The organism is Sphingobium lactosutens (assembly GCF_013393185.1).
Lineage (GTDB): Bacteria > Pseudomonadota > Alphaproteobacteria > Sphingomonadales > Sphingomonadaceae > Sphingobium > Sphingobium lactosutens_A.
In genome coordinates, this window is sequence record NZ_QJQX01000051.1 from 57672 (window position 1) to 115342 (window position 57671).

43 protein-coding genes (2 of these 43 cut by a window edge) are annotated in these 57671 nt (G+C 62.8%); 21 read left to right on the forward strand and 22 right to left on the reverse strand.

Annotation, left to right across the window (positions count from 1 at the left end; genetic code table 11):
* Both DM806_RS11545 and DM806_RS11550 read left to right on the forward strand, forming a co-directional pair.
* A protein-coding gene (locus DM806_RS11545) for a hypothetical protein (RefSeq protein ID WP_179043350.1) crosses the window boundary here: on the forward strand, positions 1 to 1032 show its 3' portion. Its footprint begins 87 nt before the window's first position; the window shows 1032 of its 1119 coding nt (coding positions 88-1119); the start codon falls outside the window, past its left edge; it ends in the stop codon at positions 1030 to 1032.
* 163 nt (positions 1033 to 1195) lie between these two features.
* The gene (locus DM806_RS11550) at positions 1196 to 2164 is read left to right on the forward strand and encodes a LysR family transcriptional regulator (RefSeq protein WP_179043351.1); all 969 of its coding nucleotides are present in this window, start codon (positions 1196 to 1198) and stop codon (positions 2162 to 2164) included.
* A 2-nt stretch (positions 2165 to 2166) separates the two neighbouring features.
* On the opposite strand, the gene DM806_RS11555 is transcribed toward DM806_RS11550, so the two are convergent.
* From DM806_RS11555 to DM806_RS11575, 5 genes are read right to left on the reverse strand one after another with little or no spacing between them, the layout of a single operon-like run.
* Positions 2167 to 2547 (reverse strand): nuclear transport factor 2 family protein, encoded by a 381-nt coding sequence (locus DM806_RS11555; RefSeq protein WP_218647463.1) that lies wholly within the window; start codon positions 2545 to 2547, stop codon positions 2167 to 2169.
* A 4-nt stretch (positions 2548 to 2551) separates the two neighbouring features.
* The gene (locus tag DM806_RS11560; RefSeq protein ID WP_179043353.1) at positions 2552 to 3784 is read right to left on the reverse strand and encodes an acyl-CoA dehydrogenase family protein; all 1233 of its coding nucleotides are present in this window, start codon (positions 3782 to 3784) and stop codon (positions 2552 to 2554) included.
* A 9-nt stretch (positions 3785 to 3793) separates the two neighbouring features.
* The gene (locus DM806_RS11565; RefSeq protein WP_372859510.1) at positions 3794 to 4843 is read right to left on the reverse strand and encodes a phosphotransferase family protein; all 1050 of its coding nucleotides are present in this window, start codon (positions 4841 to 4843) and stop codon (positions 3794 to 3796) included.
* A complete protein-coding gene (locus DM806_RS11570; protein ID WP_179043354.1) occupies positions 4840 to 5571 on the reverse strand; it encodes an SDR family NAD(P)-dependent oxidoreductase in 732 nt (243 codons plus the stop codon). The genes DM806_RS11565 and DM806_RS11570 overlap by 4 nt, the downstream gene beginning before the upstream one ends.
* A complete protein-coding gene (locus tag DM806_RS11575; RefSeq protein ID WP_306294758.1) occupies positions 5568 to 6986 on the reverse strand; it encodes an aldehyde dehydrogenase family protein in 1419 nt (472 codons plus the stop codon). The genes DM806_RS11570 and DM806_RS11575 overlap by 4 nt, the downstream gene beginning before the upstream one ends.
* A 459-nt stretch (positions 6987 to 7445) precedes the next feature.
* Here DM806_RS11575 and DM806_RS11580 point away from each other — a divergent pair, with 459 nt between their 5' ends.
* The 7 genes from DM806_RS11580 to DM806_RS11615 all read left to right on the forward strand — a co-directional run bounded on the left by DM806_RS11580 (position 7446) and on the right by DM806_RS11615 (position 14379).
* Positions 7446 to 8936, forward strand: coding sequence for an acyl-CoA synthetase (locus tag DM806_RS11580; protein ID WP_179043355.1), 1491 nt, complete (start codon positions 7446 to 7448; stop codon positions 8934 to 8936).
* Between the two features lie 99 nt (positions 8937 to 9035).
* Positions 9036 to 9797, forward strand: coding sequence for an SDR family NAD(P)-dependent oxidoreductase (locus DM806_RS11585; RefSeq protein ID WP_179043356.1), 762 nt, complete (start codon positions 9036 to 9038; stop codon positions 9795 to 9797).
* A complete protein-coding gene (locus tag DM806_RS27265) occupies positions 9794 to 11128 on the forward strand; it encodes a nitronate monooxygenase (RefSeq protein WP_256869256.1) in 1335 nt (444 codons plus the stop codon). The genes DM806_RS11585 and DM806_RS27265 overlap by 4 nt, the downstream gene beginning before the upstream one ends.
* On the forward strand, positions 11125 to 11901 hold the full coding sequence (locus tag DM806_RS11600) for an enoyl-CoA hydratase-related protein (protein ID WP_179043357.1): 777 nt from the start codon (positions 11125 to 11127) through the stop codon (positions 11899 to 11901). The genes DM806_RS27265 and DM806_RS11600 overlap by 4 nt, the downstream gene beginning before the upstream one ends.
* A complete protein-coding gene (locus DM806_RS11605) occupies positions 11901 to 12218 on the forward strand; it encodes a 2Fe-2S iron-sulfur cluster-binding protein (protein ID WP_179043358.1) in 318 nt (105 codons plus the stop codon). The genes DM806_RS11600 and DM806_RS11605 overlap by 1 nt, the downstream gene beginning before the upstream one ends.
* Complete coding sequence (locus DM806_RS11610) at positions 12218 to 13306, forward strand: CaiB/BaiF CoA transferase family protein (protein WP_179043359.1); 1089 nt, start codon at positions 12218 to 12220, stop codon at positions 13304 to 13306. The genes DM806_RS11605 and DM806_RS11610 overlap by 1 nt, the downstream gene beginning before the upstream one ends.
* Before the next feature lie 17 nt (positions 13307 to 13323).
* A complete protein-coding gene (locus DM806_RS11615; protein ID WP_179043360.1) occupies positions 13324 to 14379 on the forward strand; it encodes a phosphotransferase in 1056 nt (351 codons plus the stop codon).
* A 72-nt stretch (positions 14380 to 14451) separates the two neighbouring features.
* Here DM806_RS11615 and DM806_RS11620 read toward each other — a convergent pair whose 3' ends face one another.
* The 3 genes from DM806_RS11620 to DM806_RS11630 form a co-directional block, all read right to left on the reverse strand.
* Positions 14452 to 16677 (reverse strand): molybdopterin-dependent oxidoreductase, encoded by a 2226-nt coding sequence (locus DM806_RS11620; RefSeq protein WP_179043361.1) that lies wholly within the window; start codon positions 16675 to 16677, stop codon positions 14452 to 14454.
* A 102-nt stretch (positions 16678 to 16779) separates the two neighbouring features.
* The gene (locus DM806_RS11625; RefSeq protein WP_179043362.1) at positions 16780 to 19098 is read right to left on the reverse strand and encodes a TonB-dependent receptor; all 2319 of its coding nucleotides are present in this window, start codon (positions 19096 to 19098) and stop codon (positions 16780 to 16782) included.
* A gap of 223 nt (positions 19099 to 19321) precedes the next feature.
* Positions 19322 to 20410 carry a phosphotransferase family protein gene (locus tag DM806_RS11630; protein ID WP_179043363.1) on the reverse strand — a complete coding sequence of 363 codons (1089 nt, stop codon included), beginning with the start codon at positions 20408 to 20410 and terminating at the stop codon, positions 19322 to 19324.
* A gap of 209 nt (positions 20411 to 20619) precedes the next feature.
* Between DM806_RS11630 and DM806_RS11635 the strand changes: the two genes are divergently transcribed.
* Complete coding sequence (locus DM806_RS11635) at positions 20620 to 21699, forward strand: phage tail tube protein (RefSeq protein WP_179043364.1); 1080 nt, start codon at positions 20620 to 20622, stop codon at positions 21697 to 21699.
* Positions 21700 to 21997: 298 nt separating this feature from the next.
* Here the strand turns inward: DM806_RS11635 and DM806_RS11640 are convergent, their stop codons facing one another.
* Positions 21998 to 22873 carry a LysR family transcriptional regulator gene (locus tag DM806_RS11640; protein WP_179043365.1) on the reverse strand — a complete coding sequence of 292 codons (876 nt, stop codon included), beginning with the start codon at positions 22871 to 22873 and terminating at the stop codon, positions 21998 to 22000.
* Between the two features lie 85 nt (positions 22874 to 22958).
* Here DM806_RS11640 and DM806_RS11645 point away from each other — a divergent pair, with 85 nt between their 5' ends.
* The 6 genes from DM806_RS11645 to gloA2 all read left to right on the forward strand — a co-directional run bounded on the left by DM806_RS11645 (position 22959) and on the right by gloA2 (position 30840).
* Complete coding sequence (locus DM806_RS11645; RefSeq protein ID WP_179043366.1) at positions 22959 to 24104, forward strand: isovaleryl-CoA dehydrogenase; 1146 nt, start codon at positions 22959 to 22961, stop codon at positions 24102 to 24104.
* Positions 24101 to 25702: a carboxyl transferase domain-containing protein gene (locus DM806_RS11650; RefSeq protein ID WP_179043367.1), complete on the forward strand. Its 1602-nt coding sequence runs from the start codon at positions 24101 to 24103 to the stop codon at positions 25700 to 25702. The genes DM806_RS11645 and DM806_RS11650 overlap by 4 nt, the downstream gene beginning before the upstream one ends.
* 355 nt (positions 25703 to 26057) lie before the next feature.
* A complete protein-coding gene (locus DM806_RS11655; RefSeq protein WP_179043368.1) occupies positions 26058 to 27920 on the forward strand; it encodes an acetyl-CoA carboxylase biotin carboxylase subunit in 1863 nt (620 codons plus the stop codon).
* A gap of 125 nt (positions 27921 to 28045) precedes the next feature.
* Positions 28046 to 28498 (forward strand): MaoC family dehydratase, encoded by a 453-nt coding sequence (locus DM806_RS11660; RefSeq protein ID WP_179043369.1) that lies wholly within the window; start codon positions 28046 to 28048, stop codon positions 28496 to 28498.
* A gap of 101 nt (positions 28499 to 28599) precedes the next feature.
* Positions 28600 to 30450: a dihydroxy-acid dehydratase gene (gene ilvD / locus DM806_RS11665; RefSeq protein WP_179043370.1), complete on the forward strand. Its 1851-nt coding sequence runs from the start codon at positions 28600 to 28602 to the stop codon at positions 30448 to 30450.
* Between the two features lie 9 nt (positions 30451 to 30459).
* Positions 30460 to 30840, forward strand: coding sequence for an SMU1112c/YaeR family gloxylase I-like metalloprotein (gene gloA2, locus DM806_RS11670; protein WP_218647471.1), 381 nt, complete (start codon positions 30460 to 30462; stop codon positions 30838 to 30840).
* Positions 30841 to 31022: 182 nt separating this feature from the next.
* On the opposite strand, the gene DM806_RS11675 is transcribed toward gloA2, so the two are convergent.
* From DM806_RS11675 to DM806_RS11690, 4 genes are all read right to left on the reverse strand, one after another.
* Positions 31023 to 33554 carry a TonB-dependent receptor plug domain-containing protein gene (locus tag DM806_RS11675; RefSeq protein WP_256869259.1) on the reverse strand — a complete coding sequence of 844 codons (2532 nt, stop codon included), beginning with the start codon at positions 33552 to 33554 and terminating at the stop codon, positions 31023 to 31025.
* Positions 33555 to 33684: 130 nt separating this feature from the next.
* Complete coding sequence (locus tag DM806_RS11680) at positions 33685 to 34626, reverse strand: ABC transporter substrate-binding protein (protein WP_306294759.1); 942 nt, start codon at positions 34624 to 34626, stop codon at positions 33685 to 33687.
* Between the two features lie 9 nt (positions 34627 to 34635).
* Entirely contained in the window at positions 34636 to 35685 is a 1050-nt protein-coding gene (locus DM806_RS11685) for an ABC transporter substrate-binding protein (protein WP_179043373.1), read from the reverse strand.
* A gap of 15 nt (positions 35686 to 35700) precedes the next feature.
* A complete protein-coding gene (locus tag DM806_RS11690; protein WP_179043374.1) occupies positions 35701 to 36561 on the reverse strand; it encodes a TauD/TfdA dioxygenase family protein in 861 nt (286 codons plus the stop codon).
* 273 nt (positions 36562 to 36834) lie between these two features.
* Here DM806_RS11690 and DM806_RS11695 point away from each other — a divergent pair, with 273 nt between their 5' ends.
* Both DM806_RS11695 and DM806_RS11700 read left to right on the forward strand, forming a co-directional pair.
* A complete protein-coding gene (locus tag DM806_RS11695; protein WP_179043375.1) occupies positions 36835 to 38283 on the forward strand; it encodes an MFS transporter in 1449 nt (482 codons plus the stop codon).
* Positions 38284 to 38366: 83 nt separating this feature from the next.
* Positions 38367 to 40406, forward strand: a complete 2040-nt coding sequence (locus tag DM806_RS11700) for an amidohydrolase family protein (RefSeq protein WP_179043376.1) — start codon at positions 38367 to 38369, stop codon at positions 40404 to 40406.
* 180 nt (positions 40407 to 40586) lie between these two features.
* On the opposite strand, the gene DM806_RS11705 is transcribed toward DM806_RS11700, so the two are convergent.
* From DM806_RS11705 to DM806_RS11740, 8 genes are all read right to left on the reverse strand, one after another.
* The gene (locus DM806_RS11705; RefSeq protein ID WP_179043377.1) at positions 40587 to 41330 is read right to left on the reverse strand and encodes a FadR/GntR family transcriptional regulator; all 744 of its coding nucleotides are present in this window, start codon (positions 41328 to 41330) and stop codon (positions 40587 to 40589) included.
* Positions 41331 to 41415: 85 nt separating this feature from the next.
* A complete protein-coding gene (locus tag DM806_RS11710) occupies positions 41416 to 44274 on the reverse strand; it encodes a TonB-dependent receptor (protein WP_218647464.1) in 2859 nt (952 codons plus the stop codon).
* Positions 44275 to 44478: 204 nt separating this feature from the next.
* Positions 44479 to 45351 (reverse strand): rhamnogalacturonan acetylesterase, encoded by an 873-nt coding sequence (locus tag DM806_RS11715; RefSeq protein WP_179043378.1) that lies wholly within the window; start codon positions 45349 to 45351, stop codon positions 44479 to 44481.
* A gap of 13 nt (positions 45352 to 45364) precedes the next feature.
* The gene (locus tag DM806_RS11720) at positions 45365 to 46117 is read right to left on the reverse strand and encodes an SDR family NAD(P)-dependent oxidoreductase (RefSeq protein ID WP_179043379.1); all 753 of its coding nucleotides are present in this window, start codon (positions 46115 to 46117) and stop codon (positions 45365 to 45367) included.
* Between the two features lie 15 nt (positions 46118 to 46132).
* On the reverse strand, positions 46133 to 47401 hold the full coding sequence (locus DM806_RS11725) for an MFS transporter (protein WP_179043380.1): 1269 nt from the start codon (positions 47399 to 47401) through the stop codon (positions 46133 to 46135).
* Positions 47398 to 49599, reverse strand: coding sequence for an alginate lyase family protein (locus DM806_RS11730; protein ID WP_218647465.1), 2202 nt, complete (start codon positions 49597 to 49599; stop codon positions 47398 to 47400). Before DM806_RS11730 ends, DM806_RS11725 begins: the two co-directional genes overlap by 4 nt.
* The gene (locus tag DM806_RS11735; protein ID WP_256869262.1) at positions 49596 to 51815 is read right to left on the reverse strand and encodes a polysaccharide lyase 6 family protein; all 2220 of its coding nucleotides are present in this window, start codon (positions 51813 to 51815) and stop codon (positions 49596 to 49598) included. The genes DM806_RS11730 and DM806_RS11735 overlap by 4 nt, the downstream gene beginning before the upstream one ends.
* Before the next feature lie 205 nt (positions 51816 to 52020).
* Entirely contained in the window at positions 52021 to 52398 is a 378-nt protein-coding gene (locus DM806_RS11740) for a hypothetical protein (RefSeq protein WP_179043381.1), read from the reverse strand.
* A 530-nt stretch (positions 52399 to 52928) separates the two neighbouring features.
* On the opposite strand from DM806_RS11740, the gene DM806_RS11745 reads away from it, so the two are divergent.
* The 3 genes from DM806_RS11745 to DM806_RS11755 are packed head-to-tail and all read left to right on the forward strand — an operon-like array spanning position 52929 to position 56076.
* Positions 52929 to 55319, forward strand: a complete 2391-nt coding sequence (locus tag DM806_RS11745; RefSeq protein WP_179043382.1) for a glycosyltransferase — start codon at positions 52929 to 52931, stop codon at positions 55317 to 55319.
* Positions 55320 to 55323: 4 nt separating this feature from the next.
* Complete coding sequence (locus DM806_RS11750; protein WP_179043383.1) at positions 55324 to 55857, forward strand: hypothetical protein; 534 nt, start codon at positions 55324 to 55326, stop codon at positions 55855 to 55857.
* A gap of 48 nt (positions 55858 to 55905) precedes the next feature.
* Positions 55906 to 56076, forward strand: coding sequence for a DUF4214 domain-containing protein (locus DM806_RS11755; protein WP_179043384.1), 171 nt, complete (start codon positions 55906 to 55908; stop codon positions 56074 to 56076).
* 128 nt (positions 56077 to 56204) lie between these two features.
* Here the strand turns inward: DM806_RS11755 and ligD are convergent, their stop codons facing one another.
* Positions 56205 to 57671, reverse strand: partial view of a DNA ligase D gene (gene ligD, locus DM806_RS11760; protein WP_179043385.1) — the 3' portion only. The gene runs 1038 nt beyond the window's last position; the window shows 1467 of its 2505 coding nt (coding positions 1039-2505); its start codon lies off the right edge, out of view; it ends in the stop codon at positions 56205 to 56207.

Consider the following 57671-nt stretch of genomic DNA (forward strand, 5'->3'; position numbering starts at 1 on the left):
TATTTCTTCAACGGATTCGAACCCGACGGCTCTATCTTCTTCATGATCGCCCTGGGCCTTTACCCGCATCTCAACATCATCGACTGCAATTTCTCAATTCTGGTCGATGGCCGGCAACATTGCCTGCGCGGGTCGCGCATCCTCAATTCGGAACGGATGGATATATCGGTGGGGCCGATGCGGCTCGACATCGTGGAACCTCTCCGCGTGCTTCGCTTCACGGTTGCCGAGCAGAACGGGATCGCGGCGGACATCAGTTTCAAAGGCCGGTCTTTCCCGATTCAGGAGCCGCGGTTCACCCGGCGCATCGGCACGCGCGCCTTTCAGGATGTGACGCGCATGACGCAGAATGGCCGATGGTCAGGCTGGATCAGCATCGATGGACGCCGCATCGATCTTTCCGACCTAGCAATGGGCACGCGTGACCGCTCATGGGGTGTCCGGCCGATCGGCGATTCGGATACGCAGACAATCGTCCCCGCCGGGCCTCAGGGCTATTTCTGGCAATGGACCCCGGTCAGCTTCAGCGACTTCAGCCTTTTCTATCATATTTCGGCCGAGCCTGACGGGACGATCTGGAACAGGCGTTCGGCGCTGGCCTTCGACGACGCGGGCGCGGACCATCATAGAGAAACGCTCGACACGCATATGGAAACGACGCTGGAGGCCGGAACGGTCTGGCCGGAGCATGGCCTGCTGACCTCGCGGTTCGGCGCGGACATCTATCAGGTCGAATTCCGGCCGTTCCAGCGCTTTCAGATGAAGGGCGCGGGCTACTTCCATCCCGAATGGTATCATGGCCGCTACCATGGCGCGCTGCGTGTCGAGCGGGAGGACTTCGATGTCGATCCGATCGATCCGGCACCGATGCAGAACTGGCATGTTCAGCGACTGTCGCAACTGACGCTCACGCGTCCGGACGGCCGCACCGAACAATCCGTGGGCGTGTTCGAACAGGCGATCATCGGCGCCTACGAACCGCTTGGCGTCAAGAGCGACCGGGAAATCGCGCGCTGGGATCAGAAGGATTGACGCCAGTGCCGTCGCGTCCTGAAGGATGAAGCGAACGGCGCACATCTGCGCTTACCAGAACCCGACGGGATGAATTCCGGGTAAGCGGATCATCGTCAATCATAGACATGCCCGATGAATCTGCTACCCTTCCACGCTATAAAATAAAGTTAGGAGAGGTTTGATGTTCCATCCGGAACTGCGCCTTTTACGCAGCTTTGCGGCCATCGCTGCCGAAGGATCCGTCACCCGTGCAGCCGAACGCCTGAGTTTGACGCAACCGACCGTTTCCGGCCAGCTCAAGGAGCTTGAGCAGGATATCGGCTTTCCCCTGTTCCACCGCACGACGCGCAGTATCGAACTGTCCGCGCACGGCGCGCGGCTCCTGCCAGTGGTGGAAAAACTGCTCGCGCAAGCCGACCTTCTGCGCGATGAGGTAGGGGCGTTGCAGACCGAGGGACGCACCCACTTCCGGCTTGGCGCCGCGATGTACAGCATGGATATCGCCGATCGCGTCGATTTGCTGGACGCCTTCGCCACAGCCTATCCCAATATCGAATATTCGATCGACAACCGGCTCCAGAGCGCGCAGATTCCCGATCTCATGAACCAGCGGCTCGACGTATCGGTGCTGCTCGGCATTAATGCGCCGTGCCAGGGTCCGGGCGTCGATGCGACGACGATCCATAACGAAACGCAATATTCCAACTCGCTTCAGCGTGTCGTTCTGCGACGGCAGGCCATGAACCTGCTGGTGCCCGTCCAATCTCCGCTAGCAAACTATGCCCTGATCCCGCGGGAGGCGCTGCGCGGTGAACGGATCGCGATGCTCAATCATGAACATGGCAGCGCGCTGACGGACCCGATCGAGGCATTTTTCGAGGCCTGTGGAGCGGAACGCGTCATCCCGCGTGAAGGAAATGCCCTCGCCGTCGAACGCTATGCCGAAAGGAACGGCATATGCGCAGTGGGGATCGGCTGGTTTCCGGCGCCTACGGGCCTTGTCGCGCTGCCTGTCGAAGGCATGGATTTCCACCTCGATTTTGCGGTGGTTCTCGGCGTCGGCGCCAATCGCGCCGCTCGCCAGTTCTTCGCTTTCGCCGAAAAGTGGCAGGCGGCGCGGGAGGCCAGACTGACCGCCGTCGCGGCCTGACGCTAACTCCGCGCGTCGAGTTTGAAGGCCGCCATGAGGTGCGCGCTGTCATTATATTCGCGCACCTCACGGATCAGGCCGTCACGGAAGTGGATGAGGAAAAGATAGCGATTGGCATAGCGGCCGCCGTCGACCAGCGGAACGTCGGACGTTGCCTCGACAACCACCTGCTCGCCATTATCGATGACAAGCCCGGTATCGATCACGATCCCGCCGATCGTCCGCTCATGCAGCATCGCCAGAATGGCGAGAAATTGCTCCATCGGGAAATGCTGCCCCGTGACGGACCACCAAGTCGCGTCCGGGGTGAAGGACGACTTGTCTATCGCCCCGCTCGCAAGTTCCCGCAGCACCCCCAGGGCGCGTTCCACATTCCCGCTCATGGCGTTACGATCCCCCTTCTTTGACGGCTGCATATTCGGCGATCTTCTGCTTGCCGAGCTGGCTCATATGGACTTCATCCGGCCCATCGGCGATACGGACATAGCGATTGATCGACAGGAATTCAGCGAGCGGCGTGTCGTCGCTCAGTCCCATGGCGCCATGGCTCTGGATCGCGCGGTCGATGACACGATGCGCCATGGAGGGCGCCACCACCTTGATCGCCGCGATCAGATCCTTCGCAGCCTTGTTGCCGACCTTGTCCATGCGGTCGGCCGCCTTGAGCGTCAGCAGCCGGGCCATTTCCACTTCGCAGAAGCTTTTCGCGATGTCCTGCCGGATCGACGACTGATCCGCCAGCCTCTTGCCGAAGGCGATGCGGCTGTCGACGCGGCGCGCCATGATTTCGAGCGCGCGCTGCGCCTGCCCGATGGAGCGCATGCAATGATGGATTCGCCCCGGCCCCAGACGACCCTGCGCGATCTCGAACCCGCGCCCTTCCCCCAGGATCAGATTTTCCTTCGGCACGCGGACATTCTCGAACCGCATCTCAACCTCGCTGCCGGGCGCATTCAACCGGCCGAGCAGCTTCAGGTCGCGCACGATGGTGACGCCGGGCGTATCGCGCGGCACGATGATCGTCGAATGCTGCTGATGGCGGGGCGCGTTGGGGTCCGTCTTTCCCATGACGATCAACAGCTTGCACGCGGGATCGCGCACGCCCGATATCCACCATTTGCGCCCGTTGATGACATAGTCGTCGCCATCGGGCAGAATGCTGGTTTCGATATTGGTGGCGTCTGATGACGCGACCTGCGGCTCGGTCATCACATAAGCCGACCGGATTTCTCCCTCCAGCAACGGGTTGAGCCAGCGCTCCTGCTGCTCGGGCGACCCATATTTGGCGAGCACTTCCATATTGCCGGTGTCCGGCGCGGAGCAGTTAAAGATCTCGCTCGCCCATGGCACCCGGCCGAATATCTCCGCGATCGGCGCATATTCGAGATTGGTGAGGCCAGGCGAGAATTTGCCATATTCCCGCGGCAGGAAGAGGTTCCAAAGCCCCTGCGTGCGCGCCTTGGCTTTCAGCGCCTGCAACCCCGGCCATTGGCTCCAGAGCTTGGTCGGATCATCCATCCAGTCGGTGCAGGCGCGTTCGGCGGGATAGACATGAGCGTCCATGAACGCCTCAACCTTGGCGCACAGGGATTGCGTCGTTGAATTATAGTCGAAGTCCATTGTCGTTCCTCAGTGAATGCGGTGAAGCGCGCGTTTGAAAAGGGCGATCGCCTGTGCATGTAAGCGTTCGCCAGTGGATATCGGGGCCGCACCGGCGCAAGCCCGCGCATAGGTGCCTTCCAGCAGGATGCCGAGTTTTAGACAGGCAAGAATGCCGAACCAGCGGGCGTCAGCGGTGCTGCGCCCGGTCGCGGCGAGATAGCGATCGACCAGTTCACCCAGCTCCGGAAAACCGTCCGACGGCGTCATGACCACGATCGCCTCATGCTCTCCGTCGCGCAGGGTCGCCATCAGCCAGCCCAGGTCCAGCAAAGGATCGCCGATGCTCGCCAGTTCCCAGTCCACGACCGCTGCGAGGATGGGCGCATCATGCCGAAAAAGCACATTGGCCAGATGATAGTCGCCATGGACGAGGCCGGGCCGGAAACTATCGGGCCGGTTCGTCGCAAGCCACGCGCAGATCCGGTCGACATCCGGCAATCCGGCAAGTCCGGGCCAGCCGTCATGGGACGCATAGCTGTCCAGTTGACCGCGCCAGCGCGGCGCCTGCCGCTCAAGCCAGCCATCGGTTCTGCCTAGGTCGGCAAGCCCGCGCCGTTCGACATCGACGCCCGAAAGTGCGATGATGCCATCGACCAGAGCATGCCCCATCGCGCGCCGCCAGTCGGGTCGGTCGGCATAGGGCGAGGCAAGCGAAACTGTGGCGTTGAACCCATCGACCGGCTGCATGAGGTAGAAAGCCGCACCCAGCGGCGCGCAATCCTCCTCACCCGCGATGAGCGCAGGATGCGGCACGTCCGTCCCGGCAAGGGCCGCCAGCACGCGCATCTCGCGTTGCATGACCCTATCGCTTTCGGGACGCTTGTGCACGGGTGGACGGCGCAGCACGAAGGACTGCTTACCCCTTCGGAAGCGCAACAATATGTTCTGCGTGCCGCCCCCCAGCGGCTCGATATCCTCGATCGGTCCGCCCCCCAGATCGCGACGGTCCATCCATGTGCGCAGCGCGGTCAGGTCGACAGCGGCCTGCCAGCCATGGCCGTCTCCTGCGCCTGTCACAGCGTCATGCCCCCATCTATGATCAGGGTCTGGCCGACCATGAAGCTGGCCAGCGGCGACGCGAGGAACAGGGCAGCCCCGGCCATCTCCTCCGGCTCGCCCATCCGGCCCAGCGGGATCGACGCCACCGCCGCTGCAAGCCTGTCCGGGTGCGCCGTCGTCACTTCAGTGAGCTTGGTCGCGACATAGCCCGGCGCGATGCCGTTCACCCGCACGCCCTTGTTGGCCCAGGCCTGTCCCAGAGTCCGGGTCAGCCCTACGACGCCGCATTTGCTTGCGTTATATGCAGGATTTCCCCGGGTCGCATGATAGGCGGCGGTGCTGCTTACCGTCACGATGGCGCCGGCGCTCTTGGCGAGCTGAGGGTAGAAGGTCTGCGCGCAGGCCATCATGCTGTTGAGGTTCACGTCGACGACATGCCGGAACGTCTCGACATCGAACTCCTGCCGATCGTAGCGAACCGTGCCCTGGCAGAGTATGAGTATGTCGAGGCGAAGGCGCGCAGCCTCAGCACGCACTTTCCCGGCGTCGGTCACATCGACCTGAACATAGTCGATGCCGTCCAGCTCATCGGGCTTCTCATAATCCTCGACGCGCGCGCGCGTACCCCACACATGGGTTGCAGCACCGGCGTCGCGGAACCCCCGCGCGATCGCCCGGCCGATTCCGCTCGATCCGCCGACCACCAGCGCAGTCTTGCCCTCGAAGGAAAGGACCGGCCCCGTCATGCGGCACGCGCCGTATGGATAGTCTGGGGGCTGGTGAACTCAAGGAGACCATCAAGCCCGTTCTCGACCCCGAGGCCCGACTGCTTCTGCCCGGCAAAGGCGGCATAGGGCGTCAGATTTTGCGCCGAATTGATCCAGACGGTGCCGGTTTCCAGCCGCGCGGCGACGGCGGCGGCTCGATCGGGATCGGACGACCAGACCGACCCTGCAAGCCCGAATTCAGAAGCGTTCGCGCGTGCGATCGCATCGTCCAGATCGTCAAAACGAAGCAGCGGCACGACCGGCCCGAAGGCTTCCTCCTGCACGACGCGGGATTGTTCGGGCGGGTTATCGACGATGGTCGCGGGGACGAAAAAGCCCTTCCCTTCCCAGTCTCCCCCGCCGCTGAGGAAGCGATGCCCCTGCGCCCGCGAGTCCGCGACCAGCGCCTTCACCCGCTCGAACTGCGCGCGATTCTGAACTGGACCCAGCGCGACACCGGCATCGGCGCCATTGCCCATCGCCACCTCTCCAGCCACACGGGCGAGAGCGGCCGAGAGCGGCGCATAGACTTTCGCATCGACATAGATGCGCTTGGCCGCGACGCACACCTGACCGCTATTCTTGAACGCCGCCCAGAACAGCAGTTCCGCGATCGCATCGACATCGACATCGTCCAGCACGATCGCCGCGTCATTCCCGCCCAGCTCCAGCGTCAGGCGCTTGAGGTTGGCCGCAGCGCTCGCCATGACCCTGCGCCCGGTGGCGGTCGATCCGGTGAAGCTGATCTTGTCGATCCCCGCATGCCCGGTCATCCACGGACCGAGCGCGTCGCCACCGGTAATGACGTTCAATACGCCCGGCGGCAGGACGCCTCGCAACAGTTCCGCCAGACGCAGCGTGGCGAGCGGCGTGAAGGGCGAGGGTTTCAGCACCAGCGTATTGCCGGTCAACAACGCAGGCCCGATCTTCCAGATGGCGAGCAGAACGGGGAAATTCCACGGCACGATCGCACCCACGACGCCCAGCGGAACATGCCGCGTCGTGCTGCGCTGGCCGGGCATCACATCGCTGATGGTGACGGGCAGCTCATTCTTCGCGACTTCACCGATCCACCATGCGGCCGCCTGGATTTCCCCCAGCGCGTCACCGAGCGGCTTGCCCTGTTCTGCCGTCAATATCTGTTGCAGTTCATCGGCATTGGCCAGGATCACCGCAGCAATCCGGCCCAGAGCGGCCTGCCGCTCCGCATAGGGCGTGTCGCGCCAGCCCGGAAAGGCGGCGCGCGCTGCGGCCACCGCCTCATCGAGTTGCTCGGCAGTACCGTCTGGCGCCTGACCGATCACCGCTTCGGTGGCCGGATTGACGACATCGATCAGCGTGGCGGCTGTGGTGGCCGCACCGTCGATGGTCATGGATGGACGGATCATATCCATGTTGGATTTCGCTCCCTCGCGCTTGAGGGCGGCAATCGCACCGGGATCAGGAGCTTCGGCATCGGGCGCGTCGCAGCCTGAAAAGCCGCCTCGCAATGCCCTTGGCCGATCCTCTCGATCCTGGCTGTGCCGCCAGTTACGCCGTCAAGGTGAAAGCTTGGGTCTTCAACGTCCAATTGGCGTTTGCGCGACAGTCATCGTCACGGCCGATCAATCCCGCTGGGTAACGGGCCATTCATCGCCATGACCGATTGATCGCGGCCGAAAGACGATTGGACCCCTGCCCCCGTCTGCTCCTACCCAGAGAGCAAGAAGACATCGCCCCCGAGTCCGGAGAAGCGACGCGCAGATGACGGCTAGCGATGCCTTTATCGATGACCCTTGGAGAGAGTGCGACGACATGAAAGGTCTGGATATCACCGATGCAATAAGCGGCGGGATGCGCGGGGCGGCGGTCTGATGCATCCGACAATCCACGCGCAGGCGACCCCCGACAAGCCCGCCTACATCATGGCGCGCTCGGGCGAGGTCGTGACATATGCCGAACTTGAGGCGCGGTCCAATCAGGGCGCGCATTTGCTGCGCTCGCTTGGCCTTAGGCGGGGCGACGGCATCGCGCTCATGCTGGAAAATGACGCGCGTTTTTTCGAGATCGTCTGGGCGGCGCAGCGCGCGGGCCTCTATTATACCTGTATCTCGACCCGGCTGGCTCCGCCGGAAATCGCGTTCATCATCGCCGATTCAGGTTCGCGCGTTCTGGTGGCCTCGGCGCCCGTCGCAGACGAACTCGCAACGCCCGAACTCGCCATATTCGCGCCGGGCGCACGCGATTTCGTGGCGGAACGATCGGCCTTCCCGGAAACGGCGATCGCCGATGAAAGCCCGGGCAACGACATGCTCTATTCGTCGGGCACCACCGGGCGCCCCAAGGGGATAAGGCCCGCACTGCCGGAAGGATCGCTCGACCAGACCAACCCGCTGACCGAATTCGGCAAAGCCGCGTTCGACATGACGTCCGACATGATCTTCCTGTCGCCCGCGCCGCTTTATCACTCCGCACCGCTGCGCTGGTGCATGGTGGTTCAGAAGCTGGGCGGAACCGTCATCGTCATGGAGAAGTTCGACGAAGAAGAAGCGCTGGCGCTGATCGAGCGCCACCATGTGACGCACGCATGGTTCGTGCCGACCCATTTCATCCGGATGCTCAAGCTGCCCGAGGACGTTCGGGAACGCTACGACCTGTCATCACTACGCCTCGTCTATCATGCGGCGGCCCCCTGCCCCGTCGAGGTGAAAAAGGCGATGATGACCTGGTTCGGTCCGATCATCCATGAATTCTACAGCGGCACCGAAGCCAACGGGCTGACGACCATCGGCCCCAAGGAATGGCTAGAACGGCCCGGCTCCGTCGGCCGCGCATATTGGGGTTCGATCCGCATCTGCGGCGAAGACGGCGAACCTCTTCCCGCAGGCGCCACAGGGGCGATCTATTTCGCCGATGGATATGCGTTCGAATATCACAACGACCCGGAAAAGACGGCCGCCAGCCGCAATCAGCATGGCTGGACGACGCTGGGCGATGTCGGTCACGTCGATGAGGCGGGCTATCTTTACCTCACGGATCGTCAGAGCTTCATGATAATCTCGGGAGGCGTGAACATCTATCCTCAGGAGATCGAGGATGCGATCATCACCCATCCCCGGGTCGCCGATGTCGCGGTCATAGGCGCGCCGGACGCCGAGATGGGTGAGCGCGTCGTCGCCGTCGTCCAGCCTGTCGATTGGGCCGACGCCGGCCCTACGCTTGTCGAGGAACTATCGGCATGGCTTCAGGGCCGGATCGGCCGCATCAAGCAACCGCGCCAGATCGACTTCGTGCGCGAACTGCCACGGCACCCCACGGGCAAGCTGCTGAAGCGGCTGGTGCGCGAAACCTATTGGCCAGGCTAAGTCGATGGTGCTGAAAAAACCGACCACCGCAGCGTCGCCAGTCTCCGCAGCGCCGCGGACGGCGATGGCATTCGGACTGGTTTAAATGGGACGGACAGGATGAACATTGAAGGCGTAGCAGCGATCGTCACGGGGGGAGCATCGGGCCTTGGCGCCGGTACGGCGAAGCGCCTTGCAGCCGCAGGAGCGAAGGTCACGCTCTTCGACCTCAATGCCGAAATGGGCGCAGCGACGGCGGCGGAGATCGGCGGACATTTTCTGCCCGTAAACGTGACCGACGAAGCCGCGGTCGAGGCGGCGGTGGATAAGGCCGAAGCGCTCAACGGCAAGGCCCGCATCCTCGTGAACTGCGCGGGGATCGGCCCACCCGCCAAGGTGATCGGCCGCGACGGCAAGGCGATCCCGCTGGCGGATTTCTCGAAGATCGTGACGATCAACCTCATCGGCAGCTTCAACGTCCTCTCGAAATTCGCGGCCCGCCTGCACGACGCCGATCCGGTCGGCGAAGAAAGGGGCGTCATCATCAATACCGCCTCGGTCGCCGCCTATGACGGGCAGATCGGGCAAGCCGCCTATGCCGCTTCGAAGGGGGGCGTCGTCGGCATGACCCTGCCGATCGCGCGGGAGTTCGCACGCTACGGCATCCGCGTCATGACGATCGCGCCGGGCATTTTCTGGACGCCGCTGCTGGCTACGCTGCCGCAGGAGGCGCAGGATTCGCTTGGGCGTCAGGTGCCCTTCCCCAGCCGTCTCGGCCAGCCGGACGAATATGCGCAGCTGGCCGAAAGCATCGTCACCAACCCCATGCTCAACGGCGAAACGATCCGTCTGGACGGCGCGATCCGGATGGCTCCGAAATGAGCGGGACGGCTGGCATCGGCCCCGAAGCAACGGCGGCGCTGGCAGCCCGCGTGGAAGCTTTCGTGCGTGAGGTGGTCGCCCCTTATGAAAAAGACCCTCGCCGCGATCATCATGAATGCCCCGGCGAGGATCTGATCGCCGAACTGAAGGACAAGGCTCGCGAGGCCGGATTGATGACCCCGCATATCCTGCCCGACGGCCGCCACCCGACCCAGCGGGAAACCGCGATCGTGCTGCAGGCGACGGGTCTGTCCCCGCTTGGGCCGCTGGCGCTCAACACCGCCGCGCCGGACGAAGGCAATATGTATCTGCTGGGCAAGGTCGGCAGTGCGGCGATCAAGGACCGCTTCCTGCGTCCGTTGGTCGAGGGGAAGGCGCGATCGGCCTTCTTCATGACGGAGCCAGCGGCGGAGGGTGGCGCCGGTTCCGATCCCTCAATGATGCAGACCCGTTGCCATCTCGACGGCAATCATTGGGTGGTGAACGGGCGCAAGGCGTTCATTACCGGCGCAGATGGAGCACAGATCGGCATCGTCATGGCGAAGTCGATGGACGGCGCCTGCATGTTCCTGGTCGACCTGCCCGATCCGGCGATCCGTATTGAACGCGCGCCAAACACGATCGACAGCTCGATGCCGGGCGGCCATGCCGTAGTGACGATCAACAATCTGCGCGTGCCCGCCGACCAGATGCTGGGCCAGTCGGGCGAAGGATTCCGCTATGCGCAGGTGCGCCTTGCGCCTGCCCGCCTGGACGTGATCTCGATCGACGGCTTCGAATGCGCGGGACATCCGGGCGAGGACGATATTCCCGGCCTTATCCTCATCCCCGCGACGGCGGACCAAGTGAAAATCCCGATCATCGCCAGCGGCGGCTTTGGCGACGGGCGCGGCCTTGCCGCCGCCCTCGCGCTGGGCGCGGAAGGCGTCAACATGGGCACACGCTTCTGCGCCACGCAGGAAGCCCCGATCCACGACAGGGTGAAGCAGTTCCTCGTCGCCAATGACGAGCGCGCGACCAACCTCATCTTCCGCCGCTTCCACAACACCGGGCGTGTCGCAAAGAACAGCATCTCCGACCGCGTCGTGGACATATCGAAAAAGCCTGAGGCCGTGTTCGAGGACATCCGTCCCCTCGTCGGCGGCGCACTGGGCCGCAAGGCGCTCGAAACCGGCGATCTCGACGCCGGCCTGGTCTGGGCGGGCCAGGTGCAGGGCCTGATCCACGACATCCCCAGCTGCCGGGAACTGCTCGACCGCATCATCATCGAAGCCGAGACAATCATTTCAAGCCGCCTAGCCGGTTTCACGCATCAAAGGCTGCCAGCATGACCTACAGCAATGTGCTCGTCACGCGCGAGGACCATCTCACGATCATAACCATCAATCGCCCGCAAGCCTATAACGCGCTCGATCCCGATACACAGCTCGAACTACAGGATGCGTTCGACCGTTTCGAGCAGGATGACGAACAGTGGGTGGGCATATTGACGGGCGCCGGACCCAAGGCCTTTTGCGGCGGAATGGATTTGAAAGCCCAAGCGGAACGCGGCGACCTCTTTACCCCGCAAAAGGGTTTTGGCGGGCTGACGGCGCGTTTCGACCTTTCCAAGCCGCTGATCGCCGCGGTGAACGGGATCGCCATGGGTGGCGGGTGTGAGCTTGCGCTGGCCTGCGACATCGTCGTGGCCAGCGAAAACGCCCTGTTCGCCTTGCCCGAACCCCGGGTGGGGCTGGCCGCTCTAGCAGGTGGCATCCAGCGGCTACCGCGAGAAATCGGGCTGAAACATGCGATGGGCATGTTGCTGACCGGTCGCCGCGTATCGGCAAAGGAGGCGCAGACGCTCGGCTTCGTCAATGAAGTCGTCAGCGAAGATGTTGTCGGGGCTGCACGGCGCTGGGCGCAGGACATCCTTGCCTGTAGCCCCATGGCCGTGCGGGCGACCAAGGAGGCGACGCTGCGCGGCCTGGAGGTATCCGTCGCGGAAGGCCTTTCGGGAGAATGGCATTATCCGGCGATGACAGCGATGCTGGCTTCGCAAGACGCGGTGGAAGGCCCCATGGCCTTTGCAGCCAAGCGCACTCCGGCATGGAAGGGTCGCTGATGTCGACCATCATCGTTCAGGATCGCGAAGGCCGTCAGGTAAACATAAATGCCACGGCCGGACTGTCGATCATGGAAATCGTACGCGACGCCGGGATCGATGAACTCATGGCCCTATGCGGTGGCTGCTGCTCCTGCGCGACATGCCATATCTATGTCAGTCCCGACTTCGCGGACCACATGCCCGCGATGTCGGCCGATGAAGATGATCTGCTCGACAGCTCCGAACATCGCAACCCGCTATCCCGACTTGCCTGTCAGATCCCCTTCTCGGATCGGATGGCTGGCATGATGGTCGCCATCGCGCCGGAAGAATGATGACCGACGACAATCGCCTGAATGAATCTTCTCCCGGCCCGCTCGCGGGTCTTCGGGTTGTCGAATTCGCCTCCATCGGCCCCGGCCCCTACGCCGCCATGCTGCTGGCCGACATGGGAGCCGACGTGCTGCGCATCGACCGGCCCGAAGAGAATGGCTGGCCCAATCCCGTGGTGGACCGGGGTCGGGCCAATATCCGGATCGACCTTTCAACAGCGGAGGGCCGGGCACAGGCGCAGGACATCGCGACGATGGCGGATGTCGTGATCGAAGGTTTGCGCCCCGGCGTGATGGAACGTCTGGGCCTTGGTCCCGAACAGCTGCTCGCCCGCAATCCCCGGTTGATTTACGGCAGGATGACGGGCTGGGGCCAAGACGGCCCGCTCGCTCGCACCGCGGGGCATGACATCACCTATCTTGCGATGACCGGCGCATTGGCGGCGATCGGCCGACCGGGCGAACCGGCAGTGGCGCCTCTCAACATGCTCGGCGATTTCGGCGGCGGCTCGCTCTTCCTCGTCTTCGGCATCATGCTGGCGCTCTGGGAGCGGGAGCGATCGGGTCAGGGCCAAGTGGTCGACGCCGCAATTCTGGACGGCGTAACGTCTATGATGTCGATGTTCACCGGCTTCGTTCAGACCCACCTGATCTCGCTCGATCGCGCTGAAAATTTCCTCAGCGGAGCGGCCCCCTATTACCGCTGCTATCTGTGCGCGGATGGTCGGGAAGTCGCCGTCGGGGCGATCGAGCCGCAATTCTGGCGCATCCTTTGCCAACGGCTCGAAGCGCCCGCGTTCGTGTCGCAGGACCGGTCGGCATGGACCGCGACGACCGCATGGCTGGAAGCGACATTCGCCAGCCGGACAGCCGCCCACTGGACGGCCCTGTTCGAAGGCAGCGACGCCTGCGTCGTACCGGTGCTGACGCTGGAGGAGGCAAGACGCCATCCCCATAATGTCGCCCGCCGGAGCATGACCGAAGTCGCTGGCCTGCTCCAGCCACAAGCCGCGCCCCGTCTGACGCGAACGCCCGGCCGGATCAGCGAGGCGTGCAGCAGCGAAGCAATGCTGGCCCGCTGGCGTGAGTGATATGGGAGAGAAAGATCATGGAAAGCAGCACGGCCATTCCCCGCCCCGATGCGATAGAGCCCGGCTGGCTCGCTCGACTGCTGGGTCCGGGCGTCGACATCGAAACCGTGTCGATCATGCCAGTCGGTACGGGACAATTGGGTGACACCGTCCGGTTGACGCCGACTTACGCGAAGCATTCAGACCCCGGCCCTGCAAGCATCATCGGCAAATTCGCTGCGGCTGACAGCGACAGCCGGGCGATCGCCAGCGCATGGCGACTCTATGAACGCGAAGTTGGCTTTTACCGCCAACTCGCCGCCAGAGCATCCATCGCCGCGCCCGCATGTTATGGCTCCGCGATGGACGACACCGGCGCCTTCGCGCTTCTGCTTGAGGATTGCGCACCGGCACGCACCGGCGATCAGATCGCCGGGATATCGCCGCCGGATGCCCGGCATGCGCTTAAACAGGCCGCCCGGCTTCATGCCGCCTTCTGGGGCTGCGGCGAGGATGCCGATCTCCAGTGGCTGGAGGCAGGGCAACTGGCGCAACCCTTTTACGACGCGACCATATTGCGCAGCGCCTGGCCGGGATTTCGCGATCGCTATGCCGACGCCATGACCGAAAGCATGAAGCAAGTCTGCGACAGGCTGGCCGAACGCTATGAAAACTACAGCCGCATGCCCGATCGCCCGCGATGCATCACGCACAATGATTTTCGCCCCGACAACATGCTGTTCGGCCAAGACGGCAGCCTGCATGTCGTCGACTGGCAATCGGCGGCGCTCGGCTTCAATGCCGTCGATGTCGCCTATCTGATCGGGGGCGCCTTCACCCCGCAAGACCGCCGCGCGGTCGAATCCGACCTGCTGCAAACCTATCTGGATGCGCTTCGTGAAGCTGGCGTGGCAGAGTATGATCGGGCCGCGCTGAACGAGGATTATCGTCACTTTTCCTTCGCGGGCATCAATGTGGCGGTGGGGGCCGCGATGATGGTTAAGCGCACGGAGCGGGGGGACCGCATGTTCCTGACGATGCTCGACCGCCATGTTGCGCATGTGATCGACACCGGCGCGCTGGCCATTTTGTGATAGCCATGGCCGATCGCGCTCTTCCGGCGCCCTCTTTCGCTGGAGGGCAGGGATCGCCAAATCCTGCCCTGCCTACCTCGAACTGAACGGCTCGATCATGACGGGAATGCCCGAAAGGACCGCCGCGCCTGAGACGGCGTCCATCTCCGCGCCATCGAGAAGCGCATTGTAGTTCGCGCCGGGCCGCTGGCGCGCATAGTCCATGCGCGCTTCCGTCTCGTCATGTCCGAACCCATGCGCCAGACTGACTACGCCGCGCATCATCCGGTCGCTGGGTTCGATCTGAACCGCAATTTCGCCGCTCGCCGTCGACACTTTCGCGACGCCATCCTGATCGAGGCCATGTGCCTTTGCATCATCGGGATGGATCATCAGCCTTGTGCGATCCGGCCCCTTCCCCAGCGCTGGCACATTGTGCATCCAGCTGTTGTTCGATCGCAGGTGCCGCCGTCCCACCAGCAGCAGCCGGTTTTCCTTCTCCAACTCCGGCAACTCGGACGCGAGACGATCGAGATCCTTGACGATGACCTCCGGCGTCAGCCGGATCCGCTTGTCCGCCGTGCGCAGGAAGGACGGCAACTGCTCGACCATCGGCCCGAAATCCACGCCATGGGGATATGTCTTCAATTGCGCCAGCGTCAGCCCTTCGGGCCTCGCGCCAAACCGGTCGCCAAAGGGTCCGGCACGGATGAGCAGGTCGGCGAATTTCTCCGGTCCCTGCCCGTCCATCAGGCTATCGACCACCGCCGCCGGAGAAAGCGATTGCAGTTCCGGATCACCGGAAAGGATCGCCGTCGCCATGTCCACGATCGCCTGCCGTTCCAGTTCGGCTTCGCTTTTGCCCGTGATGCGGGACACCAATTTCAGCAACATCTCGCCGTCATTGGGCGCTTCGCCGTCGAAAAGCGCATCGTCCCATTGGGCATAGGAACGCACCATATAGGGCGGGTGGAACGGCGGATAATGAATCTGCTCCAGATGCGAACAGGGCGGCAGGATGACATCAGCGAAGCGCGTCGTTTCATTGAGATATATGTCGAGGCTGACCATATGGTCGAGGCTGGAAAAGGCCTCCTCGAACCGATTGGAATCAGGCACCGATCGCACCGCATTGGTGCACAGCGTCAGCAATCCCCTGATCTGCCCCTCGCCCGGCGTCAATATTTCGTCGGGGAATACCGCCATCGGCAGAAATCCCGACACTTCCGGCGCACCGTTAACGCGCGAACGCCAGCGATTATGCGGCGCGATACCGTCCTGCGCCACCTGATTGTAGATGACCGACTGCGTCACGCTTTTCGGGAACATCGCGCCGCCCGGCCGATCCAGATTGCCGGTGAGGATGTTGAGCACGTCCACAAGCCACGATGTCAGCGTCCCGAACCGCTGCGCCGAAGTGCCTATACGGCCGTAAACGACGGCTTGGGGAGCATGCGCGAATTCTATCGCCAGCCGCCTTATATCCTCCGCCGCGATGCCCGTGACACGGGCGACGCGATCCGGCGCGAAGTCGGCGCTCAGCGCCGCCATGCGATCCAGCCCGTCGACCATCGCTTCCAGCCTGCCCATCCGGACCAGACCGTCCGCGAACAGCACGTGGACCATCGCGAGCAGCAGATAGGCGTCGGCGCCGGGCCGGATGAACATATGCTCGTCGGCGATGTCTGATGTTTCGCTGCGGCGCGGGTCGATCACCACGATCCGCCCGCCGCGTTGTTTCAGCGCTTCGAGGCGTCTTGGCCAGCCTGGCGCGCAAACGAGACTGCCGTTGGAGACGACAGGATTGGCGCCGATGATGATGATATGCTGCGTCCGGTCGATGTCGGGCACCGGGATCGAAGCCTCGCAACCGAACATTTCGACGGCGGCGACGCATTTGGCGATATGGTCCACCGAGCCTGCGGTTCCCACGTTTCGCGAAGGCACCGCCCGAAGGTAGAGCGGCAGATAATAGACCATGCCGAGATTGTGAGAAGAGGGATTGCCGACCAGCAACGACATGGCATCGGTGCCGTGCTGCTCGATGACGCGACGGATACCGAACGCCGCCCGGTCGATGGCCGTGTCATAATCGGTTTCGACGAAGCCGCCCTTCTCGCGCACCAGCGGCCGGGTCAACCGGTCCGGATCGTCTTCCAGCAGTTTGAGCGCCTGGGATTTGGGACACAGATATCCCTGACTGAACGGATTGTCCTTGTCTCCCTTGATCGACATGATCCGCCGCGTATCCGGTTCGTAGCTGACGACGAGACCGCAGCATGCCTCGCAAAATGGGCAAAGTCTGGTGCGGGTTTCCACAGACAACCGCCTTTCATGCTCGCTGTAGAACTGAACAAGCCGATCATCGTGCCACGAACGCCAGGAGAGGATGCGCTCATGGCACGATGAGGCAGGAGCGACCTAAAAACGCATACCGACGGTCAGACCGTAGCTGCGCGGTGCACCCAGAGCGAGATAGTCCATGCCAAAGCTGGATCGCAGATCGAGACCGTAGACATAATATTTCTTGTTCGCGATATTCTTGGCCCAAGCGGTCACGTAGAGGCCGTTGTCCAGTGTCAGGCCGACATTGCCGCCAATCAGCCAATAGCCCTTCTGCTGTTGACGGGCGTTGCCGATCGTATCGGTCGTGCTCGAAGGTCCGCCGTTGAAGGGCGAAAACCACTGTCGCCCGATATAGGCGGCGTTCGGGCTGACCTTGATTCTGCCTGTGCCGAAATCGGCGACCGTCCAGTCGAAGCCGCCGTTGAACGTGAAATTCGGTGCGAACGGGAGCTGGTTTCCATCCAGATTGACGCCGGACAAGGTCAGATCGTCATAGCGCGTATGAAGATAGCCGAGCGAGGCGTTGGCCGTGAGCCGGTCGCCCAATACGGCGGTCACTTCGGCCTCTACGCCATAAAGGCTCGATTTGGGCGCATTGCGCAGGACCGCGACTGCGCCCAGCACCTCCTGCAACTGTTGGTTCTTATACTTGTAATAGAAGCCCGCCAGGTTGAAGCGCACGCGCCGGTCGAACAACTCGCTCTTCAGCCCTGCTTCATAGGCGTCGACCTTTTCGGGCGCGACCAGTGTCACCAACTGATTGCCAAGATAGCCGCCGCCATTGACCGATCCAGCGCGATAGCCCCGGCTGTAGGAGATATAACCGAGGATCTGCGGCGTGAACTGGTAATTCAGCGCGGCACGACCCGACAGCGCCTTGTTGTCCTGACCTTTGGCGAGATAGGAAGTGGGATTATAGGGGCCGATGCCCGGCGCGTTGACCGGATCGAAAGAGTCCGCCGGATTGCCGACCGAGTTCAGAACGGGATTGCCGTCATAATCGAGGATGTTGGCGTTGCCCTTATAATAGCGCAGCGTGTCCCATGTGTATCGTAAACCGATGGACGCCGTCAGCTTGTCGGTCAGGTCATAATCCACCTGCCCGAACACTGCCTTCGACCGACGCGTTTGGCTGAACCGGGTGTCCACGCCAAAACCGCTGTTGGGAAAATTGAACGGGACGGCCGACTTCAGAAACTGGAAGAAAGTGAACGTGTTGAATACGTTGACCCGATCCCATCCATAATAGCCGCCCAAAATCGCCTTCAGCCCGTCATGATCGTAATTCACCCGGACTTCCTGGTTGAACTGCTGGAAACGGTCGCGATAGACGACGTCCAGAGCATCGACCGGGGAATGCGTCCCTTCCTGATCGTTATCGCGGAAACCCTTGTCATAGGACGTCAGGGTCGAGAGCGTCAGCGCGTCGCTCAGTTCCTTCGACAGCGTCAGCAGCACGCCCTTGGCCTCGGTCGTGTAATGGCCGATATGGAAGCTGTCGATTTCATAGAAGCCAAGATTGCTGCGATTGTAGCCGGTGACGGGATTGACGCCCCCCGGACCGATGCCAATGCTGTGAATGGCCCCCGCATAGGGATTGCTCCGGCCATAATAGCCCTTGAGGAACAACGTGAAACTGTCATCCGGCTTCCACAGCAGGGAAAGGCGGCCTGCCTTGCTATCTTCCGACGATGCGTCGGGCTGGCCGGGAAAGATGTTCTTCACATAACCGTCCGAATGGACGATGTCGAACGCGCCACGGATGGCCAGCTTGTCCGGAACGACCACCAGACTGGCCGCCCCGCTCGCGCTGATCCGGTTTTCGTTGCCATATCCCATCTCGACGAAGCCGTCGTTGCGCGTGAGATCCGGCCGCTTGGTGATGAAGTTGATCGCGCCCGCCGTGGTGTTACGCCCATAAAGCGTGCCTTGAGGACCACGCAGAACCTCGACACGTTCAAGATCGTAGAGCTGAATGCCGTGGCTGCTGCGCGAACTCATATAGGCATCGTCGATGTAGACGCCGATCGGAGACGCGGTATTGGCGTTATACTCGTTGGCGATCGATATGCCGCGCAGCGCGAAATTGGGCTGCGCTTTGCCGAACGGTGCTGCGATCTGAAGATTGGGGACGCTCTGGGCGAGGTCCGACGCCTGAAACACGCCTGCGCTCTTGAGCGTCTCGCCGCCGATCGCCGTGATCGCGAGCGGCGTCGATTGCGCGGTTTCGGAACGGCGCTGCGCCGTCACGACAATGTCCGCCAGACCGGCGCCGGCATTTTGCTGCGGCTCGGCAGCGACGGGCGCCGCCCCCGTTTGCTGGGCCTGCGCAGTTCCGGCGCTCAGCGCGAACGCGATAGCGACGACGCTACCGAAATGATAAATTGCTTTCATATACTCTCCCCTCATCCTGACGACTCTTCGGTCGCTGCTGCGGCGAAAACGCCGTCTCTGCTGAAAAATGATGTGGGCGTGGCCCACTATCCAATCGTTTCTGGCACAACATTTATTGCAGCTAACGATGAGTTCGCCGGGTCATGCAGCACGCAACCAATCTTCGACCCATCACCAGCATATGGCGACGGGACATGATGGTCCGACCGTGTCGAAATCACCCCTATCCGCCTTTCGATATGGACGACAAAGACTCCCAATCCATCGCCGCTGCCACATTGCGCCGCAACAGGGTGAACATCAGGCGATCCGTGACCGCGTTGAGCGGCAGGACGCCGTAAGAGGCGATGGTGGTCATGAGGCCGCTCAGCAGCTGGAGCCGGTAGTCTTCGCTAATCATCTCCAGACCATATTCTCTCTCATCGCCCAGAGTTTTCGCGTAGAGGGAGAGCAGCGCCCTTTCATGCGCGCGCCGGTCATCGACGGAGACGCTGCCCGAAAGAAAATAGCCGACGTCGTGCATCGGATTGCGCCAGCCTGTCATCTGCCAGTCGATCAGGATGGCCTGCACCCCATCCTTGCCGTCCCTGAACAGGATATTGTCGACCCTGGGGTCGCCATGGGTAAGCGTCCCGTGCAGCACCGGCAGGCGATACCATGAAGGCGCCATGACCCGCGCCTCTTCGACCGTAGCCATTTCTTCTGGCGTCAATCGGCCGGAGACATGCTCGCGGATCACAGGCAGCGCCCGTTCGATCGCCGCCACCCAATAGTCGGCTGTATCCGCCATCGTCATGCCCCAGACCGGAGCGTCCTCTCTCGCCATCGGAAAGAAGGCGCGATGCAGCTTTGCAAGTTCGACGATGACGCTCGCGGCGTCATCGGGTCCACAGCCAGCGATCTGGTCTCCTGCGCGGGTGTCTTCGCTCAGATCCTCCATGACCAGATTGATATTGTCAGGGCCGCCCGCAACCCAGAAGGGACGAGGAATGCAACAGCAGTCGGCGGTGGCTTTCAATATCTCGTAACTGTTGACTTCCCGATAATAGGATCCGCTGCCGACGCCGTGCGCATGATTGTCGGGATGGCTGCTGCTGAACTTGCAGATGATGGAAGATGGAGCGGGACCGTGGGAACGATAGGCCAGCTCGACCCTGACGGTATCGCTGACATTCCCCGCGCCGATCGGCCTGATTGCGAAACTCGCCACGTCCGCTTCGGGAAAGCCTCCCGCATGAAGCGCTGCGTTGAGCCACGCGCAATCCATCTGGGGCAACTGACTCAGCAATGCAGGCGCAGTCGAATGGGACAAGCGACGATCCTCTCCAGCAGTCATTATCGTTGATCATGGAAGCATGCTTCCGTCTGTCTTTCAGCACCAATAGGAAGTGAACCGCGACTGATCGTCGATGTCGATAAACTGGATTGATCGGCGGTGGCGATGGAACCGGTCACGAATCCGATTGGCGCCACGCATGGGCCGCACGCTATTCACGAACCAGATATAGGAGAGGAACCATCGTGAGCAGACGTGCACTGGATATCGTGACCGACTATGTGATGAAGGCCTGGAACGAAGGCAAGGCCGAACTGGTCCGCGAACTTTGCGCCGATCCCATCATCCGCCACGATCCCAACAGCCGCGTTCCCCTGTCGCATGACGAGCAGGAGGCCCGGATCCGGCACAGCTACGACGATCTGAAGACAGTGTTCGAAAATGTCGTATTTTATGGCGACGACGAATATGTGACTTTGGTCTGGAACGTCACCGGCAGCGATCCCAACTGGAAGCTGTGCGGCATAGAAATATTCCATGTCGAAAACGGGCGGATCACGGAGGTCTGGAACCTCCCCTACGCCAACGGACGCTGGAGCATGTCGCGCAGCCTGTCCGGGCAGGTGGGCGGTAGTCCCGCGCTCGGCTTTCCGATCCTAGACGTCGAGACATCCGACGATTCCGCCAAAGTCACCGTGCCGGTCGACGCGCGCAACATCGGGCGGTGGCTTGAACTGGTCATCGGGCAGGCGGAAACGGTGGAGGATGGTGACGGCCTCTGGCGGCATCGCTTCGCCCCCGGTTCGATCCCTCCTGCGCGTTTCGTGGTGAGCGACGCGGGCAGCCCGGCTGTCGTCATCGATGACGTCCGGGTCGATCGCTTGTCGATGGAACTGGTTCCGTCTGCGGTCGTGAACGCCTCGATCGACCTGTCCGGTCGCGCCCTATCGCAGGCGAACGACGCAACCGCCGTCGCCCCTGCGCCCGACGTCGTTCGCCTGGCCCAGACCTTCGGCACATTCGATCTGCCCGGTGAACCGCCCTACCCGGTCATCGACGCCATGATCCTATTCGAAGGCGCGCAAGGTCAGGCGAGGGGTCAGGTGACGCTTCGCGTGAGAAGCGCACAGGACGCGGAACGCAGCTTGGGCGCCGGGCGTCTGTCGTTCGGATGGCGTCAAGGCGACTTCTCGCTGCATTTCGAAGCGGAGGCCAGCCTTGGCAACGCGATCAAGGCGCGCCGGGCGGATGGTGAAATCGACGTCAGCTTCCCTTGGGGAGCGGAGAATATGGTCGCCACCCTGATCAACGACCGGGCCAGTTAGGGCTAATCCTCCACCGGCCGGCTTTGAGCGGCCGGTGGTCATCCCTCACAATGATGGTGTCACGGAGTCGGGACGAACCTGCTCCAAGCTCGAGGAGAGATGACCGGCGCGGCGATGCGGCTGGTCGCGTCGGGCAAGTAAACCGAGGACCAGTCGCGAGAAGCGGATGGAACTGCGCTTCTCGTTTCTCGACACGCTCGAAACGAACGGAGGTCGTATATAATTTCCAGATCCGACCTTTAAGGCCGGTTTCCCCCGCCGCCGGGCCGGACTGCCCGCCGGTCCGGCGGCGCCCTTCTCAGGGCCGCTCGCCCAGCATCCTGCGGGCCGCCATCACGATCGCCGGCGGCGATACCGCCATCGCCTCGACCGTCGCGGCATAGGCAAGGCCGATCGTCCGCCGGAGGTCGAACCCCGCCAGCTTCGGCCGGGCGATATCAGGCGCCTCGAAGCCTTCAGGCATCAGCGTGATCCCTACCCCCGCCGCGACCATCTGCATCACCCGCTCGTCATTGACCGATCGATAGGCGAAATGCGGGCGCACCCCGCGCTCGGTGAAGAAGCGGCTGGTTTCCGACAGCGCCTCGCAATGGCGGCGCACGATCATCACGTCCTCGTTCAGCGTCTCCGCCGCGACCGAAGCCTGTCCCGCCGCCGGATGATCGACCGGCACCGCCAGCGCATAGCCCTCCTGCCGCAACGGCTCCTCCAGAAACCGGTCGCTGCCCCGCCCCACCAGCGTCAGCGCGCAATCGACCCGCCCGCGTGCGACATGGCCCAGCAATTCGCGCTCCGTCCCCTCGACCAATTCCAGCCGCGCCGCCGGGTCGATCCGTCGCGCGTCCCGCGCGATCGCCGCTATGGTCGCGCCGGGCAGGCTTTTAAGCACCCCCATGCGCGTCAACGGCCCCTGCGCCGAGCCAGCCATCGCCTGCTGCGCCAAGTTGAACTCGCCCTCGATCCGCCGCGCATGGGCGAGCAGCCGCGATCCCGCCTGCGTCAGTTCGACCCGATGACCCGATCGAAGGAACAAAGCCCCGCCCAATGCGCGTTCCAGCTTGGCGATGCCGACCGACAGGGTCGGCTGCGCGACATTGCAGTGGGTGGCCGCGCGGGAAAAATTGCCCTGATCGACCACGGCCAGGAAATAACGGAGCTGATAGCGTTCTATCATAGATACCATCTATAACAGACCCGAAAATCTTTCAATTTTGAATTGAACCGCCGTTGCGTTAGCCTGACAGGCAAAGGAGAGGCCAATGAGCAATTTCGACTTCGCGCTGGGCGAGACGGCGGACATGATCCGGACCAGCACCGCCCGCTTCGCCGCCGACCGCATCGCCCCGCTGGCGGCGGAGATCGACGCGAAGGACTGGTTCCCGCGCGACCTCTGGCCCGAAATGGGCGCGCTCGGCCTGCACGGCATCACTGTGGAAGAAGAGTATGGCGGCCTTGGCCTCGGCTATCTGGAGCATGTCGTCGCGCAGGAGGAAGTCGCCCGCGCCTCCGCCTCGATCGGCCTCAGCTACGGCGCCCATTCCAACCTCTGCGTCAACCAGATCCGCCGCTGGTGCAATGCCGAACAGAAGGCGCGCTATCTGCCCAAGCTGATCTCCGGCGAACATGTCGGCAGCCTCGCCATGTCGGAAGCCGGCGCAGGCTCCGACGTCGTCTCGATGAAGCTGAAGGCGGAGAAGAAGGGCGACCGCTACGTCCTCAACGGCACCAAGTTCTGGATCACCAACGCCGCTTATGCCGACACGCTGGTCGTTTATGCCAAGACCGGTGAGGGGTCGAAGGGCATCACCACCTTCCTGATCGAAAAGGACATGAAGGGCTTTTCCATCGGGCAGAAGATCGACAAGGTCGGCATGCGCGGTTCCCCCACCGCCGAACTGATCTTCGACGATTGCGAGGTGCCGGAGGAGAATATCATGGGACCGCTCAACGGCGGCGCGGGCGTGCTGATGTCGGGCCTCGACTATGAGCGCACCGTGCTGTCGGGCATCCAGCTCGGCATCATGCAGGCCTGCCTCGACACCGTCATCCCCTATGTCCGTGAGCGGCGGCAGTTTGGCAAACCCATCGGCGCCTTCCAGCTGATGCAGGCCAAGGTCGCCGACATGTATGTCGCGCTGAATTCCGCCCGTGCCTATGTCTATGCCGTCGCCCGCGCCTGCGATGCGGGACAGACGACCCGTTTCGACGCAGCCGGCGCGATCCTGCTCGCCAGCGAGAATGCGATGAAGGTCGCGCTGGAGGCGGTGCAGGCGCTGGGCGGCGCGGGCTATACGAAGGACTGGCCGGTCGAACGCTATATGCGCGACGCCAAGCTGCTGGATATCGGCGCTGGCACCAACGAGATACGCCGCATGCTGATTGGCCGCGAGTTGATCGGCGCATGAGTGCCCCCATCCTCGACACCAAGCTGTCGCCCGACAGCGAGGGCTTCCGCGCCAATGCCGCCCATAACCGCGCCCTCGCCGAGGAATTGCGCGCCAGGGTCGCCGCCGCCGCGCAGGGCGGATCGGCCAGCGCCCGCGACAAGCATGTGGCGCGCGGCAAGCTGCTTCCGCGCGACCGCGTCGAGCGGCTGCTCGATCCCGGCTCGCCCTTCTTGGAGATCGGCCAGCTCGCCGCCAATGGCCTCTATCATGACGAGGTGCCCGGCGCCGGCATCATCGCCGGCATCGGCCGCGTATCCGGCCGGCAGGTGATGATCGCCTGCAACGACGCCACGGTAAAGGGCGGCACCTATTACCCCCTCAGCGTCAAGAAGCATTTGCGCGCGCAGGAAATCGCGCTCGAAAACCGCCTGCCCTGCCTCTATCTGGTCGACAGCGGCGGCGCGAACCTGCCCAACCAGGCGGACGTCTTTCCCGACCGCGACCATTTCGGCCGCATCTTCTATAATCAGGCGAACCTGTCCGCACGCGGCATTCCGCAGATCGCCTGCGTCATGGGCAGTTGCACCGCCGGCGGCGCCTATGTTCCCGCCATGTCGGACGAGACGGTGATCGTGCGCAATCAGGGCACCATCTTCCTCGCCGGTCCGCCGCTGGTGCAGGCCGCCACGGGCGAGGTCATCAGCGCGGAGGATCTGGGCGGCGGCGACCTGCATGGCCGCAAGTCTGGCGTGGTCGATCATGTCGCTGAGAATGACGATCATGCGCTCACCATCGTGCGCGATATCGTCTCGACCTTCCAGCCGGACCGCCAGCCCGACCTCAACCTGCGCGATCCGCGCCCGCCCCGCCATGACCCGACCGACCTCTATGGCATCATTCCCAACGATGTCCGCGCGCCCTATGACGTCCGCGAGATCATCGCGCGGATCGTCGATGGCAGCGAGTTTCACGAGTTCAAGCCGCTCTATGGCGCCACGCTCGTCTGCGGCTTCGCCCATATCTGGGGCATGCCGGTGGCGATCCTCGCCAATAACGGCGTCCTCTTCAGCGAAAGCGCGCTCAAGGGCGCGCATTTCATCGAACTGGCCTGCCAGCGACGCATTCCGCTGCTTTTCCTCCAGAATATCTCCGGCTTCATGGTCGGCGGCAAATATGAGGCGGAGGGCATCGCGAAGAATGGCGCGAAGCTCGTCACCGCCGTCGCCACCGCGCAGGTGCCCAAGATCACGGTGCTGATCGGCGGCAGCTTCGGCGCGGGCAATTACGGCATGTGCGGCCGCGCCTATCAGCCGCGCTTCCTGTTCACCTGGCCCAATGCACGGATCAGCGTGATGGGCGGCGAACAAGCGGCGAGCGTGCTCGCCACCGTCCACCGCGACGCGGCCAAATGGACGCCGGACGAAGCAGAAGCTTTCAAAGCGCCGATCCGCCAGAAATATGAGCATGAAGGCAATCCCTATTACGCCACGGCGCGGCTGTGGGACGATGGCGTCATCGACCCGGCCCAGACCCGCGACGTCCTCGGCCTCGCCTTTGCCGCAACGCTGAACGCCCCGGTCGACGACCGCGCGCAGTTCGGCATTTTCAGGATGTGATTATGTTTTGGCCAGCGCCCGACGAAACAAATGGATCATGCTCCCGACCAGGCATCTACCGATTCACCATCGAAGGCGAAGGCCTTTATGTGGGACGCTTCACTAGAGCCTCGCGAATTCTTCGAGAGTATACAAAGAATGTCCAGAAGTTGCGAGATGGTCTCCCTTATCGGCCGCAAGATCGAAATGGATTCCGATATGTACATCTCGCTCTTTACCGAGCTGTGATGGACGGCCGACCAGTCCATCTCGAAATTCTGGAAAATGTTGAGCCAAGCCGCTTGAACGAGCGAGAGCGCCATTGGATTGAGCAGATCTCGCCAGAATTGAGACTCAACGGTAGGAGACGTCCACGATGATCACCTCTCTCCTCATCGCCAATCGCGGCGAAATCGCCTGCCGGATCATTCGCACCGCGCGAGCCATGGGCATCCGCACCGTCGCCGTCTATTCGGATGCCGACGCCGATGCCCTGCATGTCCGCTCCGCCGACGAAGCCGTGCATATCGGCCCCTCGCCCGCACGGGAATCCTATCTGGTCGGCGAGAAGATCATCGCCGCCGCCAGGGCCACCGGGGCGGAGGCGATCCATCCGGGCTATGGCTTCCTCAGCGAGAATGCGGAATTTGCGCAGGCGGTGATCGACGCCGGGCTGATCTGGGTCGGCCCCAATCCGTCCAGCATCACCGCCATGGGCCTGAAGGACGCGGCCAAGGCATTGATGCAGGCGGCGGGCGTCCCGACCACGCCCGGCTATCTGGGCGAGGACCAGTCGCCCGAACGGCTCGCCGCCGAGGCCGAGAAGATCGGCTATCCCGTCCTCATCAAGGCGGTGGCCGGCGGCGGCGGCAAGGGCATGCGCAAGGTGGACAGCGCCGCCGACTTCGCCGACGCGCTTGCCTCCTGCCGACGCGAGGCGGCGTCCAGCTTCGGCAACGACATCGTCCTGCTCGAAAAATGGATCACCAACCCGCGTCATATCGAGGTGCAGGTCTTCGGCGACAGCCATGGCAATGTCGTCCATCTGTTCGAGCGCGACTGTTCGCTCCAGCGGCGGCACCAGAAGGTGATCGAGGAAGCCCCCGCGCCGGGGATGACCGAATTCACCCGCGCCGCCATCTGCGACGCAGCGGTGCGCGCGGCCAAGGCGGTGGACTATGTCGGCGCCGGTACGATCGAGTTCATCGCCGACGGGTCGGCGGGCTATATCAAGGCCGATCGCGTCTGGTTCATGGAAATGAACACCCGGCTGCAGGTCGAGCATCCCGTGACCGAGGAAATCACCGGCCAGGATCTGGTCGAATGGCAGCTCCGTGCCGCCTCGGGCGAGCCGTTGCCGAAGAAGCAGCATGAACTGTCGATCAACGGCCATGCCATGGAGGTCCGCCTCTATGCCGAAGATCCAGCCAAAGGCTTCCTGCCGTCGATCGGCCGGCTGGAGCAGTTCGAGCTGGATGGCAGCGTTCGTATCGACAAGGGCGTCTATCAGGGCGCAACCATATCGCCCTTCTACGATCCGATGATCGCCAAGATGATCGCGCATGGGAGCGACCGCGAAGGCGCACGCGAAGATCTGGTCCGTGCATTGAACGACAGCAGCATCTGGCCAGTCCGGACCAATGCGGCTTTCCTGATGAACCTGCTGGGCCATCCGGATTTCGTCGCGGGCACGGTCGATACCGGCCTGATCGAGCGCGCGGGCGACAGCCTGATGCCGCCCGCCATGCCATCGGACGATGCCCTGTCCGACGCCGCACAACATTATGGGCGGCAGGCTCTGGCGGGGTTCCGGCTGAATGCGCCCATGCAGCAGGATATTCGGCTGTCGGTCAATGGACAGACCATCGCTGTCCACATGCCGATCCACGACTATATCGACCAGAAGCCGCTCGCCGGTCCGATGGCGCCGCCGACCGCTTCCTGGCTGAGTGAAGAGGGGCAGACCTGGCGGATCGAACCGCTGCGGGTATCAGGCGTCGCTTCCGGCGCTGCGTCCGATGGCGCGATCCTCTCGCCCATGCCCGGCCGCATCATCGCGGTCGCGGTCGCGGCGGGGGACAGGGTCGCCAAGGGCCAGAAGCTGCTGACGCTCGAAGCCATGAAGATGGAGCATAGTCTGGTCGCGCCCTTCGATGGCATCGTCGCGGACCTCGACGCCGCCGAAGGCGGACAGGTCAGCGAAGGCGTATTGCTGGCGAAGATCGAGAAGGCTGACTAACTCCTGTCCTACAGGCTGCCGTCTGGGCTATACTCCAATCAACCGACTGAATTATAATATAATTTCCTACATTTGACATGAAATGTCGAAATTTGCGGGAAATGTGCGAAGTTAAGGGAAAGGTCATGGCGGGACGGTATTTCGATCAGTGGACCATCGGCGACCGGATCGCCCATGACATCCGTCGCACCGTGACGGAGACGGACAACCTCCTCTTCACGACCATGACCCATAATCCGCAACCGCTGCACCTCGACGCCGAGTTCGCGAAGGCCAGCGAGTTCGGCCAGATCCTCGTCAATGGCACCTTCACCTTCGCGCTGATGGTGGGCCTGTCGGTCGGCGACACGACGCTGGGAACGCTGGTCGCGAACCTTGGCTATGACAAGCTCGTCATGCCCAATCCCGTCTTCATCGGCGATACGCTGCGCTGCGAAACAGAGGTGACGGACCTCAAGTCCAGCAAGTCGCGCCCCGGCGCGGGCATCGTCACCTTCACCCACCGCCTGTTCAACCAGCGCGATGAGATCGTCTGCCAGTGCCTGCGCGTGGCGCTGCTGAAGGTCGCGCCCAGATGACGCAAGAAAATGGCGCAATGACTCCATAAAAGGAATAATATGTTTCACAGGCCGCCCCCAGCCTGTAGAGGGGCCGCGATATTGCCTGAAGGATCCGAGTCATGCCTGCCTACCGTTCCCGTACCACCACCCACGGCCGCAACATGGCCGGCGCGCGCGGCCTGTGGCGCGCGACGGGGATGAAGGACGAGGATTTCGGCAAGCCCATCATCGCCATCGCCAACAGCTTCACCCAGTTCGTGCCCGGTCACGTTCATCTCAAGGATCTGGGCCAGCTGGTCGCGCGGGAGATCGAAGCGGCTGGCGGCGTCGCCAAGGAATTCAACACCATCGCGGTCGATGACGGCATCGCCATGGGCCATGGCGGCATGCTCTATTCGCTGCCCAGCCGTGACCTGATCGCCGACAGCGTCGAATATATGGTCAACGCGCATTGCGCCGACGCGATCGTCTGCATCTCCAACTGCGACAAGATCACGCCCGGCATGCTGATGGCCGCGATGCGCCTCAATATCCCCGTCGTCTTCGTGTCGGGCGGACCGATGGAAGCGGGCAAGGCCACCGTGCGCGGCAAGAAGGTCGCGCTCGACCTGGTCGACGCCATGGTGGTCGCCGCCGACGAAAATTACACGGACGAGGAAGTGCAGACCATCGAACGGTCGGCCTGCCCCACTTGCGGCAGCTGCTCGGGCATGTTCACCGCCAATTCGATGAACTGCCTGACCGAGGCTTTGGGCCTGTCACTGCCGGGCAATGGTTCGACGCTGGCCACCCATTCGGACCGCGAGCGGCTGTTTCGTGAAGCCGGCCATGTCATCGTCGACATCACCAAACGCTATTATGAGCAGGATGACGAGAGCGTCCTGCCCCGCAACATCGCCAATTTCGCTGCATTCGAGAACGCCATGAGCCTCGACATCGCCATGGGCGGGTCGTCCAACACGGTGCTGCATCTGCTGGCCGCCGCGTTCGAGGGCGGCATCGACTTCACCATGGCGGACATCGACCGGCTGTCGCGCCGCGTGCCGTGCCTGTGCAAGGTCGCGCCGGCCAAAAACGACGTCCATATGGAGGACGTCCACCGCGCCGGCGGCATCATGGCGATCCTGGGCGAGCTGGAGCGCGCCGGCCTGATCGACGCCAGCCTGCCGACCGTTCATGCGCCGACCATGGCGGCCGCGCTAGCCCGCTGGGACATTGGCCGGACGAACAGCGAAGAAGTCCGCAACTTCTACCGCGCCGCCCCCGGCGGTGTCCCGACGCAAGTCGCCTTCAGCCAGTCGGCCCGCTGGGAGGAGCTGGACACCGACCGCGAAAAGGGCGTGATCCGCTCGGCAGACCATGCCTTCTCGAAGGATGGCGGCCTCGCCGTGCTGTTCGGCAATCTTGCGCCCGAAGGCTGCATCGTGAAGACCGCCGGCGTGGACGAGAGCATCCTCGTCTTCCACGGCACGGCGCGCGTCTATGAAAGCCAGGACGCGGCCGTCGCCGGCATCCTCGGCAATGAAGTGAAGGCGAACGACGTCGTCATCATCCGCTATGAAGGGCCGAAGGGCGGGCCGGGCATGCAGGAAATGCTCTACCCGACCAGCTATCTGAAGTCGAAGGGGCTGGGCAAGGCCTGCGCGCTCATCACCGACGGGCGCTTTTCCGGCGGCACGTCGGGCCTTTCGATCGGCCATGTCTCGCCAGAGGCAGCCGAAGGCGGCCTGATCGCGCTTGTGGAAACGGGCGATCCGATCGTCATCGACATCCCGGCGCGCGTCATCAAGGTCGATCTGGACGACGCCATCCTCGCCGAACGTCGCGCCGAGATGGAAGCGCGCGGCGACAAGGCGTGGAAGCCCTTCGGCCGCAAGCGCGAAGTATCGCCAGCGCTGCGCGCCTATGCGGCGATGACCACCAACGCCGCCAAGGGCGCGGTGCGCGACGTCAGCCAGATCGAGCGATAAGGCATGGGGCTGCGCGGCGTCCACCATATCGCCATCATCGGCTCGGACTACACGCGCTCACGCCATTTCTACACCGAAATCCTGGGCCTTCCCGTCCTGCACGAAGTGTATCGGGAGGCCCGGGACAGCTGGAAATGCGATCTCGACGCGGGCAATGCGCAGATCGAGCTTTTCTCTTTCTCCGAGCCGCCGGCCCGCCCTTCGCGCCCCGAAGCCTGCGGGCTTCGGCACCTGTCCTTCATGGTCGCCGACCTTGACGCCGAGGTGACGCGACTGGCGGGCCACGGGGTGGAATGCGAGCCGATCCGGGTCGACGAATTTACCGGCCAGCGCTTTACCTTCTTCGCCGATCCCGATGGGCTGCCGCTGGAATTGTACGAAGACGCCTGAGCCAGCCCCGGCTGCCCATGCAACTCACCGGTGCGCCTTCCAGGGCGCGCTGCGTTAAATCGGACGCAGGGCGCGCGGTCTAGTTCTTTGTTGTCGCATCGTCTTAAGCGGAGCCGAAGGCCAGCGTTGCTAAAACCGGTTCCCACTTTTAGCTGCGCTGGCCTTTGGCTCCGCATAATGCTCTAGAATTTCACGCCAACCCGCGCATAATAGAAGCCACCGCTCAGGCCGAAGGGCGCGAAATTGCCGTAGAGGCCGCTGCCGGTATTGGCCTGGATCACGCCGATATCATCGGGATAGACGTCGAACAGATTGTTCGCGCCCACGGCCAGGTTGATCGACCGCGTGACCTGCGCCGAAATGTCGAGGTCCGTCACCCATTTCGGACTGAAAGTGCGGTCATCCGCCGTCGACGTCTGGCTGGTGCCGGTTTCCGTATATTTGCCGAAGCGGGTCACGCGCAGCAGGTTGCGGAGCGCGCCGATCGTCCATTCGCTGCTCAGCACCAGCTTGTCGCGCGGCGTCGCGCTGGTCAGGTCCGCGCGCGCCTGCCGGCCGAACAGGATCGTGTTGGACAGGTTGGCGGGATTGGCCGCGACATCCAGCAGCCTGGTCTTGTTGTAGCTATAGGCGGCGTTGAGCTTGAAATCGCCCAATGAGCCGGTGCGAAGCGTATATTCCGCCACGGCGTCGATGCCGCGCGTGCGGGTATCGACGCCGTTGATGAAGAATTGCGCGCTGCTGATGCCCGGCACCCCACGCGCCGCCAGTATCGCCGTAACTGCGGGACTGGCGAGGATCGCCTTGGCCTCCGCGCTGTTGAGGATTTCGGTCTTCACGATCCGGTCCTTGATCCGAATCTGATAGCCGTCAACGGTCAGGCGGAAAGCCCCGCTTTCGAAGGTCGCGCCGGCGGTGAAGTTCAGCGATTTTTCCGGCGTCAGCGGTTTGGCACCGAAATAGCCGGCGATCGGATCGTTAGGCGCCAGAAACTTGACGAGTTGCGGCACGCGATCGCCATTGATGGTTATGCTGGTATTTTGCGAGGTCGAGAAGCCCTGCTGTGCCAGCGAGGGCGCGCGGAAGCCGGTATTGACGCCGCCGCGCAGGGCGAAGCCGGGCAATATCTCGTAGCGGGTTGAGAATTTGCCGCTGACCGTGTCGCCCGAACTGTCGGTATAATGTTCGGCCCGGCCGGCAACACCCACGAACCAGGCCTTGGTGATGTTGGCGCCGATATCGACATAGGCGGCGACATTGTTGCGGGTAAGGACGAAGGCGTCGGCCGGGGTCGTGCCGGTGAAGGAGACGAGGCTGGCCGCCGGACGCTGGCCGCCATAGGCCAGCTGGAAGGGCGTGGCGCCGGTCGGGATGACATAGCCGCCGTCGCGATAGCTGTCGGGTTCACCCGCCTTGTTCTGGAACCGCTCCCACCGATGTTCGAAGCCGAAGGCCAGGGTCAGCGGCTCCGCCAAGCCCAGCTCGAAGGTCCGGCTGAAATCGGCATTGTTGACCCAGAGGCTGGAAATCTGCTTGCCCATGAAGAAGCTGGTCTTGCTGCTCGGTCCCAGCGACGGGTTGAGCGTGTCCACCGCGCCCAGCTTTACGTCGTCCCGGCCGAAGCTGCTGCTGAAGTCCGCGTCGAAGCCGGCCAGCGTGGTTCGCACCCCGGCCGTGACCTGGAAGTCGGTTTCCCAGATGCGCCGCTTGGCCAGGAAGCCGTTGGGAAATATTTCCGGCAGCGAGTTGATGTTGTTAGCGTTGAACTGGCCACGGCCATCCTTGATATCGCGATAGCTGAGCGTCGAGAAGCTGTAGAGCGTCGTGGCGTCGCTCAGGGGCAGTTCCGCATTATAGGAGCCGTTGACGATATAATCGCGGTTGGTGCGGCCATAATTGCCGGCCCGGTTGCGGTCGATCGTCGCTTCGCGCGGATCGCGGGAGCCGTTCGCCAGACGGGGATAGAGGTCGACCGAGTCCGCGACGATCGCGCCGGACGGGTCGGCGCGATCATGGAACTTGCCTTCTGCCGCAAAGCGGACGAAGCCGCCGTCCGCGCCCAGCCGGCTGCCATAGCTGACCGACTGCTGGATCAGTTCCCCGCCCCTTTCATAAAGGCTGCCGGCGGTCGTGGCGAACTCGCCGCCTTCGGGCGAGGCGTCGAGGATGAAGTTAATGACTCCCGAGATCGCGTCCGACCCATATTGGGCGGCTGCGCCGTCGCGGAGCACTTCGACGCGGCCGATGGCATTGGCGGCAAGCAGGTCGATATCGACCGGGGTGCTGCCGCCCGACACGCGGGAGAGATTGTTGATGAGCGAGGTGGTGTGCCGACGCTTGCCGTTGACCAGCACCAGCACATAATCACCGCTCAGACCCCGGATGGAGATCGGCTTGGCGCCCGACGAAGTACCGCCGCCGCCCAGCGCCGGGACGGTCAATGACGGCACGATATTGCCCAATATGTCCTTCAGGCCGACGCGGCCGGTCGCCTGCAATTCACGCGTGTCGATGACGTCGATCGGCACCGGACTGTCCGCCACCGTGCGCGGCCGCGCGCCACGCACGCCGGTCACGACGATGGCGCCGCCCTCTGCGATCGCATCATCGGGCGCGGCCGGCTGGACGGCATCGGCAGCATGGGCGCTGCCGGCAAGGGCGACAACGAAATAGACAGTCGAAGCCGTGCGCTTCAGCAGAGTCGGTAGGATCATCATCATTCCCTGAAACATGTATTTCGGGGACGATTGCTATCGGTCGCAGCGCGGCAAATTAAGCAATTTAAACTGCAAGTCGGTTTAGTTTAATTTTATTTTAAATTTCCAATATATCGATGAGATATATTCATAGTATGACGAAGGCGTCATCCAGTGGCCGGGTCGGCTTGATTTCTCCCGCATCACGAAAGGTATCGAGGACGATGTTCTGGTCCGCGACAATGGCCCGGCTGATCGGCACGGCGTGGCGGCTATTCTTGCGCACCATGATAAGCGCTATATCCAGCGGCAATCCGGTTTCCGCCGCCAGCACCCTGGCATAATCTGCGGGGTGCGCCGCCGCCCAGTCCAGCGCCTTCGCCTCCCGTTGCAGGAAGTCGACGAGGATCGTCCGCTTGCGCGCGATCGCCTGTTCATTGGCCACTTCGAACGCATAGCCGTGGATCAGCGTCTGTCCATCGGCGATGACGCGCGCGCCTTCCTTCAGCGCGGTCGACGTGTAGGGCGTCCAGCAGGCCCAGGCATCGATGGTGCGCGTGGCGAAGGCCGCGCGCGTGTCGCCCGGCGTCAACCAGGTGAAATGCACCGTGTCCGGCGGCAGGCCCGCCTCATGCAAGGCGCGCAGGGCGAGATAATAGCCGATCGACCCGCGCGTGGTGGCTATGCGCTTGCCCTTCAGGTCCGCGATGGTGCGCACTGGCGAGTCGCCGGGTACGATGATGGCCACAGCCTCGCTGGGGCGCGGATCGCTGCGCTGGGCCGAAACGGCCTTGATCGGCAGGCCGCTCTGGTATGCGAACTGGAACGGCGCATCGCCCGCCAAGCCGACATCGACAGCGCCGCTGCCGACGGCTTCCAGCAGATTCTGCGCCGCGGGGAACTCCGCCCATTCGATCGCATAGCCGATACCATCCAGTGCGCCGGACGACAGCATCAGCGCCTTGGTGCCCCCCTTCTGGCTGCCGACCTTCAGTGTGTCGGCATCAGCGCCGCGGCCACAACCGGCGAGCAGGCCGGTGGCGGCGAGGCTCGCCAGCGCGCGGCGGCGGGACAGGAGCATCCACGTCATAGGTGCAACCTATGCGCCGATGCGGCTGATCGCCTCTGCCACCTGCTGGTTGAACGATCCGTCATAACCCTTGTCCGCCCTTGGAATGCCCGGAATTAGCCCGGCCGCGTGATAGCGCTCGAAGATCAGCCCCTGTTCGCGCACAAGGGCCGCATCGATCGGCACTGCCGACCCGACATAGGATCGGGCGGCAAAACGCGCCACCTCGAATGACAGGCCGGTGTCCGCCGCCAGCACACGGGCATAATCGTCGAGATGATCGCGCGCCCAGGCCCGCGCGCGAGCCAGCCGCGCGACATAGTCGCTGAGCAGCGCCCGCTTCCGTTCGATCGTCTGGTCATTGGCGGCATAGAATCCGACGCCGGTGGGCAGATTGCCGCCGTCGGCCAGTATCCGGTCGCCATCCTCCAGCACGGCGATGCCGACATAGCTGCCCCAGGTGGACCAGGCGTCGATCGCGCCGGACGCCAGTGCGGCCTTCGATTCCCCATTGGACAAATAGGTCCAATGGATCGTCCGGGGATCGATGTGCGCCCGTTCGAGCAACCGCAGCACCAGATCCTGACCCGCCGATCCACGGATCGTCGCCACCTTCCTGCCGCGCAGGTCGGCAAGCGTGCGGATGGGCGAATTTTTCGGCACGACGATGGCCGACGCCTTGCCGGCATGATCTCCCATGGGCCGATAGGCAGTGACCGCCCTGATATGCGCGCCGCTGGCATAGGCGAAAGCGAAAGGCGCGCCGCCGATACCGCCAATGTCGATCGCCCCGGCGTCCAGCGCCTCCAGCAATGGCGAAGCCGCCGGGAACAAGGCCCATTTGATCCGGTAGGGCAGGTCGTCCAGTTCACCCGCCGCCTTGAGCAGCGCCTGCGCGCCGCCGCGCTGATCCCCGACGATCAAGGTCCGGGTATCCTCTGCCCCAGCCCGCGAGGCAGGGCGAAGCAGCACGACGGCAAGTGCCGCCAGCGCCAACACCAGCGCGCCCCACAGCCATGGGCGGGAGCGGCGGCGCGCTGCCGCCGCTCCATCGGAATCGAATGCGACCGTATCGGCCATCGTCCCTTCGCCCCTTCACAGATCGGCGTAGAGCGGCTCATCGGCGATCAGGACACGGTGCAGCAGGCGTGGATAGTCGCCATAGTTGCGCACCGCATAATGGACGGCGGCGCGATTGTCCCAGAAGGCGACCGAGCCGGGCTTCCACGAGAAGCGGACCTGGAATTCGGGCCGCTTATATTGCAGCAATATCTGGTCGATCAGGTCGCGGCTTTCCGCCAGTTCGACACCCAATATCTGCGGATTCTGCGTCAGGTTGACCCACAGGATCTTCTGCCCCGTCTCGCGATGGGTGCGTACCACCGGATGGGCGACGATCGGATAGTCATGGCCATCCGCCAGCAGGGCCGGACGATAGTCATGGGTGACGTGCAGCCCCTCCAGCCTGTCCTTCAGTTCCTCCGAAAGCCCCTCATAGGCAAGATGCGCGTCGACCCAGACGGTGTCGCCACCCACCGGCGGAAGGTCGACCGCGCGCAGCACCGCGCCCCAGGTCGGCACCAGGCGCCAGCTGGTGTCGCTATGATAGGCCTCGCCCGGCCTGATCTTCACCTTCGCCTGGCGCTTGTCGAAGCGCGCATTGTCCAGTGCGGAGATATTATGGATCGGCGTGACCTTGGGGTCATGGGTCGTACTGGGATGGGTGTAGAGTGGCCCGAATTCACGCGCGAAGGCGGCGTGGCTATCATTGTCGAGCTGCTGGTCGCGGAAGAAGACGACCTTATATTCCAGCACTGCCGCGCGAATGGCGTCGCGCACGTCCGGGCTGATCGGCTTGCCGATGTCGACGCCGTGGATTTCCGCACCGATCGTGGGTTGGAGCGGGCGAATGTCAAGTTGCGCGGCGGCGATGATTTCGGCTGCGGCTGTGGACATGATGTCATCCTTTCCTGCCAGAAAGCTCCCGATATGGAGCGATGATCAAGGCGTATGAAATCCTGCCGTGCAAATCCCATGATTATTTCTTGATCCCCTATGACAGTCCATGATTGGACTGTCGCAATTTCCGCCAATCCCTAAAAACCCAGCAAAACCCGTACCCTTCTATTTGGAAAGGATAAGGGTCGCCGAGAAATTCCAATAAGGTGCGCCTTGCCAGAAGGCGGCTGGAGGCGCGAGAGGCAGCTTTCCTTTGCAGCGGGGGTGCCCATGGACATGATCACTGGCGAGGCCGCGCGCGAGGCGGGCGGCCGCTTCGGCGCGCCGCCTGCGCCTCTCTCCCCGATCGCGCCGCTGATCGTCGGATCGGCACTGCTGATGCAGGGGATCGACGGTACCGCCATCACCGTCGCCCTGCCTGCCATGGCCCAGGCATTGGGCACCGATGTGCTGCGCATGAACCTGGCGGTCAGCGCCTATCTGCTTAGCATCGCGGTCTTCATCCCGGCGAGCGGCTGGATTGGCGAACGGTTCGGCGCACGCACCAGCTTTTGCTGGGCGATCGGCCTGTTCATCCTGGCCTCCCTCTTCTGCGGCCTTGCCACATCGCTGCCGCAGCTGATCGCCGCACGCGTCATGCAAGGCATTGGCGGCGCGATGATGGCGCCGGTCGGCCGGCTGATGATGCTGCGCGCCGTGCCGCGCCATGACTATGTGCGCGCCATTTCCCTCTACACCGCGCCCGCGCTGATGGGGCCGGTGCTGGGTGCGCCGTTGGGCGGGCTGATCGTACAGCTGTCTTCCTGGCACTGGATCTTCTTCATCAACATTCCGCTGGGTTTCATCGGCATCGCCGCGACGCTGCACCATGTGCCGGATTTGCGCAGTCCCCATCCCGGCCCGTTCGACCTGCCCGGTTTCCTGCTCCTTGGCATGGGCCTGTGCTGCGGCACGCTGGCCCTGACGGGAATCGCCGGGTCGATGGAATGGCAGGCCATCGCGCTGCTGACGCTCATCGGCCTGATCGCCTTGCCGCTGGCGGTCCTCCATGCGCGGCGCGCCCGCCATCCGCTGCTCGACCTCAAGCTGCTGCGCGTGCACAGTTTTCGTGTCGTCATGCAATATGGCACCCTTTGGCGCGTGACGGTAGCGGGGATCCCCATCCTGCTCGCCCTGCTGCTGCAGGTCGGGCTAGGCCTTGGTCCGCTTGCCAGCGGCCTGATCCTGTTCACCAGCGGCGCAGGTGCGCTCGCGATGAAGGCGGTGGCGGGCACGATCCTGCATCGCTTCGGCTTCCGCCGGGTGATGATCGCCAACGCCGTGATCGCCGCGCTGTTCGGCCTCAGCTATGCGCTGTTCGACGCCGGATCGCCGCTATGGCTATTGATACCCGCGCTGTTTCTGGGCGGCGTATCGCGGTCCCTGCAATATACCGGCCTTGGCACATTGGCCTTTGCCGACCTGCCCGACCCGGCGATGGGCCGCGCCAGCGCGCTGGCCAGCATGTCGCAGGAACTGGCGCAGAGCCTTGGCGTCAGCATCGCCGCACTGCTGATCCAGCTGGCCATGGTCGCGCGTCATGGCAGTGAGGTCGCCGCCGCCGACATACGTCTGGCTCTCGCCCTGATGGGAGCGCTCGGCCTTATCGCAAGCCTGGGCTTTTGTGCATTGAACGAAGAAGATGGCGATGCCATTCGCCTGAGACCGGATCGGCGGTAGGCCCGCCGCCGCGACATCGAAATCCGTTGCTCCAATCGGTGAGCCTTGCCAGTCTGCACCCTTCATAGGGGAGAGACTCGAATATGCGCCTGATATTGCTCGCCACCCTTCTTGCCACCGTTTCCTCGCTCGCCGACGCCGCGCCGACGCCCAAGGAGCAGTTGATGACGCCGCCGGCGGAAGCGCGTCACTATACGATCAGTTCCACCGCCGGAAATCATGGCGATATCTGGTCCTGGAAGACGACCGACGGGCGCATTGCCTATCGCATGTCCATGTCGTTGCGCGGTTGGGTGACGGAAACCGACGAAATGATGACCCTCGGTCCCGACGGACGACCTACCGCGATCACCATTCGCGGCTATACCGATCAGGGGGACGCGACCGAGAGCTTTTCCGTAGCTGCCGACGGCACGGCGCGCTGGAAGACGGTGGTCGATGAAGGAACCGCGCCTTTCGCCGGCAAGCGCTACAACAGCTATGGCGGACCCTGGCTTGCGGGCGAGAAGGATATCGAGGCGCTGGTGGCAGCCGGTGACAAGGGCATCGACCTGCTGCCCACCGGACACGCCACCATCAGCATCGGCCAACCCGTCCGGATCGACGGCCCCCGGGGGACGCAGACGGTCAAGCTGGCTTATATCAAGGGCTATGGCTTTTCCCCCTCGCCGGTGTGGCTGGATGAACATAATCGCTTCTTCGGCAATGCAGGCATCATTTCCCTTCTGCCTGCGGGCTATGAGAAAAATGGTCCAAGGCTGAAGGATATTCAGGACCAGACGACCGCCGCCATGGTGCGGGACATCGCCCATGATTTTCTCAGTCCGACCAATCGCACCCCGACGCTGATCGATCATGTGCTCCTGTTCGACTCCGTCGCCGGGCGCTATCTGCCGGATCAGGCGGTGCTGATTGCAGACGGGAAGGTCGCCGCCGTGGGCGCGGGTGGATCGGTCCGCGCACCGAAGGGCGCGGTGGTGATCGACGGTCGGGGCAAGACGCTGTCTCCAGGCCTGTGGGACGCGCATCAACATGTCGGCGACGATTGGAATCTGCTGCAGAATGTCGCGACCGGCATGACCAATTATCGCAGCCCCGGATCGATAATCGACGAGGCGCTGGGCATCTACAAGCGCCGGGCGGCAGGCGACCTGCTTGCGCCGGATGGCAAGATATCCGTGATCATCGATCGCAAGGACCCGCTCGCGGCTCAGGGCGCGCTTACCGTGTCGTCGGCGCAGGAAGCGATAGCTGCGGTGGACAAAGTCAAGGCGGCCGGTTTGTGGGGTGTCAAATTCTACACGTCCATGACTCCGGCCTGGATCGCGCCGGCCGCCGCCGAAGCGCATAGGCTGGGCCTGCATGTCCATGGCCATGTGCCTACCGGAATGCGGCCGCTCGACGCCGTACGCGCGGGCTATGACGAAGTGACCCATATCAATTTCATCATGATGCAGGCGATGCCACAGGAAGTGGTGGACAAGGCCAATACCGCCGCGCGACTGGAGGGACCGGCGCGATATGGCAAGGATGTGGACCTTGATTCCCCCGCGATGAACGCCTTCTACACGGAACTCGCGACGCGAAGGACGATTATCGATCCAACACTGACCGTCTGGGAACCGTTGATGACGTCGGACGGCACCAGCCTGTCGCCCGAATATGCGCCGTTCGCGGATGTTGCCCCGCCCTCCATCGTGCGGGGATGGAAGATCGGCGGCTATCCCCTGGCGGATGGACTGACGCGCGATGATTATCGCAAGAGCTTCGACAAGATGGTGGGCCTGGTGGGACGCCTGCACAAGGCCGGTGTCAGGATCGTCGCCGGCACCGACGGCTATGGGCTGGAGCTGGTGCGCGAACTCGAACTCTACGAAAAGGCCGGGTTAAGCAATGCGGAGGCATTGCAGACCGCAACGATCATTCCCGCGACGATCACCGGCATGGCGGATCGTGTCGGCTCGATTACGCCCGGCAAGACGGCGAACATCATTCTGGTCGATGGCGACGTATCCCGGGACCTGACCAATCTTCGGCATGTCAACACCGTGTTCCTGGATGGCTATCGCCTGAACGGCGATGCCTTGCGAAAAGCCAGCGGCCTGACCGGAATGCCAAGATAAGGGACATGGCCGGCGGGGCGGAGACGGAGCAGCCACGGGCTGGCATGCGCCCGTCCCCGCCGAAGCCCGGAAGGTAGGCAGCAATAGCTGGCGCAATCTGCGCGACGGCCAACCGACGGTTGCCCCTCGGAACGCCCCCGCAGCATACAGCCGATCCTGGCATTCAGCCGATCTTGGCATTCAGCCGATCTTGGCGCTCATCAAAAAGCGCTCCCGGCTTTCCTGCGCCTTGCGCTTCAGCTCCGAAATCGCACGCTCCTCCGTCGCGTCCAGCATCGACCCCAAGAGTCGGTTGAAATGCTGCCGCATCGCAAGCCGCGCGCCTTGCGAATCACGCCGGCGCAGCGCCTCCACAATCGCGCCATGCTCATCCTGGCGGGTCAAACCGTCATGATGGCACACGCTTTCATGCGTATCGCGCACTTCGGGCAGTTCGGTGCGCAATCGCCAGAGCGTCCGCACGACATGGGTGATCGCCGCGTTGCCCGACGCGGACGCAATCACCATGTGAAATTCCCGGTCGATGGCGGTCGATGCCTCATCATCGCCATCGTCCAGGGCCATGGCGGCAAGCAGTTCGTCCAGCTTCGCCAGCGCCGCATCGGAAATCACCGGCGCGGCCAGCGCCGCCGCTTCCGATTCGAACAGCGACCGGGCCTCCGTCAATTCCAGTGCGCTGACCCTGGGCAACGCTTCGTCATTGCGTTCGCTGCGTTCCGCGACATAGACACCCGATCCGGTCTTGATCTTGATCACGCCGACCGCCTGCAAGGCGATTTCCGCCTCGCGGATGGTGACGCGGCTGACATTGAAGCGTTCGGCCAGTTCGCGCTCGCCGGGCAGCCGCGTTCCGGGGGGAAACACGCCCTCATCGATCAGCGCGATGATCTGGTCTGCAATACCCTGAAACAGCCTGTCAGCCATGACGCTTCTTCTTTCTCATTGTCATGTCCGCTTCATAGCTTCCATGCCAAAATGAAGCAATTGCCTGACCAATGATCCAGCCAGACTATAGTTTGACCCGCACGCCCAGGAAATAGCGCGATCCATAATAATGATATTGGCGGATGCTGCCCGGCACCGGCATATCGGTGATCTTGGGTTCGTCGAAGATGTTCACGGCCTGGAATTGCAGCTGCATATTCTTCGTGATGTCATAGGATGCGCGCAGGTCCAGCGTGTCGTTTCCCCGTACATAGCGCAACTGGCTGTTGCCGCCGACAAAGTCCTGATAATAGTTTGACCGGTAATTATAAATAGCCTGAAGGTTGAGACCGCCCAGCGCATAATAGAGCTGCGCTGACACCACATGTTTGGAATAGCCAGATAGATTGGCAGCCGGGATCATGCCCGGCGTGGTTATACCGGTTTCCGGGTTCAGCACCGCGCCCAGCCGGATATCTTCATTGCGGAAGTTGGAATTCGCATAATTATAGCTGATCTTGCCGCCCAGCCCGTCAAGCGGCGCCGGCAGCCAGGAGAAACGGTTGGCCAGCGTCACTTCCAGACCATAGACCCGGCTCTTTTCGCTGCTATTCTGGGTCTGGACGACGGGAATGGAATAATCCTGCCCGCCTATGGTGAGATTCTCGTCGATCACTACCGGAATGAATCCGCCAGTGAACTGCTTGTAATAGACGGTTGCGGAAAATAGCGAGTCCCGGTTGAGATAATATTCGATCGCTGCATCCACGTTCCAGGACATGAGCGGCTGGAGGCGGGGCGATCCGTTGGCGGTGATCAGGCTGATGGCATCCTCGACCGAACTGAAATTATTGCCGTCCTCCAGCTGGATCGTCCGGCCTGCGCCCAGGGAACTGGGAGCCGGTCGCGACATGGCGCGATAAGCGGCGACACGGGCCAGCACATTGGGCTGCAATTCGAAGATCGCGTTCAGGCTTGGCAGGAATTTGGTCGATTTGCTTCTGATCGTCACGGTGTCGAACACGCCGCTGTCGACCAGCCGGATCGAGCCATCCGGATTGGCCACCACCTGCAAATCGCTACGCAGACCATTGGACGTGACCTTGGTCTGCACCGCCCGCACGCCGAAATTGCCCCGCACGGGCATGTCGCCAAGGCTGCTTTCATAATTGGCCATGACATAGGCGGCGAGCGTCTTTTCCATCACGTCGCGGTTCGCGACCGATCGCACATCAGCATTGCGGCCGGGATCTTCCGTGCCGAGATATTGCTGGAACTGGCAGACGGGATCGAAGGTCGCCCAGCTCGACATCTGGTTGCCCGGCGCATTGGACAGATAGTCGGTCTGCGGGAAAACAGTGCGACAGGCGAGATTGACTGCCCGATCGACAGCGCGGTCGTCCTGCGTGATTTCGACGCGATCATCATAATCGGAATAGGTCAGCTTCGTCCAGCGCGCACCCACGGCAAGGCTGTTGAAGAACCCATCCATTTCATAAGTGGCATCCAGCCGCCCCGCCAGAATCTTATTGCGCCGCTGCAATTCGTCGCGCCGCAGCCGGGCATCGTCGCTGAACAGACCATGGTCATTGACGTCGAAGCGCGGATTGAGCGTGATTGCCGGCGCATAGCTGCCCGGCGCAACATCATAGACATAGCCGACACGCTGGTTGTTGAGCGTGGTGCGATTGCCGTAGATATCGAGCGGATCGGTACGCAGCCGGACGGATCGCTCGACATCGGTGCGGGTGGTCCGCGAATAGGACGCGTCCGCCTTGATCGTCAGTCGATCGGTCGGGGTCCAGGCGATATTCGCGCCGCCGCCCAAATATTCCTCGTCCCGCTCCAGCAGCGTACCGACCGCCTCCAGCGAGGTCAGCCCCTCGACATGGGTCAGCACGCCATTGTCGTCATAGGCGATATTCTTCAGGCCATAGCGCAGTTCCGACAGGTTGAGGTCGCGCCGGTCCTCGGCATAGTCGCGCTTGGAATATTGGACGTCCACATTGATATCCAGCGTCGGGCTGGGCCGCCATTGGATCGCCCCGAAAATCGCATCGCGCTTGTCGCGCTCGCTGATCTGGCGATAGGTGGCGGCGTTGGGGACGAGAGCAAAAGGGGTGCCTGCCGCCGCCGCTTCGCGACTGACTTCCGTGCAGTTTCCGTTAGCCACGGTGACGGTGGGATTGCAGGCCACCCAGGTTGAACTGGCGGCATAGGTTTCTTCGGGATTGTTGGTCTTGTTGCGCTGGACCCCGACCGCGATGCCGATTTCGCCGAGGGCGCCCGCATCGAACTGGTCGACATAGCTGGCCGTGCCGCGCCAGCCCCAGGCGCTCGAACCCACGATCCGGTCCTGATAGGGGCTGTAATTGCCCTTCATCTCCAGCTGGATACGACGTTTCCGGAACTCCAGCGGGCGGATGGTGCCCAGTTCGATCGTGCCCGCAACGCCGCCCTCGACCAGATCGGCCTGCTGCGTCTTGTAGATCTTGATGCCATTGACCAGTTCGGAGGGGAACTGATTGAAATTGACCGCGCGGTCGCCGCTGCCATTCGATGCGTCGCGCCCGTTGAAGGTCGTGTTGCTGAGGAAGGACCCCAGACCGCGCAGGGAGATTTCCGACGCGCCGCCTTTTTCACGATGGGTGGTTGCGCCAGTGATCGTCTGGATCGCTTCACCCACCGACAGCGCAGGCAGGTCGCCAATCTCCGTCGACGACAAGGCATCGACGATCGCGGTTTCCTTGCGCTTGGCGCTGATCGAGGTCTGCAACGTCTCGCGAATGCCGGTGACGACGATATCGGGCGCGCTCGCCACATCGGCCTCCGGCGCGGCGATACCCTGGGCATGGGCCGTGGGCACGACGCCAAGGGCGATTCCCGCCAGAAGACAGGCCTTCAGGCTCTTGCTCCGCATGGTCCGTTGACGAGACGCCATCATGATTCCTCTCCCTATAGGTATTTTTTCCTTAGCTGACCGGGTTGACGATATCTGTCAATCCATATGTTCAGTCCAATATATATATTTATTTCATACCAGATTGGTATAGATCGTCGCAAAGCCATAATCCGACGCACGCGCAAGGTTTCACGCTCGCGCACGTGCCGCCTTGAGGATGACCGGAATTGCTGCCCGCCGGGGCGATCAGGGTGCGATCTGGCTTCGCAGGTCGGGGACGGCCATCGCCAGCTCCCTAGCGACAAGAGCGGCGAACAATTCCGCTCCCTTGTCCCCGACATGGGTATAGTCGAACTTGCGCTGGAACTGGCCTCGGGGGCCATCGGCGGTCGTCGGCACGTCAGGCAGGCGCGCTTCGGCAGCGGGGCGAGGCTTGAGCGTGGTCCCGTCGCGCGCGGCGGCGCGTTCCGCTGCATTGGGTTCGGCCTGCGCCAGAGTCATGGCCTGCTCCGCTCCCATCCGCTGCACCGCTGCCGCGCTGGCGGCATTGAGGTCGACCAACGGCACCTTGAGCGCGCCGGCCACCTCCCGCACCCTGGCCGACCAGGGCGCCAATGTATTGAGGAGCTTCCCTTGCCGGAACTCGCGCCGCGTCAGCGGGGTCAGCAGCACCGGAACGGCGCCTGCGGCCCGCACCTCCTCGACCATGCGACGGAGATTGGCCGGAAATTCCTTGCCCATGTCGGTCCAGCGCTCGGCCACCGTCGACTGGTCGTTATGCGCGAACTGGATCAGCACATAGGTCTTGCGATAGCCCGGCACCCGCGCCTCGGCGAGCGCGATATCCCACGATCCCTCCTGCCGATAGCTGCGCGTCGATCGGCCGCCGCGCCCCAGATTGAGGCAGGCGGTCGACGACTTCACATGATGGGCGCAGAAGATGGAGGCCCAGCCGCTCATCGGCGCCATGGTGGAATCGCCCACCAGGATGATCTTGTTGGGGATCAGCTGTGGCGCGTCGGTCCTGACCGTGCGCCCCTTGCTGTCTTCGCCTTCCTGCGCCTGCGCCGTCGACGCCAGCAGCGCCAGCGCGACCGCCATCCATGCCTTGCGCATCATGCTCACCCTCCCGTCAGGAAAAGAACAGTCCGCCATTGATGTCGAGATTGACGCCGGTCAGGAACGCCGCCTCCTCCGACAGCAGGAAGGCGACCGCACTGGCCACCTCGCCGGGTTGGCCCTCGCGGCGGAGCGGCGTATTGCCCGCCGTCGCGGCGCGCCCTTCGGGCTTGGAGAAGATGTCGTGGAAGCTGGTGCCGATCAGGCCCGGACAGACCGCATTGACGCGAATGCCCTGCGGTCCCAATTCCTTTGCCCAACCGCGCGTCAGCGTCATCAGCGCGCCCTTGGATGTCGCATAGATGGTCGCGCCCGGCCCGCCGCCATCGCGCCCGGCCAACGAGGCGATGTTGACGATCGCGCTGCCCCTGGCGAGATGCGGCAGCGCCGCCCTGGTGACGAGGAAGGCGGATTTGAGGTTCAGGTCCATGACATGGTCGAAGAAATCCTCGTCCATCTCCGCCAGCGTCTTGCGCGCCACCATGCCGCCGGCAAGGTTCACGACATAATCGATGCGATCGCCATAGGCTGCGCTGGTCGCGGCGATCATGCCGGCGACTGCGTCAGCGCGGCTGACATCGGCCTGATGCAGCATCGCCGTGCCACCCGCCGCCTCGATCTCGGCCAATGTCTTCTCGGCCTCTTCGCGATTGCTGCGATAGTTGATGACCACCTTTGCGCCTTCGCGCGCCAGTTGCAGCGAAACCGATTTGCCGATGTCGCGGCCGCCACCGGTGACGATGGCGATCTTGTCCTTGAAACGCATGTGATGAGCCTCTTTTCAGATATGGGTTGGGGGAGAGAGTGGCGCGATCCGGCCACCCAGCAGCCAGATGCACAGCAGGGAAAGCGGCACCAGCGCGGCGGCCAGCGCGAAGATCGGCGCATAGCTGTGGACGGTCATGACCGGAACCAGCCAGGTGGTGATGAGGGTGCCGGCCACCGCCGCCGTCCCGCCCAGCCCCGCCAGCGACCCGACCGTCCCGCCGCCATAATAGTCGGCGGGCAGGGTCTGGATATTGTTGATCGCCATCTGGAATCCGAAGAGGATCGCGGCGATCAGCAGCACCGCCTGCAACGGCGCCGCGGCGTGCATGGTTAGCAGCAGCGGCGGCAGCATGATGACGCAGCCCGTCGTGATCGCGATCTTGCGGGCGAAATTCACCGTCCGGCCGCGGGCGATCAGCGCCCCGGACAGCCAGCCGCCGGTCAGGCTGCCCGCCATCGCGCCGACGAAGGGAACCCAGGCGAACAGGCCGATCTGCTGCACGTCGAAACCGAATGTCTCGGCCAGATAGATGGGCAGCCACGACACGAACAGCCACCAGACCGGATCGAGGAAGAAGCGGCTCAGGATGATCGCCCAGCTCTGGCGGTGGCGCAGCATCTGCGTCCAGCCGGGCGCATAGCCCTGCGGCCGCACATCTGCCTGTGCATCGTTACGGCCCAGGATATGGTCGCGCTCCGCCTGGCTGAGCCAGGGATGCGCGTCCGGGTCCGCGCGATAGAAGAAGAGCCACGGCACCAGCCAGAGGAAGCCCAATATGCCGATCAGCAGGAAGGTCGTCCGCCAGCCGAAACCGGTGAACAGCAACGCCACCAGCGGGGCCGACACGATCGCGCCCAGCGATGCGCCGGCGTTGAAGATGCCCTGCGCCAGCGCGCGTTCCTTTTGCGGGAACCAGAGCGCATTGGCCTTCGCCGCACCCGGCCAATTGCCCGCCTCGCTGACGCCCAGCGTCACCCGCAACAGCGCCAGCAGCCCGAGCGACCGCACCAGCGAATGCAGGCCGATCGACAGCGACCAGAAGAGGATCGACACGGCAAAGCCCATACGCGTGCCGATGACATCGAAAATCTTGCCGAAGGCCGACTGGCCAAATGCATAGGCGATCATGAAGGTCGTCACCAGCAGCGCATAATCCGCCTTGTCCGCGCCGATGTCCCTGGACACGGCGGGCCACATCACGGCCAGCGCATTGCGGTCGATATAGTTGATGACCGTCGCCAGCCCGATCAGGCTGATAACCATCCAGCGCATATTCTTCATCGGGCCGCTCCCTTCGCCAGATCGAAGCGGCCGACCGGGCCTTTCCAGCTGAGCGGACGGCCATTGACGGTCAGGCTGTGGCTTTTCGCTACGTCCATATCGTCGGAGATGGCCAGCACGACCTGCCGCCCGTCCTTCAGCGTAATGGAGACGACGTCCACATCCCTCTGTCGCTCATGGGTCAGATGGTCGACCGCGCTGTCGGCGCCCGTCGTGGTTTCCGCTGCCCCGTCATAGCGGCCATGCGGCTCCAGCAGGCTGACGAAAGCGGCATCCTTCGCACCGTCGAGCCGCTGCATGATGAAAGGCTCACGTCGCAGGTTGAAGCGCGGATCATTGGCACCGCTTTCGCCCAAAATCATCGTCACGCCCGGCGTCGCCACGCGATAGCTGTAGAAGCGCCCATCCTCGATCCATGTGACCACGCCATTGCCGGCGCCGAGCTTGCCGTCCGCGTCGACCCAGAGATGCTGATAGCCATTGGCCTTGCCCAGAACCGGGCGCGTCGTGACGTTCGAGGTCAGGGCAAAATCCGTATCGATCAGATGTCCGGCATAATGAAGCGGCAGGTCATAGCGTGCCGCCGTGCCGCCCTTGACCTTCAGCAGATCGACGATCAGCGGGCTTTTGAGGCCATCGACCTTCAACTGCACCAGCGCGCGACGGAACGTCACGTCGCGATAGGCGCCGGCCATTTCCGCGATCGACACACGCGTCGGCGCGTCGGTGGAGACATAGAGTTGGCGCGGCGCCAGCTGGTCGGCGCGTTTCTCGTTGGCGTCGAAATGGCTCGCTTCATTCACGACCAGCGTGTTGTGCGCGACGGTCTGCTTGGCCCAGCTCTCATTTTCGGCCAGATAGCGCCCGCCATCCTTCGCCTCGATATTGAGGAAACGTGCCGCGCCATAGTCGGTCACGATTGGATGGCCATTGTCGTAGAGCAGCCAGTTCAGCTTGTCGAAATGGCCATGCCCCATGCCCTGCGCCGTGTTCTTCGCGACCAGCAACTGGTCCTTGTCACCCGGCCCGTCGCGCAGCAGGGCGAGCGCGCCCTGGTCCCCGGCCGGTCCGTCGCGCAGCAGCACCGAGGCAAAGGGGAATGGGCGCGCCTTGCCCGCCGCCAGATCGCGCGCCACCGCCAGCCCCTGCGGCGACAGCACCGTCCGCTTCTGCCACTGGGCAATGGACAGCAGCGCAGGATCATGCGTCATGCCATAGCCGATCGCGACGGCCTGATAGAGCTCCTCCGTCCGCAGGCTCTTGTCCGGCATGGCGTCGTTCAGCGGCAGAAAATAGCCGGCATGGGTGAGCTGGATCGTGGTACGGATCGCCTTCAGCACGATGCCGTCGCGATAGGCGAAGATGCGCCGCTGCGGCTCGTTCGCCTCTACCGCCGCGGCGAAGATGACGAAGGGCTGGAGAGCGTAGCGCTGATAATATGGCCCTTCGGCATAATAGCCGTCGGGCGAGAAGAGCAGGTCGAGCTGACGCAGGAAACCCGCCTTGCCGCTCTTGTCCAGACCTTTCAACGCCTTTTCCACTAGGTCGGGATCGCGCAGCACATAGCCGGTCATGCCGACTCCGGCATTCGCCCAGGTCGCGTGATTATGGATGCGGTCGAACAGCTTGGGCGATCCGGTCGACAGAAATGCCGCCATCCTGCGAAAGACATTATCGTCGATCGTCTGGCGCTCCTGCGCCGTCAGCGCGTCGCGCACCGCATCATAGCCCTGAATGCCATAGACCAGCCAAACGCTGTCGTTGAGGCTCTGCCAGAACAGCCGCCCGGCCGCCTGATTGGATGCCGCGGGATGGGGACCGAGCGTCGGATAGAGTTTCGCATAGGCCAGCAACATGTCGCGGGCATAGTCGGCATAGCGCCGCTCGCCGGTAATGCGATAGAGCAGGCCCGCGCCGTAGAGCGCCATATAGTTGCGCTTATGCTGCTCATGGCTGGCGCCGCCACCGGCATCCCGGGGCACGGGCACGTCGACGCCGGCGCGCATGGCGGCATCCACCTGCTTGCGGACACGGGACAGTTCCTCGGCAAAGAGCGGATAGTGTTCCACCTCTTCGCCAAGACCCGAAAGCGCCGACGCATTCATCAGCACGGGCCGGGCGCTTGCGTGCGGCGCGGCCTGCGCCACGGGCGTCACGGCGATCAGAGCCATGCCGAGCAGGAGGGAACGGGCGATCAAAGCTTTTCTCCGCTGATATTGTCGGCCATCGTCACCTGCGGCCTGCCCTGAGGATAGAGCCGCGTGATTTTGGGTTCGGGCGTCGCGATCAGGCGGTTGGCGACGATCCGCGTGACGGGCGCACCGACGCTATGGGCGATCGCGATGGCGCCGCCCTGACGGAAGCTGTTCTTCTCGATCAGCGTCGATTGCACGCCTGACAGAGTGAGCAGGGCGGGGCCGCTTTGCATCACCTCATTGCCACGCACGACCAGTTCCGGTCCGAAGGTGCTTTCGTCCGTTCCCCCGCGCACTATGTCGGCCAGGCTGCCGATCTGGTCGAAACGGGAGTTGGTGATGCTGATCCGTTCCGCCGCATACAGGCCTTTGCCCCCGGTTTCGGCGGCGGCGGCGAGGATCTTGCCGGAAAGACCGGACACTGTGACGCGATCAAGGCTGATATGGTCGGCAAAAGTGGCAGCCGTGGTGGCAATCAGGTCGAAATCCGGCGCGCCATTCAACCCCGAAAAATAGCTGCCCTCCATCTCCACGGCATAATTGGCGATAGTGGAATGGCCGGACGAACGCACGACCGCATTGCCGGGCTGTCCCGGCGCCCGATCACCCCGAATAGTCAGCCCTTCGATCCGCAACCTGCCGCCCTCACCCAGGGCAAAGAGCGTCGCGGCGGAAAAGATTATCTCGGCGTCCCTGGGACCAGAAAATGTCAGGGCAGCCGTGATGGACAGGGGCGCGTCGATCGCATGGCGGCCGGCGGGAAGGCGCAGCACGTCGCCGTCTTTGGCCCTGGCGACCGCCGCGACCAGCCCCTCTCCTTCCACCGCGATCTGCCGGCCTGAGCCAAAAGCAACATCGCTTACCAGTTTTTCATACCAGACTGGCCCGACATCGGCCATGCTGACCGGCTTCAGATCACGGGGGGCGCCCAGTTTCGCCAGTGCAGGGTTCGTTGGATATAGCAGCCCATTTGCCGCCCGCCGCAGCATTACGGGACGCTGGGAGAAGCCCGCCGGCAGGGTGTCCGGCACGGTTGCGCTCGTCGCATTGTTGGCGAAGGCGATGCCTTTCATGCCTGCCTCGACTGCGAAGGGTGCGTCACCGTTTGCGCCCGTCACGATATTATCCTGCAAGCGGCTTTCCGTGGGCGGCGCCGTCCGCTCCGCATCGGCGCCCGCACCGAGCGTGATCCGCGCCACATCGATGAAACTATTCCGCGCGACGAGGGCTTGTGAAACGGGATGATAGCGGTTGATCGCCGATCCCGGCACGCCATTCATGATCGCCAGAGCGCTGGCAAAGTCGGTGCCCGCCAGTCCCTCCATATAATTGTCGCGCACCGTCTGCCGCGCATTGATGACGCGCACGCCGCCGGTATGCGGCTTGCCCTTGCCCAGAAACACATTGCGCTCGACCAGATTGCCATTGCCGTGGCGCAGAACGATCGAGCCCTGGGATTGCAGGATCAGATTGTTACGGATGATGTTGGCACCCGACTTGATCGAGACGATCTCCACTTCGCCATCGCACCGATCGAAGATATTCTCCTCCACGATACTCGCGCTGTCGGACAGGGATTCCTCGCTCGTGCCGATGCGGATCGTCTCGCCGCCATTGGAGCCAAGCGGCGGGCGCGGGCCGAAATAATTATGATCGATACGGTGCCGATTGGCCTGCGACTGTCCTTTCGGGCGGATCACCGCCAGCGTTACGCCGGCATTCCCCTTGCCCGCAAACCAGCTATGGTCGACCCGGTTGTCCGCGCCATAAAGCGAAACCCAGCGATCCTCCCTGCGGCGATCCTTCTGATTATAACGGTCGACAACAAGCTCGGTGATCCGCGAATGTGTCGCGACATGCCGGGAATCCCGGCGGAAGCTGATCACCTCGTCGCCTGGCGCATGACCGTCGCGAAATATGAGGCCGGAAACCACCAGATGCGTTCCGGCAAGCCGGAGGGATGAAGCGCCCGTAAGCAGCACCTTCCCCTTTGTCTGCGCCGTGAGCGTAATAGGCTTGCCGGGCCGGCCCGCCCCTTCGAACAGAATGGAGAAATCCTTCCATTCGCCGTCAGCAAGACGAATCGTGTCACCCGCCTTTGCCCTGGCGACCGCCGCCGGAAAGGCATCGCGGTCGCGAACGAGATAGTCTGCCGCCGCGGCATTGCCGCATATCGCCATGCCGATGGATAAACAGCTTGCCCTCCAAACCAACCGCATGACCCTCTCCTTTTTGGTATAGATGATTGGTTTGCATTATTGGACTGGTAACTCAAGCCTTTTTTGCATGGACGCTATTCCGCCCCCATTGCGGAACGCAGAATGCGAATGCCGCGGCTCCTGCTCGATGAAAATGAATCGTTCATGGCTCTATTCGTTTGTTGATTACCGCATTCTGCGAGCCGTCGGCTGTTCCAGCCGCGTTTCAGAATGCCCTGCCCGCGCTGAGCGCCAGCGCAGTTCCCGCCGCAGCATCGCAACCAGCGCCGTCACCTTGGGCGACAGATGGCGCCTTTGCGGATAGACCGCCATTATCGGTTCGTCCTGCGGTCGCGGGATGACGTCGCGCCCGTCCACCGAGAAATGCCAGGCCGATGCCGACCCCAGCAGGCAGCCATGGTCCGCCAGCCCCCCCCTTCTGCGGCCGCCCGTTTAGGTCGGGATAAGCGGGCGCGGCGCAACTATAGAGCGCGCGGATCAACTGCGAATCCACCATCTCGCACGTGCAGATCGCCCGGTCGAAGCCGTCACCCACCATGTCGACCAGTCGACCGACGGCGACCCGCCGCCGTCGACAGGGCAAGGATTGGCCTGCGGGTCAGCGCCTTCTTCGCATTCGCGATGGCAAGATCGCACGGATCAGCAACCATCATACACTGAACGACTGGCTGACGCAGATTGGCAGATGAGATATCTGCGCTACCCAACCCTTCGCCTAGCGAACGGCATAATTGACAGGCGATCTGCCGACAGGGAACTGTTGCCACGGAATAATGGCCAGACCCGGTTCGAAAAACCGAGGGGGAAACAGCAAAAACCAGCCCGACGATAGGGATAGGACGCCCTTAACCATAAAAACCAAGTTCGGACCTCGATCGATTTTAACGTTCCTGAGGTCGATATGATTTATCCAATTCCCAACATCGGAGCATCAGCGAATCCCTGATCTCTCATTTGATCCTGCACTGGATCGCATCATATGATCTCGGCTAGGGGCATCGGTTCACCGCTAGATCTCTTAAATCCTCGTCTTCAATGTTGCGTTGCATCAGAGATTTCGTTACTCGATAGGGGCTAGGGGCGTGTGTATTGGGGACTGTTAAAGGGATGGAGATGCTGCGCGACATGAAGCCGGGCAAGGGCCGGACAGCGATCTTCACCATTAGCTCCAACAACTACATGCCCTATACAAGGACGCTGATCGGATCATCTGCCGCGGCTCATCCCGGTGTTGATCATTTCCTTTGTCTTGCCGATACCAAAGTCAGCGCAGACGGCTTCTACCCCGATAGCTGTGAAATTCTGGAAGCCGCCGAACTGGGAATCCCGGATTTCTTGGGATTCGCGTTCCGATACGATATCATGGAGATGAATACGGCGGCCAAGCCGTATATGTTCCTTCATCTGTTCGAACGGGGTTACGACCGGGTCATCTATTTTGACCCCGATATTAAGATCTATCGCGAAATTACTCCCGTGTTCGAGGCGATGGACGCGGGAGCAAGGGCCGTGTTCACGCCGCATCTGACCGAGCCGGCCGAGACCATTGTTCCCCCCGACGACATTTCGATCATGCGCGCAGGCATCTACAATCTCGGTTTTGCTGCATTTCGTCGCAGCGAGGGTGTAGAGGAGGTGTTGCGCTGGTGGGCGCGTCGCCTCCGCTATCAGTGCATCAACGCCCAGGATGATGGCATTTTTGTCGATCAGAAGTTCATGGACCTGGTTCCCGGCTTCCTGCCTGACGTCGCCATTTTGCGAAACACCACGCTCAATGCCGCCTACTGGAATCTTTTCCAGCGGCCACTGGCAGGCAATGATGGGGAAGGCTGGTCGATCGATGGCAGTCCCCTGATATTTTTCCATTTCAGCGGCTATGACCCGCGCAATTCCACGAGACTGTCCAAGCACACGGACATGTTTTCGGCAGATAATAGCGAAGCCCTTCTGTCTCTCATGAGAGACTATAGTAAAGACCTGAGCGACAATGGTCTTTATTCCACGCCGCGTGCCAATTATGCCTATGACTGCTTCGAAGGCGGCGCAAAGATACCGACTTTTGCAAGACATTATTTCCGAAACACGCATCCGACCTGGGCGGGCGATCCCTTCAAGAATTTCCAGGACCATCTCGATCAGCCTGCCTTGGGTACGGCCGAGGGGCCGGACGGGTTATTCTGCACCAATTTGATGCACAGTTTCTGGACTGGTTCCGACTATCTGCGCTCGACCTATGACATCCATACAGCGTCCGGCGTGGCCGGGCTGGCCGAATGGTTTGTGCGCCACAGTCACCGTTCGGGGATAGACCCCCGTCTGACGCACGGGATCGTCAAGCGCGTCAGCAACGGGCGTCGGTGGAAGAACGGCAAGCATTTGTCCGCCACGCAGCCGTCCAATGCCGATATATCGGTGATCGGCTATCTGACGACGAACACGGGCGTGGGCGAAGTGGGGCGGCTTACGCTCAAGTCCCTCGCCGGATCGGGGCGTCGGACGGAGGGGCTCGACATCGACCTCAACGTCGCCTCTTCGCGCACGAACATGGAAGTGCAGCCCGCACTCGCAGACCAAGCGAGCGGGCGTTTGCACATCTACAACATCAACGCCGATCAATTGCCATCGGTGCAGCAGGCCTATGACGGAAAGATCGGCAAAGGCGCCTATCGCGTCGCCATGCCCTTCTGGGAACTGGCCGATTTCCCTGACCCCTGGATCAGCGCGTTTGACGATGTGGACGAGATTTGGGCGCCCACCAAATTCATCCAGTCGGCACTCGTCATGAAGACGGGCAAGCCGGTGATCCACATGCCCGTCGCGCTCGACTTCACCGTCGATCATGTCTTCGACCGCAAGGCGTTGGGCCTGCCCGAGAACCGCTTCCTTTTCCTCTTCTCCTTCGATTTCCTGTCCTTCAGGAGCCGGAAGAACCCCGAAGCCGTGATTGCCGCCTTCACCACTGCCTTCAAGGGAACGGCGTATAGCGATCATGTTTCGCTGGTCATCAAATGCGTCAATGCCCATCATGTGCCAGGGGAACTGAAACGCGTCCGGGATGCCCTGGACAGCAGTCTCGATGTGCATATTCTGGACAACGAACTGACCCGGTCGGAAATGCTGGGCCTGGTCAAGACGGCCGATTGCGTCGTTTCCCTGCATCGCAGCGAGGGGCTGGGCTTGCTCGTCGCCGAAGCCATGGCATTGGGCACGCCGGTCATTGCCACGGATTATTCCGCAACGACCGAACTTGTCACGGCGCGCACCGGCTATCCTGTCGAATATAAGCTCAAGGACTTGCATGCCGACGACTATCCTTTCGCCGCGGGACAGGTGTGGGCGGATCCCGATATTTCCCATGCAGCCTGGCGGATGCGCCAGGCGGTCGATGAAGCCGGCAGCAACGGCGCCATGCTGGAGCGCGCGCGGGCGCAAATAATTGCAAATCACGGTTCCGAGGCCGTAATCGGCGCCCAGGAGCGGCGCTTGCAAGAGCTGGGATTGTAAGCACATGCATGATGGTATCGAGCGCCGGATCGAGGGGGACGGAAAGATGGTGGGGAACGACGAACCCAAGGAAGTAATCGTGCTGAGCGAGGTTGCGGCCTCCTCCCTGCCAAAGATCAGGCAGATGGAAATTGAGGCGCGCGGTCGCGAAACGTTCGAACTGCTCAAACTGGGCGATTTGATTGCCAACCTGCAGAAGGATCAGCGCAAGATGCGACTGGACGCCGAGGACATGCGGTTTGAACGCGACCGTTATAAGGCCTCCGCCGCATCCTTTCAGGAAAAATTGGTCGAAGCCCTCAATGAAAATGCCCGCTTGAGAGATTTGCGCGAGATATTAAAATCGCTGGCGGCGCAGATGGAAAGTGCGAAGGAGCAGCGCGAGAGCGAGGACCATCTACGGATCGAGAATGCGCGGCTGGTGCATGAACTGGAGCAGAGCAGGGTGCAGGCGGAGCAGATGCGTCAGGCGTTCGTCGACATCGCACAGGGCCTGGTGGCCGAGGTCAGACTGGCAAGGCAACACGCTGCCGGATAAACGCACAGGCGCGCACTATTTGAAGCTTTTGGATATGAGGGCAATATTATGGCTATGAGCCGGGAAGATGTGATCTGGGCGTACAAGATCTTTCTTGGTCGGGAACCGGAAAGTGAAGAGACGATTGCCTTTCAGCTGGCCAGCGGCCAGTCTCGATTGGAATTGATCATGCAGATCATGGAAAGTGACGAATTTGCTTACAAGCATGTCGTCCAGTAACCGGTTCCTCTCCATATCCGGCACGTAAAACCCGTTCGGATTGCCGGACGTTCGAAGGCGAGCCAAGCCTGCCAGGCTGCGGCTCCGCGACGATGGCCGCGATTGCGCAGGGGTAAATCCCCCTTCGATCAGATGTCAGGCAGGGGCTGGGCGGCAAAGCCCCAGCCCCTAAGACTGCTTGCCCGGTCCATCAGGGTTTCGACATCATCTATCGCATAGGGGTGCGCGGTCCTGATGGCGTCGAGTTCGCCCCAGTCGATCGGCACCGCGACCGGCGCACCGGATCGGGCGCGCGCGGAATAGGGCAGGATCGCGGTGCTGCCGCGCTGGTTGCGGAGCCAGTCGATGAAAATGCGGTCCTTGCGCTTCGCCTTGCTCATCGTCGCGACGAAGCGCTCGGGTTCGGCCGCGCTTAGGGCCTGAGCGAAGCGGGAGGCGAAATCCTTGTGCGCGGTCCAGTCATGGCCGGGGGTGAGCGGCACCACGACATGCACACCCTTCCCGCCTGACAGCATGGCGAAAGAGACGAGGCCAAGGTCGCTCAATGCGTTGCGTATGTCGATGGCGGCGCGCTTGACCCGCTTGAAGTCCATCCCTTCGTCAGGATCGAGGTCGAAGATCATGCGGTCGGGTTGTTCCACCGCGTCGGCGCGGCTGGCCCAGCCGTGGAATTCGATCGTCCCCATCTGCACGCAGGCGAGCAGGCCGTCGCCATCCTCGATATAGAGATAGTCCTCCGCACCGCCGTCCTTCTCGCGGATCGGTACCTGATGCACCGCCTTGCCAAAGGCGCCGCTGTCATGCTTCTGGAAGAAGCATTTTTTCGCCCTGCCCTGCGGACAGCGGACGAGGCTGATCGGCCGATTGGCGGCAAAGGGCAGCATCAGCGGCGCGATGCGGGCATAATAGGCAGCCAATTGCCCCTTGGTCTGGCCGCTTTCGGGGAAGATCACGCGGTCGCCGCTGCTGATCTTCACGGTGCTTTTCGACGCAGGTATGGGAGCGGATTTCTCGGGCGTCACGTCCTCCGCCTTCTTGTCGCTACGCAGGCCGAGGAAGCTGCTATGGCGGACGCGGCCTTCGGCGGTGAATTCGGCAAAGGCGATTTCGGCCACCAGTTGCGGCCTGATCCAGCAAACGCCGCGCGCTTCGGCGGCGGGCACCTCGACCGGGGGCGCGTCAGTCGCGATCTTTTTCATAGCCTCGGTCAGATCGGTCATCATGTCGGCATTGAATCCGGTACCGACCTTGCCCTTGTAGACGAGCTTCCGCCCCTCCTTCTGCGCCAGCAGCAGCGAACGGAAGGGGCGGCCCCTGGCGTCGCTCTTGATCCAGCCGACAAGGACGAACTCCTGCCGCCGGGTGCATTTGACCTTGACCCAGTTCCGAGTGCGGGCCGACCGATAGGGGGCGTCGGCGCGCTTGGAGATGATGCCTTCCTGCCCCGCATCGCACAGGGAGCGATAAAGCTGCTCGCCAGCGCCGATGACATGGTCGGCGACATGGATCGGCGGCTCGGCGTCGCGCAGCAGCGCCTCCAGCCGTTCCTTGCGCTCGATGGTCGAGAGCGGCTTCAGATCCATTCCCTCCAGCGA

Coding starts and splice junctions, on each gene's coding strand:
- DM806_RS11720 (WP_179043379.1), bottom strand. CDS start 46,117: ATGCGTTTCAAGGACAAGATCGCCATCGTCACCGGTGGCGGCCGCGAC.
- ilvD (WP_179043370.1), top strand. CDS start 28,600: ATGCCTGCCTACCGTTCCCGTACCACCACCCACGGCCGCAACATGGCC.
- DM806_RS11610 (WP_179043359.1), top strand. CDS start 12,218: ATGACCGACGACAATCGCCTGAATGAATCTTCTCCCGGCCCGCTCGCG.
- DM806_RS11695 (WP_179043375.1), top strand. CDS start 36,835: ATGGACATGATCACTGGCGAGGCCGCGCGCGAGGCGGGCGGCCGCTTC.
- DM806_RS11675 (WP_256869259.1), bottom strand. CDS start 33,554: ATGATCCTACCGACTCTGCTGAAGCGCACGGCTTCGACTGTCTATTTC.
- DM806_RS11625 (WP_179043362.1), bottom strand. CDS start 19,098: ATGAAAGCAATTTATCATTTCGGTAGCGTCGTCGCTATCGCGTTCGCG.
- DM806_RS11690 (WP_179043374.1), bottom strand. CDS start 36,561: ATGTCCACAGCCGCAGCCGAAATCATCGCCGCCGCGCAACTTGACATT.
- DM806_RS11715 (WP_179043378.1), bottom strand. CDS start 45,351: ATGATGCGCAAGGCATGGATGGCGGTCGCGCTGGCGCTGCTGGCGTCG.
- DM806_RS27265 (WP_256869256.1), top strand. CDS start 9,794: ATGAGCGGGACGGCTGGCATCGGCCCCGAAGCAACGGCGGCGCTGGCA.
- DM806_RS11645 (WP_179043366.1), top strand. CDS start 22,959: ATGAGCAATTTCGACTTCGCGCTGGGCGAGACGGCGGACATGATCCGG.
- DM806_RS11550 (WP_179043351.1), top strand. CDS start 1,196: ATGTTCCATCCGGAACTGCGCCTTTTACGCAGCTTTGCGGCCATCGCT.
- DM806_RS11580 (WP_179043355.1), top strand. CDS start 7,446: ATGCATCCGACAATCCACGCGCAGGCGACCCCCGACAAGCCCGCCTAC.
- DM806_RS11585 (WP_179043356.1), top strand. CDS start 9,036: ATGAACATTGAAGGCGTAGCAGCGATCGTCACGGGGGGAGCATCGGGC.
- DM806_RS11725 (WP_179043380.1), bottom strand. CDS start 47,401: ATGAAGAATATGCGCTGGATGGTTATCAGCCTGATCGGGCTGGCGACG.
- DM806_RS11555 (WP_218647463.1), bottom strand. CDS start 2,547: ATGAGCGGGAATGTGGAACGCGCCCTGGGGGTGCTGCGGGAACTTGCG.
- DM806_RS11735 (WP_256869262.1), bottom strand. CDS start 51,815: ATGCGGTTGGTTTGGAGGGCAAGCTGTTTATCCATCGGCATGGCGATA.
- DM806_RS11680 (WP_306294759.1), bottom strand. CDS start 34,626: ATGACGTGGATGCTCCTGTCCCGCCGCCGCGCGCTGGCGAGCCTCGCC.
- DM806_RS11655 (WP_179043368.1), top strand. CDS start 26,058: ATGATCACCTCTCTCCTCATCGCCAATCGCGGCGAAATCGCCTGCCGG.
- DM806_RS11705 (WP_179043377.1), bottom strand. CDS start 41,330: ATGGCTGACAGGCTGTTTCAGGGTATTGCAGACCAGATCATCGCGCTG.
- DM806_RS11755 (WP_179043384.1), top strand. CDS start 55,906: ATGGCTATGAGCCGGGAAGATGTGATCTGGGCGTACAAGATCTTTCTT.
- DM806_RS11650 (WP_179043367.1), top strand. CDS start 24,101: ATGAGTGCCCCCATCCTCGACACCAAGCTGTCGCCCGACAGCGAGGGC.
- DM806_RS11615 (WP_179043360.1), top strand. CDS start 13,324: ATGGAAAGCAGCACGGCCATTCCCCGCCCCGATGCGATAGAGCCCGGC.
- DM806_RS11745 (WP_179043382.1), top strand. CDS start 52,929: ATGCTGCGCGACATGAAGCCGGGCAAGGGCCGGACAGCGATCTTCACC.
- DM806_RS11605 (WP_179043358.1), top strand. CDS start 11,901: ATGTCGACCATCATCGTTCAGGATCGCGAAGGCCGTCAGGTAAACATA.
- DM806_RS11560 (WP_179043353.1), bottom strand. CDS start 3,784: ATGGACTTCGACTATAATTCAACGACGCAATCCCTGTGCGCCAAGGTT.
- DM806_RS11685 (WP_179043373.1), bottom strand. CDS start 35,685: ATGGCCGATACGGTCGCATTCGATTCCGATGGAGCGGCGGCAGCGCGC.
- DM806_RS11710 (WP_218647464.1), bottom strand. CDS start 44,274: ATGATGGCGTCTCGTCAACGGACCATGCGGAGCAAGAGCCTGAAGGCC.
- DM806_RS11600 (WP_179043357.1), top strand. CDS start 11,125: ATGACCTACAGCAATGTGCTCGTCACGCGCGAGGACCATCTCACGATC.
- DM806_RS11660 (WP_179043369.1), top strand. CDS start 28,046: ATGGCGGGACGGTATTTCGATCAGTGGACCATCGGCGACCGGATCGCC.
- DM806_RS11575 (WP_306294758.1), bottom strand. CDS start 6,986: ATGGATATGATCCGTCCATCCATGACCATCGACGGTGCGGCCACCACA.
- DM806_RS11570 (WP_179043354.1), bottom strand. CDS start 5,571: ATGACGGGGCCGGTCCTTTCCTTCGAGGGCAAGACTGCGCTGGTGGTC.
- DM806_RS11700 (WP_179043376.1), top strand. CDS start 38,367: ATGCGCCTGATATTGCTCGCCACCCTTCTTGCCACCGTTTCCTCGCTC.
- DM806_RS11640 (WP_179043365.1), bottom strand. CDS start 22,873: ATGATAGAACGCTATCAGCTCCGTTATTTCCTGGCCGTGGTCGATCAG.
- DM806_RS11750 (WP_179043383.1), top strand. CDS start 55,324: ATGCATGATGGTATCGAGCGCCGGATCGAGGGGGACGGAAAGATGGTG.